This window comes from Streptomyces sp. NPDC091377 (assembly GCF_044757045.1).
Classification (GTDB): Bacteria; Actinomycetota; Actinomycetes; order Streptomycetales; family Streptomycetaceae; genus Streptomyces.
Genome location: NZ_JBIVUE010000016.1, coordinates 115,072 through 172,742 on the forward strand (window position 1 = coordinate 115,072; position 57,671 = coordinate 172,742).

Annotated in this window: 48 protein-coding genes (1 of these 48 running past the window's edge); 8 read left to right on the top strand and 40 right to left on the bottom strand. The window is 71.3% G+C overall.

The window, feature by feature from the left end; genetic code table 11:
• The 6 genes from carB to pyrR all read right to left on the bottom strand — a co-directional run.
• On the bottom strand, positions 1-2,070 hold the 5' portion of the coding sequence (gene carB, locus ACIQNG_RS29395) for a carbamoyl-phosphate synthase large subunit (protein ID WP_401489210.1). Its footprint begins 1,275 nt before the window's first position; the window shows 2,070 of its 3,345 coding nt (coding positions 1-2,070); the start codon lies at positions 2,068-2,070; its stop codon lies beyond the left edge, outside the window.
• On the bottom strand, positions 2,063-3,220 hold the full coding sequence (carA, locus tag ACIQNG_RS29400) for a glutamine-hydrolyzing carbamoyl-phosphate synthase small subunit (RefSeq protein WP_401439758.1): 1,158 nt from the start codon (positions 3,218-3,220) through the stop codon (positions 2,063-2,065). Before carA ends, carB begins: the two co-directional genes overlap by 8 nt.
• Positions 3,217-3,798: a hypothetical protein gene (locus ACIQNG_RS29405; protein WP_401439760.1), complete on the bottom strand. Its 582-nt coding sequence runs from the start codon at positions 3,796-3,798 to the stop codon at positions 3,217-3,219. The genes carA and ACIQNG_RS29405 overlap by 4 nt, the downstream gene beginning before the upstream one ends.
• Entirely contained in the window at positions 3,795-5,081 is a 1,287-nt protein-coding gene (locus ACIQNG_RS29410; protein ID WP_401439761.1) for a dihydroorotase, read from the bottom strand. Before ACIQNG_RS29410 ends, ACIQNG_RS29405 begins: the two co-directional genes overlap by 4 nt.
• A 5-nt stretch (positions 5,082-5,086) precedes the next feature.
• Complete coding sequence (locus tag ACIQNG_RS29415; protein WP_401489213.1) at positions 5,087-6,124, bottom strand: aspartate carbamoyltransferase catalytic subunit; 1,038 nt, start codon at positions 6,122-6,124, stop codon at positions 5,087-5,089.
• Between the two features lie 119 nt (positions 6,125-6,243).
• Entirely contained in the window at positions 6,244-6,828 is a 585-nt protein-coding gene (gene pyrR / locus ACIQNG_RS29420; RefSeq protein ID WP_401489217.1) for a bifunctional pyr operon transcriptional regulator/uracil phosphoribosyltransferase PyrR, read from the bottom strand.
• Between the two features lie 299 nt (positions 6,829-7,127).
• Between pyrR and bldD the strand changes: the two genes are divergently transcribed.
• A complete protein-coding gene (gene bldD / locus ACIQNG_RS29425; RefSeq protein ID WP_355733130.1) occupies positions 7,128-7,631 on the top strand; it encodes a transcriptional regulator BldD in 504 nt (167 codons plus the stop codon).
• A gap of 742 nt (positions 7,632-8,373) precedes the next feature.
• Here the strand turns inward: bldD and nusB are convergent.
• From nusB to ACIQNG_RS29485, 12 genes are all read right to left on the bottom strand, one after another.
• A complete protein-coding gene (nusB, locus tag ACIQNG_RS29430) occupies positions 8,374-8,805 on the bottom strand; it encodes a transcription antitermination factor NusB (protein WP_401429427.1) in 432 nt (143 codons plus the stop codon).
• Between the two features lie 2 nt (positions 8,806-8,807).
• The gene (gene efp / locus ACIQNG_RS29435; protein WP_401429425.1) at positions 8,808-9,374 is read right to left on the bottom strand and encodes an elongation factor P; all 567 of its coding nucleotides are present in this window, start codon (positions 9,372-9,374) and stop codon (positions 8,808-8,810) included.
• A 48-nt stretch (positions 9,375-9,422) separates the two neighbouring features.
• Positions 9,423-10,529: an aminopeptidase P family protein gene (locus ACIQNG_RS29440; protein WP_401489221.1), complete on the bottom strand. Its 1,107-nt coding sequence runs from the start codon at positions 10,527-10,529 to the stop codon at positions 9,423-9,425.
• Between the two features lie 925 nt (positions 10,530-11,454).
• Positions 11,455-12,564 carry an AAA family ATPase gene (locus ACIQNG_RS29445; protein ID WP_401489223.1) on the bottom strand — a complete coding sequence of 370 codons (1,110 nt, stop codon included), beginning with the start codon at positions 12,562-12,564 and terminating at the stop codon, positions 11,455-11,457.
• Positions 12,565-12,783: 219 nt separating this feature from the next.
• Positions 12,784-14,427 (bottom strand): 3-dehydroquinate synthase, encoded by a 1,644-nt coding sequence (gene aroB / locus ACIQNG_RS29450; protein WP_401489225.1) that lies wholly within the window; start codon positions 14,425-14,427, stop codon positions 12,784-12,786.
• Complete coding sequence (aroC, locus tag ACIQNG_RS29455) at positions 14,424-15,608, bottom strand: chorismate synthase (RefSeq protein ID WP_401429413.1); 1,185 nt, start codon at positions 15,606-15,608, stop codon at positions 14,424-14,426. The genes aroB and aroC overlap by 4 nt, the downstream gene beginning before the upstream one ends.
• Positions 15,609-15,920: 312 nt before the next feature.
• Positions 15,921-16,748, bottom strand: a complete 828-nt coding sequence (locus ACIQNG_RS29460) for a shikimate dehydrogenase (protein WP_401429410.1) — start codon at positions 16,746-16,748, stop codon at positions 15,921-15,923.
• Positions 16,748-18,481: an endolytic transglycosylase MltG gene (gene mltG, locus ACIQNG_RS29465; protein WP_401489227.1), complete on the bottom strand. Its 1,734-nt coding sequence runs from the start codon at positions 18,479-18,481 to the stop codon at positions 16,748-16,750. The genes ACIQNG_RS29460 and mltG overlap by 1 nt, the downstream gene beginning before the upstream one ends.
• Before the next feature lie 121 nt (positions 18,482-18,602).
• On the bottom strand, positions 18,603-19,067 hold the full coding sequence (gene ruvX / locus ACIQNG_RS29470) for a Holliday junction resolvase RuvX (RefSeq protein WP_401429405.1): 465 nt from the start codon (positions 19,065-19,067) through the stop codon (positions 18,603-18,605).
• Positions 19,067-21,739, bottom strand: a complete 2,673-nt coding sequence (alaS, locus tag ACIQNG_RS29475; protein WP_401429403.1) for an alanine--tRNA ligase — start codon at positions 21,737-21,739, stop codon at positions 19,067-19,069. The genes ruvX and alaS overlap by 1 nt, the downstream gene beginning before the upstream one ends.
• Entirely contained in the window at positions 21,739-22,146 is a 408-nt protein-coding gene (locus ACIQNG_RS29480; protein WP_401489230.1) for a hypothetical protein, read from the bottom strand. Before ACIQNG_RS29480 ends, alaS begins: the two co-directional genes overlap by 1 nt.
• Before the next feature lie 9 nt (positions 22,147-22,155).
• On the bottom strand, positions 22,156-22,611 hold the full coding sequence (locus ACIQNG_RS29485) for a DUF948 domain-containing protein (protein WP_401489232.1): 456 nt from the start codon (positions 22,609-22,611) through the stop codon (positions 22,156-22,158).
• Between the two features lie 169 nt (positions 22,612-22,780).
• On the opposite strand from ACIQNG_RS29485, the gene ACIQNG_RS29490 reads away from it, so the two are divergent.
• A complete protein-coding gene (locus ACIQNG_RS29490) occupies positions 22,781-24,982 on the top strand; it encodes an ATP-binding protein (RefSeq protein WP_401489234.1) in 2,202 nt (733 codons plus the stop codon).
• A gap of 25 nt (positions 24,983-25,007) precedes the next feature.
• Here ACIQNG_RS29490 and rpsD read toward each other — a convergent pair whose 3' ends face one another.
• The 5 genes from rpsD to ACIQNG_RS29515 form a co-directional block, all read right to left on the bottom strand.
• Positions 25,008-25,622: a 30S ribosomal protein S4 gene (rpsD, locus tag ACIQNG_RS29495; protein ID WP_384597319.1), complete on the bottom strand. Its 615-nt coding sequence runs from the start codon at positions 25,620-25,622 to the stop codon at positions 25,008-25,010.
• A 347-nt stretch (positions 25,623-25,969) separates the two neighbouring features.
• Complete coding sequence (locus tag ACIQNG_RS29500; protein WP_401429394.1) at positions 25,970-27,325, bottom strand: replication-associated recombination protein A; 1,356 nt, start codon at positions 27,323-27,325, stop codon at positions 25,970-25,972.
• 71 nt (positions 27,326-27,396) lie between these two features.
• Positions 27,397-28,062 carry a vitamin K epoxide reductase family protein gene (locus ACIQNG_RS29505; RefSeq protein WP_401489236.1) on the bottom strand — a complete coding sequence of 222 codons (666 nt, stop codon included), beginning with the start codon at positions 28,060-28,062 and terminating at the stop codon, positions 27,397-27,399.
• Between the two features lie 276 nt (positions 28,063-28,338).
• On the bottom strand, positions 28,339-29,601 hold the full coding sequence (hisS, locus tag ACIQNG_RS29510) for a histidine--tRNA ligase (protein WP_401489238.1): 1,263 nt from the start codon (positions 29,599-29,601) through the stop codon (positions 28,339-28,341).
• A gap of 13 nt (positions 29,602-29,614) precedes the next feature.
• A complete protein-coding gene (locus ACIQNG_RS29515) occupies positions 29,615-30,322 on the bottom strand; it encodes an MBL fold metallo-hydrolase (protein ID WP_401429386.1) in 708 nt (235 codons plus the stop codon).
• 202 nt (positions 30,323-30,524) lie between these two features.
• Between ACIQNG_RS29515 and ACIQNG_RS29520 the strand changes: the two genes are divergently transcribed.
• Positions 30,525-31,364 carry a peptidylprolyl isomerase gene (locus tag ACIQNG_RS29520; RefSeq protein WP_401429384.1) on the top strand — a complete coding sequence of 280 codons (840 nt, stop codon included), beginning with the start codon at positions 30,525-30,527 and terminating at the stop codon, positions 31,362-31,364.
• Between the two features lie 141 nt (positions 31,365-31,505).
• Positions 31,506-32,735 (top strand): DUF349 domain-containing protein, encoded by a 1,230-nt coding sequence (locus ACIQNG_RS29525; RefSeq protein ID WP_401489240.1) that lies wholly within the window; start codon positions 31,506-31,508, stop codon positions 32,733-32,735.
• Between the two features lie 124 nt (positions 32,736-32,859).
• On the opposite strand, the gene ACIQNG_RS29530 is transcribed toward ACIQNG_RS29525, so the two are convergent.
• The 15 genes from ACIQNG_RS29530 to pgsA form a co-directional block, all read right to left on the bottom strand.
• Positions 32,860-35,436, bottom strand: a complete 2,577-nt coding sequence (locus tag ACIQNG_RS29530) for a RelA/SpoT family protein (protein ID WP_401429380.1) — start codon at positions 35,434-35,436, stop codon at positions 32,860-32,862.
• A 230-nt stretch (positions 35,437-35,666) separates the two neighbouring features.
• The gene (locus ACIQNG_RS29535; protein ID WP_401429378.1) at positions 35,667-36,206 is read right to left on the bottom strand and encodes an adenine phosphoribosyltransferase; all 540 of its coding nucleotides are present in this window, start codon (positions 36,204-36,206) and stop codon (positions 35,667-35,669) included.
• Entirely contained in the window at positions 36,203-37,318 is a 1,116-nt protein-coding gene (gene secF, locus ACIQNG_RS29540) for a protein translocase subunit SecF (RefSeq protein WP_401489243.1), read from the bottom strand. The genes ACIQNG_RS29535 and secF overlap by 4 nt, the downstream gene beginning before the upstream one ends.
• A gap of 1 nt (position 37,319) precedes the next feature.
• Positions 37,320-39,101 carry a protein translocase subunit SecD gene (gene secD, locus ACIQNG_RS29545; RefSeq protein WP_401489245.1) on the bottom strand — a complete coding sequence of 594 codons (1,782 nt, stop codon included), beginning with the start codon at positions 39,099-39,101 and terminating at the stop codon, positions 37,320-37,322.
• A 132-nt stretch (positions 39,102-39,233) separates the two neighbouring features.
• The gene (gene yajC / locus ACIQNG_RS29550) at positions 39,234-39,752 is read right to left on the bottom strand and encodes a preprotein translocase subunit YajC (RefSeq protein ID WP_401489247.1); all 519 of its coding nucleotides are present in this window, start codon (positions 39,750-39,752) and stop codon (positions 39,234-39,236) included.
• A gap of 167 nt (positions 39,753-39,919) precedes the next feature.
• Positions 39,920-40,990 (bottom strand): Holliday junction branch migration DNA helicase RuvB, encoded by a 1,071-nt coding sequence (ruvB, locus tag ACIQNG_RS29555; RefSeq protein ID WP_401429369.1) that lies wholly within the window; start codon positions 40,988-40,990, stop codon positions 39,920-39,922.
• A 266-nt stretch (positions 40,991-41,256) separates the two neighbouring features.
• Complete coding sequence (gene ruvA, locus ACIQNG_RS29560; RefSeq protein ID WP_401429367.1) at positions 41,257-41,862, bottom strand: Holliday junction branch migration protein RuvA; 606 nt, start codon at positions 41,860-41,862, stop codon at positions 41,257-41,259.
• Positions 41,859-42,527 (bottom strand): crossover junction endodeoxyribonuclease RuvC, encoded by a 669-nt coding sequence (gene ruvC / locus ACIQNG_RS29565; RefSeq protein ID WP_401489249.1) that lies wholly within the window; start codon positions 42,525-42,527, stop codon positions 41,859-41,861. The genes ruvA and ruvC overlap by 4 nt, the downstream gene beginning before the upstream one ends.
• 164 nt (positions 42,528-42,691) lie before the next feature.
• Positions 42,692-43,444 (bottom strand): YebC/PmpR family DNA-binding transcriptional regulator, encoded by a 753-nt coding sequence (locus ACIQNG_RS29570; RefSeq protein WP_401429363.1) that lies wholly within the window; start codon positions 43,442-43,444, stop codon positions 42,692-42,694.
• Between the two features lie 48 nt (positions 43,445-43,492).
• Positions 43,493-44,098: a pyridoxal 5'-phosphate synthase glutaminase subunit PdxT gene (gene pdxT / locus ACIQNG_RS29575; RefSeq protein ID WP_401429361.1), complete on the bottom strand. Its 606-nt coding sequence runs from the start codon at positions 44,096-44,098 to the stop codon at positions 43,493-43,495.
• Between the two features lie 6 nt (positions 44,099-44,104).
• Positions 44,105-45,019 carry a pyridoxal 5'-phosphate synthase lyase subunit PdxS gene (gene pdxS, locus ACIQNG_RS29580; protein WP_401429359.1) on the bottom strand — a complete coding sequence of 305 codons (915 nt, stop codon included), beginning with the start codon at positions 45,017-45,019 and terminating at the stop codon, positions 44,105-44,107.
• A gap of 196 nt (positions 45,020-45,215) precedes the next feature.
• A complete protein-coding gene (locus ACIQNG_RS29585; RefSeq protein WP_401429357.1) occupies positions 45,216-45,758 on the bottom strand; it encodes a hypothetical protein in 543 nt (180 codons plus the stop codon).
• Between the two features lie 121 nt (positions 45,759-45,879).
• Positions 45,880-47,070, bottom strand: a complete 1,191-nt coding sequence (locus ACIQNG_RS29590; protein ID WP_401489252.1) for a glycosyltransferase family 4 protein — start codon at positions 47,068-47,070, stop codon at positions 45,880-45,882.
• Positions 47,067-47,984 carry a phosphatidylinositol mannoside acyltransferase gene (locus ACIQNG_RS29595; RefSeq protein WP_401489254.1) on the bottom strand — a complete coding sequence of 306 codons (918 nt, stop codon included), beginning with the start codon at positions 47,982-47,984 and terminating at the stop codon, positions 47,067-47,069. Before ACIQNG_RS29595 ends, ACIQNG_RS29590 begins: the two co-directional genes overlap by 4 nt.
• Complete coding sequence (pgsA, locus tag ACIQNG_RS29600; RefSeq protein ID WP_401489299.1) at positions 47,981-48,781, bottom strand: phosphatidylinositol phosphate synthase; 801 nt, start codon at positions 48,779-48,781, stop codon at positions 47,981-47,983. Before pgsA ends, ACIQNG_RS29595 begins: the two co-directional genes overlap by 4 nt.
• 225 nt (positions 48,782-49,006) lie before the next feature.
• On the opposite strand from pgsA, the gene ACIQNG_RS29605 reads away from it, so the two are divergent.
• Both ACIQNG_RS29605 and ACIQNG_RS29610 read left to right on the top strand, forming a co-directional pair.
• Complete coding sequence (locus tag ACIQNG_RS29605) at positions 49,007-51,202, top strand: elongation factor G-like protein EF-G2 (protein ID WP_401489256.1); 2,196 nt, start codon at positions 49,007-49,009, stop codon at positions 51,200-51,202.
• A 220-nt stretch (positions 51,203-51,422) separates the two neighbouring features.
• Positions 51,423-53,084, top strand: coding sequence for a hypothetical protein (locus tag ACIQNG_RS29610; protein WP_401429348.1), 1,662 nt, complete (start codon positions 51,423-51,425; stop codon positions 53,082-53,084).
• 179 nt (positions 53,085-53,263) lie between these two features.
• Here ACIQNG_RS29610 and ACIQNG_RS29615 read toward each other — a convergent pair whose 3' ends face one another.
• Positions 53,264-53,824, bottom strand: a complete 561-nt coding sequence (locus ACIQNG_RS29615; protein ID WP_401429346.1) for an HIT family protein — start codon at positions 53,822-53,824, stop codon at positions 53,264-53,266.
• Between the two features lie 67 nt (positions 53,825-53,891).
• Here ACIQNG_RS29615 and ACIQNG_RS29620 point away from each other — a divergent pair, with 67 nt between their 5' ends.
• On the top strand, positions 53,892-54,548 hold the full coding sequence (locus ACIQNG_RS29620; RefSeq protein ID WP_401429344.1) for a potassium channel family protein: 657 nt from the start codon (positions 53,892-53,894) through the stop codon (positions 54,546-54,548).
• 30 nt (positions 54,549-54,578) lie between these two features.
• Here ACIQNG_RS29620 and thrS read toward each other — a convergent pair whose 3' ends face one another.
• Positions 54,579-56,555: a threonine--tRNA ligase gene (gene thrS, locus ACIQNG_RS29625; RefSeq protein ID WP_401429342.1), complete on the bottom strand. Its 1,977-nt coding sequence runs from the start codon at positions 56,553-56,555 to the stop codon at positions 54,579-54,581.
• A gap of 353 nt (positions 56,556-56,908) precedes the next feature.
• Between thrS and ACIQNG_RS29630 the strand changes: the two genes are divergently transcribed.
• The gene (locus ACIQNG_RS29630) at positions 56,909-57,634 is read left to right on the top strand and encodes a 3'-5' exonuclease (RefSeq protein ID WP_401429339.1); all 726 of its coding nucleotides are present in this window, start codon (positions 56,909-56,911) and stop codon (positions 57,632-57,634) included.
• Positions 57,635-57,671: the final 37 nt, after the last annotated feature.

Sequence of the window (57,671 nt, forward strand, 5' to 3'; positions counted from 1 at the left end):
GCGGTCCTCGGCGGCGTGGATGGCCTCCGGGGAGGTGCCGACGATCGGTACGCCGTTGTCCTTGAGTGCCTGGGACAGGCCGAGCGGGGTCTGGCCGCCGAGCTGGACGATCACACCGGCGACCGGTCCGGCCTGCTGCTCGGCGTGGACGATCTCCAGGACGTCCTCCAGGGTGAGCGGCTCGAAGTAGAGCCGGTCGGAGGTGTCGTAGTCGGTGGAGACGGTCTCGGGGTTGCAGTTGACCATCACGGTCTCGTACCCGGCGTCGCTGAGCGCGAAGGAGGCGTGGACGCAGGAGTAGTCGAACTCGATGCCCTGGCCGATGCGGTTCGGGCCGGAGCCGAGGATGATCACGGCGGGCTTCTCGCGGGGCGCGACCTCGCTCTCCTCGTCGTAGGAGGAGTAGAAGTACGGGGTCTTCGCGGCGAACTCGGCGGCGCAGGTGTCGACGGTCTTGTAGACGGGGCGGATGCCGAGGGCGTGGCGGACCTCGCGGACGACGTCCTCGCGCAGCCCGCGGATCTCGCCGATCTGGTGGTCGGAGAAGCCGTGCCGCTTGGCCTCGGCGAGCAGGTCGGGGGTCAGCTCGGGCGCGGCGGCGAGTTCGTCCGCGATCTCCTTGATCAGGAAGAGCTGGTCGACGAACCAGGGGTCGATCTTCGTCGCCTCGAAGACCTCCTCCTGGGTGGCGCCCGCGCGGATGGCCTGCATGACGGTGTTGATCCGGCCGTCGGTGGGGCGTACGGCCTCGGCCAGCAGCGCGTCCTTGTCCGCGGAGGCACCGGGGGCGCCGGGAGTACCGGAGGTGCCGGGGGTGCCGACGAAGGTGAACTGGCTGCCCTTCTTCTCCAGCGAGCGCAGTGCCTTCTGGAACGCCTCGGTGAAGTTGCGGCCGATGGCCATGGCCTCGCCGACCGACTTCATGGTGGTGGTGAGGGAGGAGTCGGCGGAGGGGAACTTCTCGAAGGCGAAGCGGGGCGCCTTGACGACGACGTAGTCCAGGGTCGGCTCGAAGGACGCCGGGGTCTCCTGGGTGATGTCGTTGGGGATCTCGTCCAGGGTGTAGCCGACGGCGAGCTTGGCGGCGATCTTGGCGATGGGGAAGCCGGTCGCCTTGGAGGCGAGCGCCGAGGACCGGGAGACCCGGGGGTTCATCTCGATGACGATGACCCGGCCGTCCTCGGGGTCCACCGCGAACTGGATGTTGCAGCCGCCGGTGTCCACGCCGACCTCGCGGATCACGGCGATGCCGATGTCCCGCAGGGTCTGGTACTCGCGGTCGGTGAGGGTCATCGCGGGGGCGACGGTGATGGAGTCGCCGGTGTGGACGCCCATCGGGTCGAAGTTCTCGATGGAGCAGACGACTACGACGTTGTCGTGCTTGTCGCGCATCAGCTCCAGCTCGTACTCCTTCCAGCCGAGGATGGACTCCTCCAGGAGCACCTCGGTGGTCGGGGAGAGGGTGAGGCCCTGCCCGGCGATCCGGCGCAGTTCCTCCTCGTCGTGGGCGAAGCCGGAGCCGGCGCCGCCCATGGTGAAGGAGGGGCGGACCACGACGGGGTAGCCGCCGAGCTGCTCGACTCCGCCGAGGACGTCGTCCATGGAGTGGCAGATCACCGAGCGGGCGGACTCGCCGTGACCGATCTTGGCCTTGACCGCCTCCACGACCAGCTTGAACTGGTCGCGGTCCTCGCCCTTGTGGATCGCCTCGACGTTGGCGCCGATCAGCTCGACGCCGTACTTGGCGAGCACCCCGTTCTCGTGCAGCGAGATGGCGGTGTTGAGGGCGGTCTGGCCGCCGAGGGTGGGCAGCAGGGCGTCGGGGCGCTCCTTGGCGATGATCTTCTCGACGAACTCGGGGGTGATCGGCTCGACGTAGGTGGCGTCGGCGATCTCCGGGTCCGTCATGATCGTCGCGGGGTTGGAGTTGACGAGGACGACCCGCAGGCCCTCCGCCTTCAGCACCCGGCACGCCTGGGTGCCGGAGTAGTCGAACTCGGCTGCCTGGCCGATGACGATCGGGCCGGAGCCGATGACCAGGACGGACTGGATATCGGTGCGCTTAGGCACGCTGGCCCTCCATCAGGGATGTGAAGCGGTCGAACAGGTAGGCGGCGTCGTGCGGGCCGGCCGCCGCCTCGGGGTGGTACTGGACGCTGAACGCCGGGCGGTCCAGGAGCCGCAGTCCCTCCACCACGTTGTCGTTGAGGCAGACGTGGGAGACCTCGGCGCGGCCGTAGGGGGTGTCGGAGACCCGGTCGAGCGGGGCGTCGACGGCGAATCCGTGGTTGTGCGCGGTGACCTCGACCTTTCCGGTCGTACGGTCCTGCACGGGCTGGTTGATCCCGCGGTGGCCGTACTTCAGCTTGTAGGTGCCGAAGCCGAGGGCGCGGCCGAGGATCTGGTTGCCGAAGCAGATGCCGAACAGCGGGGTACCGCGCTCCAGCACCGCCCGCATCACGGAGACGGGGTGGTCGGCGGTGGCGGGGTCGCCGGGGCCGTTGGAGAAGAAGACCCCGTCGGGGGCGACGGCGTAGACGTCCTCGACGGTGGCCGTGGCGGGCAGGACGTGCACCTCTATGCCACGCTCGGCCATCCGGTGCGGGGTCATGCCCTTGATGCCGAGGTCCACGGCGGCGACCGTGAACCGCTTCTCGCCGATCGCGGGGACGACGTACGCCTGCTCGGTGGCGACCTCGGCGGAGAGGTCGGCGCCCTTCATCTCGGGGGCCTGGCGGACCTCGGCGAGCATGGTGCCCGCGTCGGGCAGCGCGTTGCCGGAGAAGATCCCGACGCGCATGGCGCCGCGCTCGCGCAGATGGCGGGTGAGGGCGCGGGTGTCGACGCCGGAGATGCCCACGACGCCCTGGCCGGCCAGTTCCTCGTCCAGCGAGCGGCGGGAGCGCCAGTTGGAGGGGACGCGCGCGGGGTCGCGGACGACGTATCCGGAGACCCAGATCCGCCGTGACTCGGCGTCCTCGTCGTTGACGCCGGTGTTGCCGATGTGCGGGGCGGTCATGACGACGACCTGGCGGTGGTACGACGGGTCGGTGAGGGTCTCCTGGTAGCCGGTCATGCCGGTGGAGAAGACGGCCTCGCCGAAGGTCACCCCCACGGCCCCGTAGGCACGGCCGCGGAAGATCCGGCCGTCCTCCAGGACGAGTACGGCGGGAGCCACCGGGTGCCGGTTCGAGGCCGCTCCCTGGTCGGAGGTTGTCATCGTGCGCCTTCCGTCTTCTTGATCATGTCGTTCAGGGCGTCGACCCACGCCGTGTGCTCGGCCGCCCGGTCGGAGCGGAACCCCGAGTCGATCAGCCGGTCGCCGTGCTGCCAGGTGACGATCAGCAGCCCGCCCTCGGTGAGCACCTTGCCCGCGATGCCCTTGTCCAGCCGGGCCTCGCGCAGCCGGTCCACCGGGACGAAGAAGTCGTTCGCGCCGGGGCGTACGACGTCCAGTCCGGCGTCGGTGAGGGTCAGCTCGGCGCGGCTGCGGGAGCCGAGGCCGTGGGCGACGATGCGGTCGAGCCAGTGGCCGGCCGTGGTGGAGCCGTGGTACCGGCCGCTCAGGGTCAGTCTCGTGGCGCCCGGGGAGTCCGGCGCGGTGGGCAGCTCGGGGAGGTCGCCCTGGAGGGTGCCGCGCCACTTCCAGCCCTCGCGCATCAGCCAGTAGACGAGGGCGACGAACAGGGCGAGGCCCACGACCCAGCCGATCCGGGCGGCCCAGTCGGTCACTTCGGCCGACTTCTGGTCGGCGGCCAGCGCGGGCAGGTCGGTGGTCAGGATGTTGAGAGGTGTCACGTGAGCTTCCCGTCGACGAGCGTCGCCTTGCCCCGCAGCCAGGTGTGGGTGACCCGGCCCGGCAGCTCACGACCCAGGTACGGGGTGTTGCGGCTGCGCGAGGCGAAGGCCGCGGGGTCCACCTGGCCACGGTATGCGGTGTCCACGAGCGTCAGGTTGGCGGGCTCACCCACCGAGACGGGGCGGCCCTGGCCCTCGGCCCGTCCGATCCGGGCCGGCGCGAACGACATCCGCTCGGCGACCCCGGCCCAGGTCAGCAGCCCGGTGTCCACCATGGTCTGCTGGACCACCGACAGCGCGGTCTCCAGACCGACCATACCCATGGCCGCCGCGGCCCACTCGCAGTCCTTGTCCTCGTGCGGGTGCGGGGCGTGGTCGGTGGCGACGATGTCGATGGTGCCGTCGGCGAGGGCCTCGCGCAGCGCGAGCACGTCCCGCTCGGTGCGCAGCGGCGGGTTGACCTTGTAGACCGGGTTGTACGACCGGACCAGCTCGTCGGTGAGGAGCAGGTGGTGCGGGGTGACCTCGGCGGTGACCCGGATGCCGCGGGACTTGGCCCAGCGGACGATCTCCACGGACCCGGCGGTGGAGAGGTGGCAGATGTGGACGCGGGAGCCGACATGCTCGGCGAGCAGGACATCCCGGGCGATGATCGATTCTTCGGCCACCGCGGGCCAGCCCCCGAGCCCCAGCTCGGCGGAGACGACGCCCTCGTTCATCTGGGCGCCCTCGGTCAGCCGGGGCTCCTGGGCGTGCTGGGCGACGACGCCGTCGAACGCCTTCACGTACTCCAGCGCGCGGCGCATCATCACGGCGTCGTCGACGCACTTGCCGTCGTCGGAGAAGACGGTGACGCCCGCCGCGGACTCGTGCATGGCGCCGAGTTCGGCGAGCTTCTTGCCCTCCAGGCCGACGGTGACGGCGCCGATCGGCTGGACGTCGCAGTAGCCGTGCTCGCGGCCCAGCCGGTAGACCTGCTCGACCACACCGGCGGTGTCGGCGACCGGGAAGGTGTTGGCCATGGCGAAGACGGTGGTGTAGCCGCCGGAGGCCGCCGCGCGGGTGCCGGTCAGCACGGTCTCGGAGTCCTCGCGGCCGGGCTCGCGCAGATGGGTGTGGAGATCGACCAGGCCGGGCAGCAGCACCCGGCCGGCGGCCTCCACGATCTCGGCGCCCTCGGCCGTGAGGCCCTGGCCGACGGCGGCGATCTCGGCGCCGTCGATCAGCACGTCCTGCGGCTCGCCGCCGAGCACCTGCGCGCCACGGATCAGGATCTTGCTCATGTGTCTTACTTCTCCTCGATGGCGGGGGCGGGGGCGGGGGCGGTGGCCGGGGCGGACGGGGTGGCGGTCCCGGGGGCGGTGCGGGCCGGGGTGACGGCGGGCTCGTTGCCGCCGAGCAGCAGGTAAAGGACGGCCATCCGGATGGAGACCCCGTTGGTGACCTGCTCGATCACAGTGCAGCGCGGGGAGTCGGCGACCTCGGCGGTGATCTCCATGCCGCGGACCATGGGGCCGGGGTGCATCACGATGGCGTGCTCGGGCATCCGGGCCATGCGGTCGCCGTCGAGGCCGTAGCGGCGGGAGTACTCGCGCTCGGTGGGGAAGAAGGCGGCGTTCATCCGCTCGCGCTGGACGCGGAGCATCATCACCGCGTCGGTCTTGGGGAGTGTGGCGTCGAGGTCGTAGCTGATCTCGCAGGGCCAGGTGCCGACGCCGACCGGGACCAGGGTGGGCGGGGCGACCAGGGTGACCTCGGCGCCGAGGGTGTGCAGCAGATCGACGTTGGAGCGGGCGACCCGGCTGTGCAGCACGTCACCGACGATCGTGATGTGCTTCCCGCTCAGGTCCTGGCCGAGCCCGGCGTCCCGGCCCACCAGCCGGCGGCGCATGGTGAAGGCGTCGAGCAGGGCCTGGGTGGGGTGCTGGTGGGTGCCGTCCCCGGCGTTGATGACGGCCGCGTCGATCCATCCCGAGGTGGCGAGCCGGTACGGGGCCCCCGACGCGCCGTGCCGGATGACGACGGCGTCGACGCCCATCGCCTCCAGGGTCTGGGCGGTGTCCTTGAGGGACTCGCCCTTGGAGACGCTGGAGCCCTTGGCGGAGAAATTGATGACATCAGCGGACAGCCGCTTCTCGGCGGCCTCGAAGGAGATCCGGGTCCGGGTGGAGTCCTCGAAGAAGAGATTGACGACGGTGCGACCGCGCAGGGTCGGCAGCTTCTTGATCGGCCGGTCCGCGACCCGGGCCATCTCCTCGGCGGTGTCGAGGATCAGCACGGCGTCGTCGCGGGTGAGGTCGGCGGCCGAGATGAGATGGGGCTGCATCTTCCAAGCTCCGTAAGACAGTTCGGTATCAGGAGAATTCGGGCAGGGCGGGCCGGGCTGCGGCGACGCCGGGCACAGCGGGGCCGGGCCGTACGAGCGGGTCGTACGCCGTCGGTTCGCTAGCGCCGCTCGCCCGCGGGGGCCTGCTTGACACCGAGCAGCACGGTGTCGCGACCGTCCTCCTCGGCGAGCTGGACCTTGACCGTCTCCCGCAGCGACGTCGGGAGGTTCTTGCCGACGTAGTCGGCGCGGATGGGGAGTTCGCGGTGGCCGCGGTCGACCAGGACGGCGAGTTGCACCGCGCGCGGGCGCCCGATGTCGTTCAGGGCGTCGAGGGCGGCGCGGATGGTGCGGCCGGAGAAGAGCACGTCGTCCACGAGGACGACGAGCCTGCCGTCGAGTCCGTCACCGGGGATCTCGGTGCGGGCGAGCGCCCTCGGCGGGTGCAGCCGCAGGTCGTCGCGGTACATGGTGATGTCCAGCGAGCCGCAGGGGACGGTGCGCTCGGTGATCTCTTCCAGTTTGACGGCGAGCCGGCGGGCGAGATGGACGCCGCGGGTCGGGATGCCGAGGAGCACCACGTCGTCGGCCCCCTTGGCGCGCTCGACGATCTCGTGGGCGATACGGGTCAGAACCCGTGCGATGTCGGGGCCCTCCAGAACGGGCCGCGCATCGGAGGTCTGGCTGTCCTGCTGCTTGTCCATACGAAACGGACCTCCTTCTCCGCCTCACGGGACGGACCTTAAAGGACGTCGGAATGTGCGCCGTCCACGCTATCAGGCCGCCCGGCGGCTCCGACGACACCCTGGGCGTGCTCCGGATCACTCCCGCGAACGACCTCGTGTCACCCGCTTGGCGCAACCCGGCGGCACTACCACGGAAGCGTCGGTGCGGACCATTCGGCTTGACGGAGCAGAGTAACGCTGCGTAACCTCACAGTGAGTTACCAGCCGCGCGGCCCGGCACCCGAGCCGACCGCGTAGACACAGTGCCGGGGAGCTATATGTCCAGCGAATACGCCAAACAGCTCGGGGCCAAGCTCCGGGCCATCCGCACCCAGCAGGGCCTTTCCCTCCACGGTGTCGAGGAGAAGTCCCAGGGCCGCTGGAAGGCCGTGGTGGTCGGGTCGTACGAGCGCGGTGACCGCGCCGTGACCGTGCAGCGCCTCGCCGAGCTGGCGGACTTCTACGGAGTGCCGGTGCAGGAACTGCTGCCGGGCACCACGCCGGGCGGCGCCGCCGAGCCCCCGCCCAAGCTGGTCCTGGACCTGGAGCGGCTCGCCACGGTCCCGGCCGAGAAGGCGGGCCCCCTCCAGCGGTACGCCGCCACGATCCAGTCCCAGCGCGGCGACTACAACGGCAAGGTCCTCTCGATCCGCCAGGACGACCTGCGCACCCTCGCCGTGATCTACGACCAGTCCCCCTCGGTCCTCACCGAGCAGCTGATCAGCTGGGGCGTCCTGGACGCGGACGCGCGCCGCGCGGTCTCCCACGTCGAGGAGAGCTGAGCGAGTCTCACCAGACCCAGCAGAAACGTACCGCCTCGGGTTTTTCCGGGCGTGCGGGGCGTTTCTGGCCCCTTCCGGGCATAAAAGGGCCCCCAGCCGGAGCTGGGGGCCCTTTGCGATGCCCGGGGCGCTGGGCGCCCTCTGGTGCGGTGTTGTGGCGCCGGTGGTGGCTGGTGATGCCGCTGCCGGTGCTTGCTGGGGCCGGTGGCTGGTGGGGCCGGTGGCTGTGGTGCTGCCGGCGCCTGCTTTGTGCCGGGGCGGGGGGGGCGGGGGTCGGCGCTTTCCGGGTGCCGGTCCCGGTCGGGTGGCGGTCCCTGCCGGGTGCCGGTCCCTGGTGGGTGGCGGTCCCGGTCGGGAGTGCGGGTCCCTGCTGAGGGGTGATGCCGGTGGCGGTGCCGGTCGCCGGCGGGTGCCGGGTTCCGGTGCCTTCCGGGGTGCAGGTCCCTGCCGGTCCTGATGCCTTCCGGTCCTGGTGTGCTGTGCGGTCCTGGTGTGCTTTCCGGAGGCCGAAGGTGGGCCGAGGGTCGGCCCGCCCGTGCCCGGTTCCGGTGGCTTCCGGGGCCGGGGTGGGCCGGTGCCCGGGTCGGTCCCCGGTGCCTGTCCGGGACGGGACGTCGGGGTCGATGCTCGGACCGGACGGGGCGGGTGGTGCGGGGTGCGTGCGGGGAACCGCGCGAACGATCACACCCACGCGCGGTGGCTCACCCACCCCGTCCCGGACGGCGCCCCGGGCCCGGAGCACCTACACTTCGCGTCGCAGTGAGGGCTTCAGTTCCTTGAAACGGCCCAGCAGCCCGTTCACGAAGGCGGGCGACTCGTCCGTCGAGAACTCCTTGGCCAGCTGCACCATCTCGTCCAGCACCACCGCGTCCGGCGTACCGTCCACCCAGATCAGCTCGTACGCGCCAAGGCGCAGGATGTTGCGGTCCACGACCGGCATCCGGTCCAGCGTCCAGCCGACGGCGTACTGAGCGATCAGCTCGTCGATCCGGCGCGCGTGCTCCGCGTACCCCTCGACCAGCTCCATCGTGTACTCGCTCACCGGCGGCTGCCGCGTGTCGGACCGGGAGTGCCGGATCCAGTCCGCGAGCACCGTCAGGACATCGGCGCCGCGCTGATCACCTTCGAAGAGGATCTGGAAGGCGCGCTTGCGGGCCGTGTTGCGGGCAGCCACGGTTAGCTGTTCACCCGGCCGAGGTAGTCGCCGGAGCGGGTGTCGACCTTGATCTTCTCACCGGTGGTGATGAAGAGCGGGACCTGGATCTCGTAACCGGTCTCCAGCTTGGCGGGCTTGGTGCCACCGGTGGAGCGGTCGCCCTGGATGCCGGGCTCGGTCTCGGCGATGTTCAGCTCGACGGCGGTCGGCAGCTCCACGAAGAGCACGCTGCCGTCGTGCTGCGCGACGGTGGCCTCGAAGCCCTCGATCAGGAAGTTCGCGGCGTCACCGACGGTCTTCCGGTCGATGTGCAGCTGGTCGTAGGTCTCCATGTCCATGAAGACGAAGTACTCGCCGTCCATGTAGGAGAACTGCATGTCGCGCTTGTCGACGGTGGCCGTCTCGACCTTGACGCCGGCGTTGAAGGTCTTGTCGACCACCTTGCCGGACAGCACGTTCTTGAGCTTGGTGCGCACGAATGCCGGGCCCTTGCCGGGCTTGACGTGCTGGAACTCTACGACGGACCAGAGCTGGCCGCCGTCGAGCTTGAGCACCATGCCGTTCTTGAGGTCGTTCGTGGAAGCCACGGTTGCTTCAATCTCCTGGACTGACGTGGACGACCCCGGGGCACGCGCCTACAACGCGAGCAGCTCCTTGGTCGTGATGGTAAGTAGCTCGGGACCGCCGTCCGCCTCGGGGCGGACGACGAGCGTGTCATCGATCCGGACACCGCCCCGGCCCGGGAGGTGGACCCCCGGTTCGACGGTGACCGGCACGCAGGCATCCAGTTTACCCATGGCCGCGGGGGCGATCTGCGGGTCCTCATGGATTTCGAGCCCGACACCGTGTCCGGTGAGCGCGGCGAGGCCCGAGCCGTACCCGGCCGAGTCCAGCACCTGGCGGGCCGCCCGGTCCACGTCCCGGTAGGCCGCGCCGGGCGCGAGCGACTCCCGACCGGCCCGCTGCGCCGCGAAGACCAGGTCGTACAGCTCGATCTGCCACTCCGCGGGCGAGGTGCCGATGACGAAGGTGCGGCCGATCTCGCAGCGGTAGCCGCGGTAGGTCGCGCCCAGACAGACGGAGAGGAAGTCGCCCTCCTCCACCCGGCGGTCGGTGGGCCGGTGGCAGCGGCGGCCGGCGTTGGGGCCGGTGGCGACGGAGGTGGCGAAGGCGGGGCCGTCGGCGCCGTGGTCCACCAGCCGGCGCTCCAGCTCCAGGGCCAGATGGCGTTCGGTGCGGCCGACCAGGATGGACTCCAGCAGCTCGCCGAGGGCCTGGTCGGCGATCTCGGCGCCGATGCGCAGGGCGGAGATCTCCTCCTCGTCCTTGACGATCCGCAGTTGCTCCACGGCGCCACCGACGTCGCCCAGCCGCAGCCGTGGGGCGACCGAGCCGATGGCGCGGTGCCGGGCGACGGTGAGGTGGTGCTCCTCCACGGCGAGGGAGTCGGCGCCCTGGGCCTCGGCGAGCCCGGCCGCCGCGACCGCCGGGTCACCGCCGGGGCCGGTCAGGGTATGCAGTGTCAGCGCCTCGTCGGGGCGGCCGTCACCGGCCCGCTCGTCCGGTGGCCCCGCGCAGACCAGCACGTCCTCGTGCTTGCCGAGCAGCAGCACAGCGCCCTGCGGGGCGGCGCCGGCGAGGTAGCGCACATTGGCGGGGCGGGAGACCAGGGCGGTCGCGCTGCCGCTGGCGTTGCTGCGTTCCCTCAGGCGGGTTCGGCGGGTGGCGTACACCTCTGACATGTGTCGAGCGTAGGAGGATTGCCGGTTTTATGCCGGTTGGGGTGCGCCGATGGGGGCCGCGGGAGGCCACGGGGCGGGGGGGGCGTCGGGGTATGTGGGTGGTGGTGGGGTGCGGGGGGCACGGGCGTGGGGTGCGGGGCGGGGTGCGTGGGGGTGCGGGGGTCACGGCCGTGAGGCTGAGTGGTCGTGGTCGCGGGGCTGCGGGGTCATAGCCCGTGCGCTGCGGGATCACTGCGCGGGAGTGCGGGTGTTACGGCTGGGGCCGGCCAGCGGGATCACGGCCGCGGGGCAGCGCGGTCGTGGGCGCGGGACCGGTGGGGTCATAGCCGTGGGCTGCCGAGATCGCGGCCACAGGGCTACGGATGCACCGGCACGGGGCTTCGTGGTCGTAGGCCCCGGGACTGCGCAGTCGTGGGCGCCAGGGCTGCGTGACCCAGCCATGCGACTGCGGCGCCAGCGTCACGAGCCTGCGGTGTCACTGCCCTGCTGCCGCGGAGCCGTGGTGACAGTGCTGCCGCGCCCCGGTCGCCTGGGCTGCCGGATCTCTGCGCGGACTGCGGGTATTACGGCCCCGTGGCAGCGCGGGTCGTGGGCGTCGGGGCCAGGTCATAGCCATGGGTTGGCCGGAATCACGGCCACACGGTGCTGCGGATGTCGCGGCGCGGGACCGCGCGGTCGTGGGTGCCAAGGCTGCGTGACACGCCCTGCGGCTGCTGCGTCGACGGCGCGGGGCTGCGGTCTCACAGCCGTGCGGCTGCGGTGACGTGGTGACGGCGCTGCTGTGCACCCGCCGTCGTCGACCCCAATGGCACGTGCCGTGGGCGCCTGCGTGGTTCTCGTACGCGGTCCTGCATTCCGTTCGCCTTGGCAGACCGCCCGCGTAGCCCTCCCGTGCCCCCGAAGGCCGGCGTCCGACAGGACGGCCCTACCAGTTCGGGGGGCTCGCTATTGATCGGGCGAGGACTTCGTTGAGGACCCGGGCCGTGCCGGGGACGTCCAACTGGGAGTTGTCGATGATCGGGAGGCCCGAGCCGTACCAGCCGGCCATCCGGCCATGGATGCGGGCCACCTCCTCGTCCCCGAGGCGGCGATTCCCGGAGCGTTCGGCATTGCGCTCCAGGACGATCTCCAGGCCGGGAAGGAGGACGACGGGCAGCAGCCCGGGTCCCACATGGCGCTTCCAGCCGCCGAGGCCGACCACCGGACGGTCGGGGAAGACGGCGTCGTCGAGGATGCAGGAGATCCCGTTGGCCAGGAAGTTGCGCGCGGCGAAGCCGCAGGTGCGGCGGGCCAGGCGGTACTGGGCCTCGGAGTGGTCGTTCCATCCGGACTGCGGGTCGGCGAATCCGGAGCGGACCCATTCGCGGACGTCGTCCAGGCTGATGTGCGCGGTCGGGACCCGGCGGTGGTCGGCCCAGTACTTGGCGACGCTGGTCTTCCCGGCTCCGGCGGGGCCGATGAGGAGCACGGCGAGCGTGGTCGCCGTCGGATCCGGCACGGCGGCGGCCGGAGGCGCGCTGGGCATGCCGACGGGGCCGCCGGGCGGCAGCGTCACATGGCCGGTGGTCTCGGGGACCGGCGGACCGGGGGGATGCGGCGGGGGCGGCACCCGGCCGGGGACAGGTGCGGTGAAGCCGGGTGCGGGCGGGGGCGGCGGCACCGGGGCGGAGCCGTGCGGTACCGGGCCGGACCCGGGCCGTGCGGGGCCGGACCCTTGCGGCGCGGGGCCGGACCCTTGCGGAACACGCCCAGAACCCTGCGGAACAGGTCCGGACCCCTGCGGGAGATGCCCAGAACCCGGCGAAACAGGTCCGGGCCCCTGCGGTACATGCCCAGAACCCGGCGGAACACGCCCGGAACCCGGCGGAACAGGCCGAGACCCTTGCGGAACGGGGCCAAGGCCCTGCGGTGTCCGGCCGGGCGGCTGTCGTAGGCCCTCGGGGGGCTGTGGGTGGTGCCCGGTGGGGGACCAGTCGGCGGCCGGTCCCTGCCCCGGCCGGCGGGGCGGCAGCGGAGACCCCACTGCGTGCTGCATCCGGTGCCACTCCGTCTCGTCGTTCTCGGCGCGTGCGCCCCGGGCGGACTGCGTCACCCTGCGGCCCCCGCGCGACAGGGGATGGGTTGCGGCGGCAGGGCACGGGACCCCACCGCTACCGAACGGTACCGTCCCCGGACACCCTTTGGTGAACGCCCGGGAACGGCCCCGTGTGCCCGTCGCCACTCGGCTGGACGGACGGATGGAACAGTCGGGTACTTACTCCCCCACCTCGCCGTACGCGGCGAGGAGCACGGCCGGATCGGGGCCTTCGAGCACGGTCGGCTTGGCCAGCCCGTCCAGCACGATGAAGCGGAGCAGGTCACCGCGGGACTTCTTGTCGACCTTCATCGTCTCCAGCAGCCGGGGCCACTGGTCGTAGCGGTAGTGCAGGGGCAGCCCGACCGACTCCAGGATCGTGCGGTGCCGGTCGGCCGTGGCGTCGTCCAGCCGGCCCGCGACCCGGCCGAGTTCGGCGGCGAAGTGCATGCCGACGGCGACCGCGGCGCCGTGCCGCCACTGGTAGCGCTCGTTCTTCTCGATGGCGTGGGCGAGGGTGTGGCCATAGTTCAGGATCTCCCGCAGGCCGGACTCCTTCAGATCCGAGGAGACCACCTCCGCCTTGACCTTGATGGACCGTTCGATCAGCTCGGCGGTGTGCGGACCCGACGGGCTGCGCGCGCCCTCCGGGTCGGACTCGATCAACTCCAGGATCGCCGGGTCGGCGATGAAGCCGGCCTTGATGATCTCGGCGAGCCCGGACACGTAGTCGTTGACCGGCAGCGAGTCCAGGGCGGCGAGGTCGCACAGCACACCCACGGGCGGGTGGAAGGAGCCCACCAGGTTCTTGCCCTCGGCCGTGTTGATGCCGGTCTTGCCGCCGATCGCGGCGTCCACCATGCCGAGCACGGTGGTCGGGATCGCGATCCAGCGCACCCCGCGCAGCCAGGTCGCGGCCACGAACCCGGCGAGGTCGGTGGTGGCGCCGCCGCCGACGCCCACGATCACGTCCGAGCGGGTGAAGCCGGACTGTCCGAGCGCCTTCCAGCAGTAGGCGGCGACCTCGGCGGTCTTGGCCTCCTCCGCGTTGGGCACCTGGACGGCGATCGCCTCGAAGCCCTGCCCGGCCAGGTCGGCGCGGAGCGCGTCCCCGGTCTCGGCGAGCGCCTCGGGGTGCAGTACGGCGACCCGCTTGGTCCGCTCACCGATCAGCCCGGCGAGTTCACCGAGGAGCTGACGGCCCACCAGGACCTCGTACGGCTCGCTGCCCGCGCTGCCGCCGACCTGGATCCGGGTCACCGACGCTGTCACCGCTTCCTCCTGCCGCTGCGCCGGGGCGTTCCCGGCCTGCGCGTTCGTCAGGCCCAGGGCGTCCTGCACGTCCTGGGTGACCTCTTCGGGCGTCCGCCCGTCCGTGGCCACCACCTGTGCGGCCACCCCTTCGTACAGATGGCGCCGGGCCTCCATGAGTTCCCGCCACTGCTTGCGCGGATTGATCGCGAGCAGCGGGCGGGCGGCGTTGAGCCCGGTGCGCCGGACCGCTTCCTCCACGTCCATCGACAGATACACGACCGGCCGGCCCGAGAGGTTCGCCCGGGTGTCGGGGTCGAGGACCGCGCCGCCGCCGAGCGCGAGCACTCCGGTGTGCTCGGCGAGGGCCCGCCGGACGGACTCCTTCTCGATCGCGCGGAAGGCGGCCTCGCCGTCCTCCACGAAAATGTCCGCGATCGGGCGGCCCTGGGTGGCCACGATGTCGGCGTCCGTGTCCCGGAACGCCACCCCGAGCCGCTCGGCGAGCAGTTCGCCCACGGTGGACTTGCCGACCCCCATCGGGCCGACCAGCACCACCGAGGGGCCGGTCATCGGATCGCCAGATGGTCGAGGTACGAGGTCACGTTGCGGCGGGTCTCGGTCACGCTGTCGCCGCCGAACTTCTCGGCCACCGCGTCGGCGAGGACCAGCGCGGTCATCGCCTCGGCGACGATCCCGGCCGCGGGCACGGCGGAGACGTCGGAGCGCTGGTGGTGGGCCTGGGTGGCCTCGCCCGTGGTCACATCGACGGTGCGCAGGGCGTGCGGCACGGTCGCGATCGGCTTCATCGCCGCCCGCACCCGCAGCAGCTCACCGGTGGAGAGTCCGCCCTCGGTGCCGCCGGAGCGGCCGGAGACCCGCCGGATGCCCTCCGGAGTGCCCACGATCTCGTCGTGCGCCTTCGAACCCGGCACCCGCGCCAGGTCGAAGCCGTCGCCGACCTCGACGCCCTTGATCGCCTGGATGCCCATCAGCGCCGCGGCCAGCCGGGCGTCCAGGCGCCGGTCCCAGTGCACGTGCGAGCCGAGTCCGACGGGGACGCCGTACGCCAGCACCTCGACCACACCGCCGAGGGTGTCGCCGTCCTTGTGGGCCTGGTCGATCTCCGCGACCATCGCCTTGGACGCGTCGGCGTCCAGGCAGCGCACCGGGTCCTCGTCCAGTCGCGCCACGTCGTCGGGCGTCGGGTAGATCCCCTTCGGGGCCTTGGCGCCCGCCAGCTCCACCACATGGCTGACGATCTCGATCCCGGCCGTCTCCTTGAGGTACGACCGCGCCACCGCGCCCAGCGCGACCCGCGCCGCCGTCTCGCGGGCGCTCGCGCGCTCCAGGATCGGCCGGGCCTCGTCGAAGCCGTACTTCTGCATCCCGGCGAGGTCGGCGTGGCCGGGCCGCGGCCGGGTCAGCGGGGCGTTGCGGGCCAGGCCGGCCAGCACCTCCGGGTCGACCGGGTCGGCGGCCATCACCTGCTCCCACTTGGGCCACTCGGTGTTGCCGACCATGACGGCGACCGGCGAGCCCAGGGTCAGCCCGTGCCGGACTCCGCCGAGGAAGGTGACCTCGTCCCGCTCGAACTTCATCCGCGCACCGCGTCCATAGCCGAGCCGCCGCCGCGCCAGGTGGTCCGCCACCATGTCCGTGGTGATCGGCACTCCGGCGGGAAGTCCCTCCAGCGTCGCCACGAGTGCGGGACCGTGGGACTCCCCCGCGGTCAGCCAGCGCAACCTGCTCAACGGTGCTCCTCAGTGTTCGCGCCTTGCACTGCCCCGCGTACGCGTCTCCTCGCGTACCGCGACGGCGACCGGGTGCGCGGCCCGGACCCGCCACCCCGATCCTCCCACGCCCCCACCCCGAACCGACCGCCGGTCCATCAGGCGGACGCCCGCGAACCGGTTCCGTGGCGCGGACACGACCTGGGGCCTGTCGTTCGCTTCCGTGGCGCGGACACGACCTGGGGCCTGTCGTTCGGATCATCCCGGCGGCGCGGGATCCGCCCAGCCGAGCAGCACCGTTTGCCACAGCCAGGCTGACCCACACGACAGTCCCTAGCGCTCGGCCAGTGCCCTCTCCCCCGCGGTCCGCATCGCGGCCAGGGGGGCCGGGGTGCGGCCCGTCATCCGCTCCACCTGGAGTACGGCCTGGTGGACCAGCAGGTCGAGGCCGCTGACGACGGCGCCGCCGTACGCCGACCAGCGGGCGGCGAGGGTGGTGGGCCAGGGGTCGTAGAGGACGTCGAAGAGGGCGGCGGGGCGTTCGGGGACGGCCGCGGCGAGGGCGTCGGTCGCGCCCGCCGGGGTGGTGGCCACGACCAGGGGCGCGTGCAGCGCGCGCTCGGCCCGTGCCCAGTCCTCGACCCGTACCTCCATCCCCAGCCGCTCGGCCCACTCCCGCATCTCGGCGGCGCGGGACGTGCTGCGGACGTAGGCCGTGACCTCCCCGGAGCAGATCCGGGAGAGCGCGGCGAGCGCCGAGGAGGCGGTGGCGCCGGCCCCGAGGATCGCGGCGGAGTCGACCTTGTCGATACCGTGCTCCCTGAGCGCGGCGATCATGCCGGGGATGTCGGTGTTGTCGCCGCTCCGGCGGCCGTCCTCGGTGAGGACGACGGTGTTCACCGCGTCGACCGAGGCCGCCGTCGGGCTGATCTCGTCCAGCAGCGGTATCACCGCCCGCTTCAGCGGCATGGTCAGCGACAGCCCCGCCCACTCGGGGCCGAGCGTCCCGAGGAACTCGGGCAGCGCCACCTCGTCCACCTCGAAGCGGTCGTACGTCCACCCCTCCAGGCCCAGCGCGGTGTACGCGGCGCGGTGCAGCACCGGGGAGAGGGAGTGGGCGATCGGCGAGCCGAGCACGGCGGCCCTGTGCGCCCCGGACATCAGTCGCGCCTCGACGCGTTGAACTTCTCGACCAGCCGCTCGTGCTCCTCGATGGTCGTGGCGAACTCCGTCTTGTCCATGCCGTCGGTGGCGACGAAGTACATCCAGCCGTCCTCCGTCGGGTTCATCGCGGCCTTGAGGGCCTCGTCGCCCGGGTTGCCGATCGGGCCGGGCGGCAGCCCCTCGTTGGTGTACGTGTTGTACGGGTCCGGGTTGCTGTTGATCTCCGACGAGGAGATGTCGATCTTGCTCTGGCCCTTGAGGTAGTTGAAGGACGAGTCGAACTGAAGTTCGCGATTCGTCTCGGTGTTGTCCTCTTTGAGGCGGTTGTAGACGACCTCGGCCATCTTGCGGAAGTCGTCGTGCGTCTTGCCCTCGGCCTGGACCAGGCTGGCGACGGTGACCAGTTCCCAGGGGTTCTCCAGCCCGAGGCTCTCGGCGCGTTTGGTGACGCCCAGCTCCTCGTACCGGTTGTTGGCCCGCTCGACCATCTGCTTGAGCACGTCCACGGGCTTCTGCCCCTTGGCGACGGCGTAGCTGGACGGGTAGAGGAAGCCTTCGAGCGGGTCCTTGACCTTCTTGTGGCCGACGGCCCAGTCGGGCAGCCCGAGGTCCTTCCACTGCTTCTTGGCGACCTCGGCCGTGGTGCCGTCCTCGACCTCCAGCCGCTTGTCGATCAGCTCGTAGATCTCGATGTTGCGCTTGCCCTCGGCGATGATCAGGTTGCTGCGGCTCGCCGGGGTGAGCATCATCTTGACGGCGCTGTCCGCGGACATCTCTCTCTCCAGGGTGTACACACCGTCCTGGATGGTCTTGCCCTCGGGGTTGCTCTCCTGCGCCGCCACGAACGCGTCGACGCTCTTGACGACCCCCGCCTTCTTCAGCTCCTGCCCAATGATGTAACCGCCGGCGCCATTGGGGATCGTGACCGTGACCTGCTCACCGTTGCCCGACCCCGCGAAGTCCGGAGCCTCGCCGAAGCGGTCCTGGTAGAACTGGAGGCCGAAGTAGCCGACGCCCGCGGCGCCGCCGCCGAGGACCAGCGCGACCACCAGGCACGCGCAGCCGTTGCGGCTCTTCTTGGGCTTGGCGCCCCGGCCGCGCCGCTCGCCGCGACCGCCCCGGTCGGCGCGTCTGCCGCCGTCCCGGGAGTCGCCCTCGTCCGCGTCGTCCTGCGCGAAGAAGGCGTTGTCGTCCTGCTCCGGCTCGGGGTCCCAGTCGGTGCGCGGCTCGGGTTCGGCGCGGCGCCGGGCGGGGGGCTCGGGCGGCGGGTAGGCGTCCGGGGTGTTGTAGAAGTCGGGCTGGTCACCGCCGTACGCGGCGCCCTGCTGAGCGTAGGGGTCGGTCGGGTCACCGGTGTAGGGCAGCTGCTGGTGGTTGCCGGTGCCCCAGCCGTCGTCGTACTGCTGGCCCTGCTGTCCTTGCTGGCCCTGCTGGCCCTGTGGGACCTGCTGGGCCTGCTGTCCTTGCTGGGTGCCCTGATCGCCGTAGTACTGCTGGTCGTAGGAGGGCGGGTACGGCTGCTGCTGGTCGTAGCCCGGCTGGCCGTAGCCCTGCTGGCCACCGGCCCAGTCGTCGTACTGCTGCGGCTGCTGCGGGTAGTGCTGCTGGCCGCCGTAGGCAGGCTGCTGAGCCACAGGGGCCTGCTGCTGCCCTTCCCATCCGCCGTCCCCGTACAACGGGTCCTCCGGATGCCACGGTTCGGAGCCTGGGCCCCGGCCATATTCAGTCATCGATCCCCTAGAGCCGCGAGGCGGTGGGGCGCGGTGCCCGAAGGCCCGGTTCCCGTTCCGCCTCTCCTGTGCGGAGGCTGTTCGAATGCCGCCGCCCGCGCGGAACGTTACCGTATCGCGATCAGATGACCACTTCGACGCCCTCGCCGGGGGGTTTACCTGACACCCGTTCGGATTCCAGTGCCTGCTGAAGGATGATCACAGCGGCGGCCTGGTCGATGATCGAACGGCCCTTCCTGGCCTTCACGCCCGAGGCGCGCAGCCCCTGCCCGGCCGTGACCGTGGTCATCCGCTCGTCCACCAGCCGGACCGGCACCGGTGCGATGCCCCGGGCCAGCTCCTGGGCGAAGCCGCGGACCTTGGCCGCCGCCGGGCCCTCGCCCCCCTTGAGGGAGCGAGGGAGGCCGACGACCACCTCGATCGGCTCGTACTCCTCGATGAGCTGCCGCAGCCGGCGGTGGGCCGCCGGGACGTCCCGGCCGGGCACCGTCTCGACCGGTGTGGCGAGGATCCCGCCGGGGTCGCAGGAGGCGACCCCGATCCGGGCGTCCCCGACGTCGATCGCGAGGCGGCGTCCGGTGCGCATTATTTGGCAGACTCCGCGACCAGGCGCTCCACGGCGGCGACGGCGTCACCGACGGCGGCCGGGTTCTGGCCGCCGCCCTGGGCGACGTCGGGCTTGCCGCCACCGCCGCCACCGAGGGTCTTGGCGGCGGTGCGGACCAGGTCACCGGCCTTGAGTCCGCGCTCACGGGCGGCCTCGTTGGTGGCGATGACCGTGAGGGGCTTGCCGCCCACGGTGCTGAACAGGGCGACGACGACAGCCCGGCCGCCCTGGATCCGGCCCCGTACGTCGAGGACGAGCTTGCGCAGGTCGTCGGCGGTGGTGCCGTCGGGGACCCGGCCGGTGACAACGGCGACGCCGTTGACGTCCTTGGCGGACTCGGCGAGCCCCGCGGCGGCCTGGAGCACCTTCTCGGCGCGGAACTTCTCGATCTCCTTCTCGGCGTCCTTCAGCCGGCCGAGCATGCCGGAGACCTTCTCGGGCAGATCCTCCGGCCGGCCCTTGAGCAGTTCGGTCAGCTGGTTGACGACCGTGTGCTCACGGGCGAGGAAGTGGTAGGCGTCCACCCCGACGAGGGCCTCGATCCGGCGCACGCCCGAGCCGATGGACGACTCGCCGAGCAGCTTGACCAGACCGAGCTGGGCGGTGTTGTGCACATGGGTGCCGCCGCACAGCTCCTTGGAGAAGTCGCCGATGGTGACCACCCGCACCCGGTCGCCGTACTTCTCGCCGAACTCGGCGATGGCGCCCTGCTTCTTGGCCTCCTCGATGCCCATGACCTCGGCGCTGACGTCGAGGTCGCGGGCGAGCACCTCGTTGATCTTCTGCTCGACGTCGGTCATCACGGCCGTCGGCACGGCGGACGGGGAGCCGAAGTCGAAGCGGAAGCGGCCGGGCTGGTTCTCGGAACCGGCCTGGGCGGCCGTCGGGCCGAGGGCGTCGCGCAGGGCCTGGTGGGTGAGGTGGGTGGCGGAGTGGGCGCGGGCGATGGAGTGCCGGCGCCGGGCGTCGATGGTGGCCTGGGCCTTGGCGCCGACGGTGACCTCGCCGACCTGCACGACGCCCTTGTGGACGTAGACCCCCGGTACCGGCTTCTGGCAGTCGCGGATCTCGATGACGGCTCCGGAGTCGGCCCTGATCCGGCCGGTGTCGCCGATCTGGCCGCCGCCCTCGGCGTAGAACGGGGTGCGGTCGAGCACGATCTCGACCTCGTCGCCCTCGGTGGCGGCGGGCGAGGAGAGCCCGTCCACGAGGATGCCGACGATGGTGGACTCGCCCTCGGTGGAGGTGTATCCGATGAACTCGGTCTCGCCGGCCGTGTCGGCGATCTCCCGGTAGGCGCCCATGTCGGCGTGGCCGGTCTTCTTGGCCCTGGCGTCGGCCTTGGCGCGCTCCCGCTGCTCCTTCATCAGGCGGCGGAAGCCGTCCTCGTCCACGGACAGGCCCTGTTCGGCGGCCATCTCCAGGGTGAGGTCGATCGGGAAGCCCCAGGTGTCGTGGAGCAGGAACGCCTTGTCGCCGGCGAGGACGGTGCCGCCGGCGGCCTTGGTCTCGGTGACGGCGGTGTCCAGGATGTTGGTGCCGGACTTCAGCGTCTTGAGGAAGGCGTTCTCCTCGGCGACGGCGACCTTCTCGATCCGCTCGCGGTCGGTGACCAGCTCCGGGTACTGACGGCCCATCATCTCGATGACGGTGTCGACCAGTTCCTTCACGACCGGGCCGGTGGCGCCGAGCAGCCGCATGTTGCGGATGGCGCGGCGCATGATGCGGCGCAGCACATAGCCGCGGCCCTCGTTGCCGGGGGTGACGCCGTCGCCGATGAGCATGACCGAGGTCCGCATGTGGTCGGTGACCACGCGCAGGGAGACGTCCGAGTCATGGGCGTCGCCGTAGGCCACGCCGGTCAGTCCGGTGGCCTGGTCGATGACGGCCATCGAGGTGTCGATCTCGTACATGTTCTGCACGCCCTGCAGAATCATGGCGAGGCGTTCCAGGCCGAGGCCGGTGTCGATGTTCTTGCTGGGCAGGTCGCCGAGGATCTCGAAGTCCTCCTTGGAGGTGCCCTCGCCGCGCTCGTACTGCATGAAGACCAGGTTCCAGATCTCCACGTAGCGCTCGTCGTTGACGGCGGGGCCGCCCTCCTCGCCGAACTCCGGTCCCCGGTCGTAGTTGATCTCGGAGCAGGGGCCGCAGGGGCCGGGGACGCCCATGGACCAGTAGTTGTCCTTCTTGCCGAGGCGCTGGATGCGCTCGGCGGGGACGCCCACGACGTCGCGCCAGATACGCTCGGCCTCGTCGTCCTCCAGGTAGACGGTGATCCACAGGCGCTCCGGGTCGAGCCCGTAACCGCCCTTGTCCTGGGGCGAGGTGAGCAGCTCCCAGGCCAGGGTGATGGCGCCTTCCTTGAAGTAGTCGCCGAAGGAGAAGTTGCCGCACATCTGGAAGAAGGTGCCGTGCCGGGTGGTCCTGCCGACCTCTTCGATGTCCGGGGTGCGCACGCACTTCTGGACGCTGGTGGCGCGGGTGTAGGGCGGCTTGACCTCGCCCAGGAAGTAGGGCTTGAAGGGGACCATGCCGGCCGGGACGAGGAGCAGAGTCGGGTCGTCCGCGATGAGCGACGCCGAAGGGACGACGGTGTGCCCGCGCTCCTCGAAGAAGCTCAGCCAGCGGCGGCGGATCTCAGCCGACTCCATCAGTGGTCCTCATTCCGGTTGTGCGAATCCCCCGGGTGCGGGTCCGTGGGGTTCGTCTGGTTCGTTTCGTTCGGGGGGAGCGGGGGCGTCGCACTGTCGATGACGTACGTCTTGGTCCCGTTGTGGTTCTCGATGGCGGTGTACCGCCGGGGCGCGGGGAGCCGGGGTTCCTCACGGATGCCGAGCGCGTCCTCCAGTTCGGCCTCCCGCCGGGCCATGCCGTCGCGGACGTCGAGCGCGAAGCCCACTGCCCGGTCGCGCAGTTGGCGGCCGGTGTCGACCGCCTTGTTGGCCGCGGTCGCTGCGAGGCTCTCCGGAGTGAGCTGCTTCAGCTTGCGATTGACCTTGGTGGTGGCCCACACGCCGGCGGCGACGCCGCTGGTGAACCAGAAGGTACGACGGAACATCGCTGGCTCTCAGTCCCTCTTTCCGCGGCCGGCCCGCCTCGCCCGGCGCGCGGCCGGGACGGTGCGGCCCACGATCACATGGCCCTGGTCCCTGTCGGACGCGCCGGACGCGTCGTCCCCTTTGCGTCCGCCGAGCGCGCGGCGCACCCCGTAGCCGAACGCGGCCACCTTGACGAGGGGGCCGCCGAAGGTGGAGGCGACGGTCGTGGAGAGCGCGGAGGCGTTCGACGTGACCTCCTGGACGTCGGTGGCGATCGCGTCGACCCGGTCGATCTGGGTCTGTGCGGAGCGCACCGCCGAGGAGGCGTCCGCGAGGAGCGGTACCGCCTGGTCGGTCACGTCCGCCACGAGCTTGGTGGTCGCCTTGAGCGTCTGGGCCAGCCTCGCCAGTGCCACCGCGAGGAAGGAGACCAGGATCGCCCAGAAGACGGCCACCAGGATCCCGGCCACCTCTCCACCGGACACTGCGCACCCGCTCCCTGAACCGTGCTGAACATCGAAAAAGTCGTGCACCGAGCCTATCGCGCCGGGAATGCGGCTCCGTACCGGATTACTGTCCGGCGCGCAGCGGAACGCGCGAGATCGGAGGAAGCGATTGTACGCAGTGATTACGCTTCAGTACGCTCCGTGTCTTATGCGATCAGATCAGCCCGCCGGTGACCGAGTGGTCGGTGCGCCCGGCAATCTCCCTCTGGAACTCGACGCGTTCGTGGGGCGCTCGGCCGAACTGGCCGGGCTGGCGCGGGCGCTGCGGGACGGCCGGCTGGTGACCGTGACGGGGGCGGGCGGGGTCGGGAAGTCCCGGCTCGCGGCGCGGGCGGCGGCCGGGGCGGCGCCGCGTGACGGGGTGTGGCGGGTGGAGCTGGCCGCGGTGCGCGATCCGGAGTTCGTCCCGTACGCGCTGGTGGAGGCGCTGGCGCTGACGGACCACACCACCCGTCCGCCGCGCGAGACGTTGCTGGGGCGGCTCGACGGTCGTCGGGTCCTGCTGGTGCTGGACGGTTTTGAACATCTGGTGGAGGTATGCGCGCCGCTGGTGACCGAGCTGTTGCGGCGGCTGCCGGGGCTGCGGGTGCTCGCCGTGGGGCGCAGGCCGCTGGGGGTGGCGGGTGAGCGGCTGTTCCCGCTGGCGCCGCTGGCCGAGGACGAGGCGGTGGCGCTGCTGCGGGACCGGGCCGCACAGTTGGGCGTGCCGCTGGACGGGGGCGGGGACCTGGTGGCGGCCGGGGAGGTGTGCCGTCGTCTTGAGGGGATCCCGCTGGCGATCGAGCTGGCGGCGGGCAGGCTGGGCGCGCTGTCGCCCGCCCGGTTGCTGGAGCGGCTGGACGACCGGTTCCGGCTGCTGACTGGGGGCGGGCGGGACGCGCTGCCCCGGCATCAGACGCTGCGGACGGCGATCGGCTGGAGCCATGAGCTGTGCGCGCCGCGGGAGCGGCTGCTGTGGTCCCGGCTGTCGGTGTTCGCGGGCTCCTTCGATCTGGAGGCCGTGGAGTATGTGTGCGGCGGTGACGGGCTGGTCGCGGACGACGTCCTGGACGTACTGACCCGGCTGCTCGCCCAGTCCGTGGTGGTGCGGGAGGAGACCGCGGCCGGGACGCGCTACCGGATGCTGGACACGCTGCGGGCCTACGGGGCGGGCTGGCTGGAGGCGGCGGGCGACGCGACCCGGCTGCGGCGGCGTCATCGCGACTGGTACGTGGGGCTGGCGACCTGGTGCGAGCTGGAGTGGTTCTCGCCGCGGCAGGGCGAGGTGGCCGCGCGGGTGGACGCGGAGCTGCCGAATCTGCGCTGGGCGCTGGAGTACTGCCTGACCGAGCCGGACGACAGCCAGCTCGCGCTGTATCTGGCCGGGTCGCTGTGGTTCTGCTGGGTGGGCTGCGGGCGGCTGTCGGAGGGGCGGCGCTGGCTGGAGCGGAGTGTGGAGCTTGCGTCGCAGGAGCCGGGGCACGAGCAGTCGCGGCTCAAGGCGCTGTGGGTGCTGGGCTATGTGGCGGTCCTCCAGGGCGACCGGGTGCCGGCGTTGGGCGTGCTCCAGGAGTGCCGGGAGGAGGCGGAGCGGCTGGCGAACCCGACGGCGGTGGCGTACGCGGAGCACCGGACGGGCTGTCTGGCGCTGGTCAGCGATGACCTTCCGCGTGCAGAAACGCTGCTGCGCTCGGCGCTGGAGCGTTATCAGGAGATCGGCGAGCTGAACAGCAATGTGCTGATGGGCCAGGTCGAGCTGGCGATGGCCCGTGCCTTCCAGGGCGATCTGGCGGAGGCGGTGCGGCTGTGCGAGGAGGTCCGCCGGGTCTGCGAGGACCACGGGGAGCGCTGGTCGCGGGCGTACGCGCTGTTCGTCCTCGGCTACGCGGCCTGGAGCGAGGGTGACACGGCCGGGGCGCGGGCCCTGCTCGGGGAGTGTCTGCGCACCGCGCACGCCTTCCACGATCTGCTGGGTTCGGTGCTGGCCTTCGAGCTGCTCGCCCTGGTGACGGCGACGGAGGGCGACCCGGCGGAGGCGGCGGTGCTCCAGGGCGCGGCGGCGGGGCTGTGGCCGTCGGTGGGGCTGCCGCTGTTCGGCTCGGCCCACTACAACCGGCCGCACGAGTGCTGTGCGGAGCTGGCCCGGCAGCGGCTGGGCGACGCGCGCTACGAGGAGTGCGTGCGGATCGGGGAGCGGCTGGAGCGGGAGACGGCCGTGGCCCGTGCGCTGGAGCGGTGTCCGGTGCGCTCGCCGGAGCTGCCGGGGGCGGCGCGCGGGAGCGTACGGCATGCGCGGGGCGGTGATCCGGCGTCGGCCACGCATCAGCCCGCCGCCTCGCCCACCCGGAAGGGCGGGGAGACGGCGGGCTGATGATGCGGGCGGTGCTACGTCCGGGTCAGCGGGCGTAGTACTCGACGACGAGCTGCTCGTCGCAGATCACCGGGATCTCCTTGCGGTTCGGCTCGCGGTCCAGGCGGAACGCCAGGGCCTTGAGGTTCACCTGGAGGTAACGCGGGGTCTCGCCGTCGGGGGCGAAGCCGCCCTCGCGGGAGATCTGGAACAGCGTCTTGTCCTTGCTGCGGTCGCGGACCTGCACCACGTCGTCCGGGCGCACGACGAAGGACGGCTTGTCGACCTTCTTGCCGTTGACCTGGATGTGGCCGTGGACGACCATCTGGCGGGCCTGGTAGATGGTGCGGGCGATGCCCGAACGCAGGACCAGGGCGTCGAGACGCTTCTCCAGCTCGATGATCAGGGCCTCACCGGTCTTGCCCTGGACCTTGGAGGCGCGGTCGTAGGCGCGCACGAGCTGGCGCTCGGACACGTCGTACTGCGCGCGCAGACGCTGCTTCTCCAGCAGACGGACCTTGTAGTCCGAGTTCTGCTTGCGACCGCGGCCGTGCTCACCCGGGGGGTAGGGACGGGCCTCGAAGTACTTGACGGCCTTGGGGGTCAGCGCGATGCCGAGGGCACGCGACTTCTTGACCTTGGGGCGGGACTGGTTCGCCATGAACCAAACACCTCGTGTTCTGTGTGCGAATACGGCTTCACCAGGGTTAGGGGAGGTCGCATCCGCAGCCGGGGAAACCCCGCGGGTCCGTGCGCGAACACGGTCCTGCCGGGCAGCCGCTCCCTGGTCTGGGCACATACGTGCAGCACGCGAGTGGCCCACCGGCCGGTCCCGGGATCCCGGGGGGTGGTGGGCTGCCCGCGACACCGTTCGACGGTGCGCGACGCTCCTGGAATCCTGTGCCTCGCGGCGACGGGGTTCCGGCTGGATGTCCCGTTCTGGTGGCGCCGGCTGCCCTTTCGGGTGCCGGACACGGGACGCAGCGCTCAGGGGATTCTACAGGGCGCTCAGGACCGCTTGCGACCGAGGTGCTTCCTGGTCCATTCCACGGCGTCCGCGTATCTCGCCTCCGCGCCGTGCCGGGTCGGGGTGTAGTACCTGCGGTCCTTCAGGGCGTCCGGGGCGTACTGCTGCTCGGCGATGCCTTCGGGCAGGTCGTGCGGGTAGACGTACCCCTGGGCGTGGCCCAGCTTGGCCGCTCCCTTGTAGTGCCCGTCCCGCAGATGCGCCGGGACGGACCCGGCCAGTCCCTTGCGTACGTCCTCCAGGGCGGCGCCGATCGCGGTGGTCGCGGCGTTGGACTTGGGGGCCAGGGCGAGGGCGATGGTGGTGTGGCTGAGGGTGAGGGCGGCCTCGGGGAAGCCGATCATGGCGACGGCCTGGGCGGCGGCGACCGCGAGGGGCAGGGCGCCCGGGTCGGCCAGGCCGATGTCCTCGCTGGCGGAGATCATCAGCCGGCGGGCGATGAAGCGGGGGTCCTCGCCGGCCTCGATCATGCGGGCCAGATAGTGCAGGGCGGCGTCGACGTCGGAGCCGCGGATGGACTTGATGAGGGCGCTGGCCACGTCGTAGTGCTGGTCGCCGTCGCGGTCGTACGTCACGGCCGCCCGGTCGACCGTCTCCTCCAGGGTGCCCAGGGTGATCTCGGGCTCGCCCTTGTCGAGGGCGGCGCCGGCCGCGGCCTCCAGGGCGGTCAGCGCGCGGCGGGCGTCACCGCCGGCGATCCGCAGCAGATGGGCCTCGGTGTCCTCGGGGAGGGTGAGCGCGCTCCCCAGGCCGCGCTCGTCGGTGAGGGCGCGGCGCAGCAGTCCGCTGATGTCGTCGTCGGTGAGGGGTTCGAGAGTGAGCAGCAGGGAGCGGGACAGGAGCGGGGAGATCACCGAGAAGTAGGGGTTCTCGGTGGTCGCGGCGATCAGGGTCACCCAGCGGTTCTCGACCGCGGGCAGCAGGGAGTCCTGCTGGGCCTTGCTGAAGCGGTGGATCTCGTCCAGGAAGAGGACGGTCTCCTTGCCGTAGCCGCCGGTGGCGCGGCGGGCGCCGTCGATGACCGCGCGGACCTCCTTGACCCCGGCGGTGATCGCGGACAGCTCCACGAACCGCTTGTTGGTGGCCTTGGAGACGACGTACGCGAGGGTCGTCTTGCCGGTGCCGGGCGGCCCCCAGAGGATCACCGAGGACGGGCCGGCCGGGCCTCCGGCCCCCTCCCCCACCAGCCGCCGCAAGGGCGACCCGGGCTTGAGCAGATGCCGCTGCCCCACGACCTCGTCGAGATCGCGCGGGCGCATCCGCACCGCCAGCGGGCTGGCGGCGGGGTCTTTCTCCTGCCGTTCTTCGGCAGCGGCGGTGAACAGGTCGGGCTCCACCCTGAAACCCTAAATCACGGCACTGACAACGCCCGGTCCGCGGTCCGGGAACGCCCCGGGGAGGGCCGGGGTCAGGCCCAGAGGTCGGCTCCCCAGCGGGTGAGGATCAGCATGACGATGATGCCGGTGTGGGTGGCCGGCAGGACCCAGGTGAACTCGGCGAGGAAGCGCTTGACCGGGGCGGGCGCCGGGAGGAAGCCGTTGCGGATGTTGCAGGAGGTGACGTACCAGAACATGACGATCGTCGCGAACCAGGCCAGGGAGCACCACAGGCACAGGGCGTTGATCCGGTACAGGGACTGGAACTGGAGCCAGGTGCAGAAGGCGACACCGAAGAGCGTCCCGGCGTTGAAGGTCAGCCAGTACCAGCGCGGGAAGGTGGCGCGGGCCAGCAGGCTCATGCCGACGCAGATCACGATGCCGTAGGCCACCAGGCCCAGCATCGGGTTGGGGAAGCCGAAGACGGTCGCCTGGTCGCTCTCCATGATGCTGCCGCACGACACCACGGGGTTGACGCTGCACCCGGGGACATAGGTCTCCCCGGCCACCTTGGCCTCAAGGATCTTGAACTTGTCGAGCGTGATGACCCAGGCGGCCAGCACTCCGGCGGCGCCCGTGATCACCAGCAGCAGCGCGAGGGCCCTGCTGCCGCCCACCGTGCGCGGCGCGGGCGGGGTGGCGCCCAGCGGCCCCGGCTCGGTGGAGACGTCCTCGTCCTTGACTGTCGTCTTGCTCATCACGCCGATTCCGTCACTGGAGAGTCGGACCATCTTCGGGCAGGGCCATTGTGCCGCACCCCCGGGCGTCGGTGCTGCTCAGTCGGGGCAAGGAGGGCCGATGGTCCCTCGTCAGCGGTCGGATCAGGACAGGTTTTCGAGTGCTGGTCGCACCGGTGGCCCCTGGACCCCGCCCCGCCTCCCCTTCATCCCCGTCACCCCCGTCACCCATGACGAAGGGCGCCCGATGCCCGCCGCACGGCAGGCACCGGGCGCCCTTCGCCCGGACCGGACGCCTCAGCCGAGGCGCGACTCCAGCTCCGCCACGATCTCGCCCACGCCGATCGCCGTCTGCTCGCCGGACTCCATGTCCTTGAGCTGGACGACGCCCTCGGCGAGGTCGCGCTCACCGGCCACGACCGTGTACCGGGCGCCGCTGCGGTTGGCGTTCTTCATCGCGCCCTTGAGTCCCTTGTGGCCGTACGAGAAGTCCGCGGCGACCCCGGCCCTGCGCAGTTCGGTGACCTTCGCGAACAGCAGCCGGCGGGCCTCCTCGCCCAGCGGTACGGCGAACACGCTGGTGGGGGCGGGGAGCTTCAGCTCGATGCCCTCCGCCTCCAGGGCCAGTACGGTCCGGTCGACGCCGAGCGCCCAGCCGACGGAGGGCAGGGCGGGGCCGCCGATCATCTCCGACAGCCCGTCGTAGCGTCCGCCGCCGCCGACCGCCGACTGCGAGCCGAGGCCGTCGTGGACGAACTCGAAGGTCGTACGGGTGTAGTAGTCCAGGCCGCGGACCAGCTTCGGGTCGTCCTCGAAGGCGACGCCCGCCGCGCCGATCAGCTCACGGACCTCCTCGTGGTACGCCTTGCAGGCGTCGCAGAGGTAGTCCCGCAGCAGCGGGGCGCCGGTGAGCTGCTTCTGGATGTCCTCGCGCTTGTCGTCGAGGACCCGCAGCGGGTTGATCTCCGCGCGGCGCAGCGTCTCCTCGTCCAGGTCCAGGCCGCGCAGGAAGTCCTGGAGCGCGGCCCGGTACACCGGTCGGCACTCCTGGTCGCCCAGGCTGTTGAGCAGGATCCGGAAGCCGCGCAGGCCGAGCGAGCGGTACGCCTGGTCGGCCAGGATGATCAGCTCGGCGTCGAGCGCGGGGTCCTCGGCTCCGATCGCCTCCGCGCCGACCTGCGAGAAGTGGCGGTAGCGGCCCTTCTGCGGGCGCTCGTAGCGGTAGTAGGAGCCGGAGTACCAGAGCTTGACCGGGAGGTTGCCCGCCTTGTGCAGGTTGGCCTCCAGGGCGGCGCGCAGTACGGAGGCGGTGCCTTCGGGGCGCAGGGCGAGCCGGTCGCCGCCCTTGGTCTCGAAGGCGTACATCTCCTTGGTGACGATGTCGGTGGACTCGCCGACCCCGCGCGCGAACAGCTCGACGTTCTCGAAGCCGGGTGTCTCGATGTAGCCGTAGCCGGAGGTGCGCAGCGGGGCCGCGATCGCCTCCCGGACGGCGAGGAACCTGGCGCTGTCCGGCGGGATCAGGTCGTAGGTGCCCTTGGGGGCCTTGAAGGTGCTCACGGAAGGTCTCTCGTCACATTCCTCGTCGGGGAGCGTCGGCGCTCCCGGGGCCGGCGGCCACCTGGTGCAGATACGGGTTGGTGGCGCGCTCGCGGCCGATGGTGGTCTGGGGGCCGTGGCCGGACAGGACCACGGTCGAGTCGTCGAGCGGCAGGCACACGCGAGCCAGCGAGTCGAGCATCTCGGCCATGTCACCGCCGGGCAGGTCGGTGCGTCCGATGGAGCCGGCGAAGAGCAGATCCCCGGCGAAGAACACCGACGGGACGTCGGAGGTCTCGGGCATCCGGAAGGTCACCGACCCCTTGGTATGGCCGGGCGCGTGGGCGACGGACCATTCCAGTCCGGCCAGCTCCAGGGTGCTGCCGTCGGTCAGTTCCCGCAGGTCGTCGGGTTCGCCCACGGTCAGTTCGCCCATGAGCGGCATCCCGATGCTGCGGCCGAGCGCCGTCTCCGGGTCGCTCATCATGTAGCGGTCCGCGGGGTGGATCCAGGCGGGCACGTCGTGCGCGCCGCACACCGGGACCACCGAGGCCACGTGGTCGATGTGGCCGTGGGTGAGGACGACGGCGACGGGCTTGAGCCGATGCTTGCCGATCGCTTCCTCGACCCCGGGGGCGGCCTGGTGGCCCGGATCGATGATCACGCACTCCTCACCGGCGGCGGGGGCGACGAGATAACAGTTCGTCCCCCAGGCCCCGGCGGGGAACCCGGCAATGAGCACGATCGTCCTTCGTTTGTGGCGGTTCGGGCGGTGCTTTCACGCCGCTCGGGAGGCTCGCGGACGGCTGCGCCCGCCGTCAGAGCCTACCGGCGCTGCCGGATCCCCAGGTAACCCATATACGGTACGGGCACACGCAGGCGGTCGGCTCAACGAAAGCACCTGCACCGCGGCCGACGTTCGAGACGCATGAGGAGTAAACCCGGTGGTCAGCCAGGAGCAGCGGCGGCGTCAGCTCGCCCGGGAGAAGTTCTTGCGGCAGCAGCAGCGGCGTACCGACGCCCGGCGCAAGGCACGTACACGCAACGCGGCGATCGCGTCGGCGATCGCGGTGGTTCTGATCGGCGGCCTCGCGCTGTACACGACGGACGCCTTCAAGGGGGACGACGACAAGTCGAACGCGAACGCCGAGTCGACGCCGAGCGCGCCGCCCACGAGCGGCGCTCCGGACCCGTGCGAGAAGCCGGCGGCCGGCAAGGCCAAGACGGAGACGTGGGAGAAGGAGCCGGCGATGTCCATCGACGAGTCGGCCGACTACACGATGACGCTCGGGACGACGTGCGGTGACATAGACATCGCCCTGAAGGCGTCGGCGGCTCCGCGCACGGTGAACTCGTTCGAGTTCCTCACGGGCAAGGGCTACCTCGACCACACCAAGTGCCACCGGCTGACCACGAACGGCATCTACGTGCTGCAGTGCGGCGACCCGATGGGCGACGGCACGGGCGGTCCGGGCTACACGATCCCGGACGAGAACCTCAAGGACGACAGCCTCAAGGGCAAGTCCTACCCGGCCGGCACGGTCGCCATGGCCAACCAGTACAACGCCCAGACGAAGGAGGGCCGCGACAGCGGCGGCAGCCAGTTCTTCCTCGTCTACCAGGACAGTCCTCTGCCTCCGGACTACACGCCCTTCGGTACGGTTTCCGCGTCGGGCATGAAGGTGCTGAAGAAAATCGCCGGCGCGGGGGAGAACACCGGCGCCGGTGACGGGGCGCCCAACGCGACGGTCGTGATCGACAAGGCGACGGTCACGAAATCCTGATGACCAGGGCGGCCATCTGCGAAATTTCGGTCGTGCTGGATGCGGACAGGCCACCCGCCGTTCGCCTATGTTGGCCGTGACGAAACTGTGGACGATGTCCGGGGCGCTGAGAGCCCCGGGACATCATGTGGAGGAGGCGCTGTGAGCAGCGACCCGTGGGGCCGCGTCGACGAGACGGGGACCGTGTACGTGCGTACGGCCGACGGCGAGCAGGTCGTCGGTTCCTGGCAGGCCGGCTCCCCCGAGGAGGCGCTGGCCTACTTCGAGCGCAAGTACGAGGGGCTGGTGGTCGAGATCGGCCTCCTCGAAAAGCGGGTGAAGACCACCGACCTGTCCGCGAAGGACGCCCAGACCGCCATCGAGCATCTGCGCGAGCAGGTGGACGCGCACCACGCGGTGGGCGATCTGGCCGCGCTGCGGGTCCGCCTGGACCAGCTCGTCGGGGTGGTCGACGCCCGCCGCGAGGAGCGCAAGGCGCAGCGGGCCCGGCAGACGGACGAGGCCAGGCAGTCCAAGGAGGCGCTGGTCGTCGAGGCCGAGCAGCTCGCGCAGTCCGACCAGTGGCGGGCCGCCGGTGAGCGGCTGCGGGCGCTGGTGGACACCTGGAAGGGGCTGCCCCGGCTCGACCGCAAGTCGGACGACGAGCTGTGGCACCGCTTCTCGCACGCCCGCTCGGCCTTCTCCAAGCGGCGCAAGGCGCACTTCGCACAGCTCGACGCCCAGCGCGAGGAGGCCCGTAAGACCAAGGAGCGGCTGGTCGGCGAGGCCGAGGCGCTCTCCGGGTCCACCGACTGGGGTCCCACGGCGGCGCGGTACCGCGAGCTGATGGCCGAGTGGAAGGCGGCGGGCCGCGCGCAGCGCGAGCACGAGGACGATCTGTGGAACCGCTTCCGCGGTGCCCAGGACATCTTCTTCGCCGCCCGCAGCTCGGTCTTCGCCGAGCGGGACGCGGAGCAGACGGAGAACCTCAAGCTCAAGGAGGAGCTGGCCGAAGAGGCGGAGAAGATCCTCCCGGTCGGCGATCTCAAGGCCGCGCGGGCCGCGTTCCGCTCGGTCAACGAGCGCTGGGAGGCCATCGGCCATGTGCCGCGGGACGCCCGGCCGAAGGTCGAGGGCCGGATGCACGCGGTCGAGCGGGCCATCCAGGAGGCCGAGGAGACCGAGTGGCGCCGGACCAACCCGGAGGCGCGTGCGCGGGCCGCCGGGCTGACGGGTCAGCTCCAGGCCGCGGTCGACAAGCTCACGCAGCAGATCGAGCAGGCGCGCGCCCAGGGCAACACCGCCAAGGCCGACAAGCTGGAGAAGGAGCTGGCCGGTCGGCGGGCGCTGCTGGACCAGGCGCTGAAGGGGCTCCAGGAGTTCGGCGGATAGGTCACGGCGCTGTGCCCTGAATTCCGGAGGGGGCCTCGCGGACGGCTACGGCCGTGGCGCGAGGCCCCCTTCGCGATTCCGGAGGCCCGCCCCTACGCGAGGCCAGGGGCCGGTGGGCAGGTGGTCAGCCCCGGTTGCGGGCGGACGTCACCCGGTACACGTCGTACACGCCCTCCACGCCCCTGACGGCCTTCAGGACGTGGCCCAGGTGCTTGGGGTCGCCCATCTCGAAGGTGAAGCGGGAGGTGGCGACGCGGTCGCGGGAGGTCTGGACGGCCGCCGAGAGGATGTTGACGTGCTGGTCGGACAGGACCCGGGTGACATCCGAGAGGAGCCGGGAGCGGTCGAGGGCCTCGACCTGGATGGCGACCAGGAAGACCGAGGACTGGGTGGGCGCCCACTCGACCTCCAGGATCCGCTCGGGCTCCCGGGACAGTGACTCCACGTTGACGCAGTCGCTGCGGTGCACCGACACCCCGCTGCCGCGGGTGACGAAGCCGATGATCGGGTCGCCGGGCACGGGCGTGCAGCAGCGGGCCAGTTTGACCCAGACGTCCTCGACGCCCTTGACGACCACGCCGGGGTCGGCGCTGGAGCGGCGCTTGCGGCTGCGGCCCCGGGCCGGCGGTACGGACTCGTCGATCTCCTCGGTGGCCGCCTCCTCGCCGCCGAACGCCTGTACGAGCTTCTGTACGACGTTCTGCGCGGAGACATGGCCCTCGCCGATCGCCGCGTAGAGCGCGGAGATGTCCGGGTAGCGCATCTCGTGCGCCAGGGTGACCAGGGAGTCGCCGGTGAGGATGCGCTGGATCGGCAGGTTCTGCTTGCGCATCGCGCGGACGATGGCGTCCTTGCCCTGCTCGATGGCCTCGTCCCGGCGCTCCTTGGAGAACCAGGCGCGGATCTTGTTGCGGGCGCGCGGTGACTTGACGAACCCGAGCCAGTCCCGGGAGGGTCCGGCGCCGGCCGCCTTGGAGGTGAAGACCTCCACCAGATCGCCGTTGTCGAGGGTGGACTCCAGGGGTACGAGCCTGCCGTTGACCCGGGCTCCTATGGTGCGGTGGCCGACCTCGGTGTGGACCGCGTACGCGAAGTCCACCGGGGTGGCGCCCGCGGGCAGCGCTATGACGTCGCCCTTGGGCGTGAAGACGAAGACCTCGTTGCGGGACAGGTCGAAGCGCAGGGACTCCAGGAACTCGCCCGGGTCCTCGGTCTCCTTCTGCCAGTCGAGGAGTTGGCGCAGCCACGCCATGTCGTTGAGGTGGTCGTCCTTGCCCTTGCCGGTCTTGGGGACGTCCGTGCGCACCTTGGAGGCACCGGCGACGGCCTCCTGCTTGTACTTCCAGTGCGCGGCGATGCCGTACTCGGCGCGGCGGTGCATGTCGAAGGTGCGGATCTGCAGTTCGACGGGCTTGCCGTTGGGGCCGATGACCGTGGTGTGCAGCGACTGGTACATGTTGAACTTCGGCATCGCGATGTAGTCCTTGAACCGGCCGGGGACCGGGTTCCAGCGCGCGTGCACGGTGCCGAGGGCGGCGTAGCAGTCACGGACCGTGTCGACCAGGACACGGATGCCGACCAGGTCGTAGATCTCCGCGAAGTCACGGCCGCGGACGATCATCTTCTGGTAGACGCTGTAGTAGTGCTTGGGCCGGCCGGTGACGGTCGCCTTGATGCGGGCGGCCCTCAGGTCCTGCTGGACCTCGTCGGTCACTATGGCCAGGTACTCGTCCCGCTTGGGGGCGCGCTCGGCCACCAGCCGGACGATCTCGTCGTACATCTTGGGGTAGAGGATCGCGAAGGCGAGGTCCTCCAGCTCCCATTTGATGGTGTTCATGCCCAGGCGGTGGGCGAGCGGCGCGTAGATCTCCAGGGTCTCGCGCGCCTTCTTCTCCTGCTTCTCGCGCTTGAGGTAGCGCATGGTGCGCATGTTGTGCAGCCGGTCGGCGAGCTTGATGACCAGGACCCGGGGGTCCTTGGCCATGGCGACGACCATCTTGCGCACGGTCTCGGCCTGCGCGGCCTCCCCGAACTTGACCTTGTCCAGTTTGGTGACGCCGTCGACCAGCAGGGCGACCTGGTCGCCGAAGTCACGGCGGAGCTGGTCGAGGCCGTACTCGGTGTCCTCGACGGTGTCGTGCAGCAGCCCGGCCATCAGGGTGGCCGGGTCCATGCCCAGCTCGGCCAGGATGGTGGTGACGGCGAGCGGGTGGGTGATGTAAGGGTCGCCGCTCTTGCGCTTCTGTCCGCGGTGCCAGCGCTCAGCGACCTGGTACGCCTGTTCGATCTGGCGGAGCGTGGCCGTCTCGATCTTCGGGTCGTTGCTGCGCACTATCCGCAGCAGGGGCTCCAGGACCGGGTTGTACGGGTTGGAGCGCTGGACGCCGAGCCGGGCGAGCCGGGCGCGGACGCGGTTGGAGGAGCCGGAGCGGGCGGGCTGCTGGGCCGCGGGGGCGGGGCGGATCGCGGGGGTGGCCGGGGTGGCGGGGGTCACCGGGGGGACGGGGGCGGCCGGGCGTTCGGGCGCGGCGGGCTTGGGGCGCGCTGCCTCACCGGGCCGGTCCGCGGCGGCGGACTGGGCGTGCTCGACCGTCCCACGCGGGTCCTGCTTCGCGTTCTTCGCGGTCGGCGCGGGCCGGTCCGCCGGCTCCGAGGCTCGCTCGGGCTTGGCGGCGGTCAGGTGCTGGGCCTCGTCTGGCAAGAGGGCTCCTCGTGCGCGATCCGGTTCCCCCGGTCAGGCTCCGGAGACCCCATGGTAGCGATCCTGGGCTTCGGCATCGCCTTCAGGACGGTCCTCGGGCCTCTGGCCGGAAAACACCGGTGGGGGTCCGCTGATTCCCCGATCATGGATTCCTGGTCGGTCGGGGCCGCCGTGAACGGGACGGGCGCCCCGGGCCGAAGCCCGGGGCGCCCGTCCGTGAGACCTCTCGGTCAGATCGTGAGCAGCGATTCCAGCGGGGCGCCTGCCAGCGCGGGCTCCAGCCGCTGCCGGCCGTTCAGGAACGACAGCTCCATGAGGATCGCCACCCCCGCGACCTCCGCTCCGGCGCGGCGGATCAGCTGGACGGACGCCTCGGCGGTGCCTCCGGTGGCAAGGACGTCGTCCACGACCAGGACCCGGTCATCGGCGCTGAGGTCCTCGGCGTGCAGTTCGATCTCCGCCGAGCCGTACTCCAGGTCGTAGGACTGGCTGAGGGTGGCTCCGGGGAGCTTGCCCGCCTTGCGGACCGGGATGAAGCCGACGCCCGCCCGGACGGCGACGGGGGCGCCGAGGATGAATCCGCGGGCCTCCAGACCGACCACCTTGGTGGCGCCCCGCCGTACGACGATCTCGGCGAGGGTGTCGGTGAGCGCGCCGAACGCGGCCGGGTCGGCCAGGAGCGGGGTGATGTCCTTGAACACCACTCCCGGCTCCGGATAGTCGGCCACGTCGCGGATACGGCTGAGCAGCAGCTCCTTGATGTCCGTCATCGGCGCTTCCCCGACGGACGACCCCGGCCCCGGCCCCGGGAGACGGGCTGGGCGCGCGGGCCGACCACGGCGGGGGCCGCGTCCTCGGGGAGGTCGTCGTACGTCTCCTGCGGGCCCGGAGCCGCGGGTGCCTCGCCCTGCTCGGCGGTCTGCGCGCGCTTGGCGAGCACCCGCTTGCGCAGGGACTTCATCTGCGGCTCCAGCTCCTTGAGGTCCGCCACGAGCGGCGTGGCGATGAAGATCGAGGAGTACGCGCCGGCCGCGAGGCCGACGAACAGCGACAGCGAGATGTCGTTCAGCGTGCCGGCGCTGAGGACACCGCCACCGATGAACAGCAGGCCCGCCACCGGCAGCAGCGCGACCACCGTGGTGTTGATCGAGCGGACCAGGGTGCTGTTGATCGAGAAGTTGGCGATGTCGCTGTAGGTGAAGCGCGTCTGTTTGGTGATGTCCTTCGTCTGTTCCTTGAGGGAGTCGAAGACCACCACCGTGTCGTACAGCGAGTAACCCAGGATGGTGAGCAGACCGATCACGGTGCCCGGGGTGACCTCGAAGCCCACCAGGGCGTAGATACCGACCGTGATGGTGATGTCGTGGATGAGCGCGATGAACGCCGCGATCGCCATGCGCCATTCGAAGGCGATCGCCAGATAGATCACGACGAGGACCAGGAAGATCCCGAGGCCCTGCCATGCCTTGTTGGCGATCTGTTCGCCCCAGCTGGGACCGACCAGGTCGGCGTTGATGGCCTCCTCGTCGACCTTCAGGTTCTGGGCGAGTTCCTGCTTGACCTGGTCGGACTTGGCGGTGTCCACACCGGAGATCTGGATGCGCATACCGCCCGAGCCGAGTTCCTGCACGACGGCCTGGTGACCGGCCGCCTCCTCGGCGTACGCCTCGGCCTGGGCGACCGAGACGGTGGTCTTCGGGGTGGTGAAGACGGCGCCGCCCTGGAACTCGATGCCCATGTTCAGACCGCGCACCGCCAGGCCGACGATGGCCGTGATGGTGATCAGGATGGAGACGCTGTACCAGAGCTTGCGGTTCTTGACGAAGTCGTATCCGACCTCACCGCGGTGGAGCCGGGCGCCGAGGTTGCCGAGCTTCGACATCTCACGCCTCCTTCGGGTCGACAGGGGCGACGGGGGCGACAGGGCGACGGGTACGGCGCAGCGGAGGCTTGGCGCCGAGCCTCTTCGGGTCGAGGCCCGACCACTTGTGGCCGTTCGCGAAGAACTTCTTGCGGGCGAGCAGCGTCAGCAGCGGCTTGGTGAAGAGGAAGACCACGACGACATCGAGCAGGGTGGTCAGGCCCAGCGTGAACGCGAAGCCCTGGACCTTGCCGACGGTGACGACGAAGAGCACGGCGGCGGCGAGGAACGACACGAAGTCGGAGACCAGGATGGTGCGCCGGGCGCGCGGCCAGGCCCGCTCCACCGCGGGGCGCAGGGAGCGGCCCTCGCGGATCTCGTCTCTGACCCGTTCGAAGTACACGATGAACGAGTCCGCTGTGATGCCGATGGCGACGATGGCGCCGCAGACGGCGGGCAGGTTCAGCGCGAAGCCGATGGCCGGGCCGAGCAGCGACATGATCACGTAGGTGAGGGCCGCGGAGATCAGCAGCGAGGCGATCGCGATGAGCGACAGACCGCGGTAGTAGGCCACCAGGTAGATCACGACGAGGGCGAGGCCGATGGCGCCGGCGATCAGACCGGCCTCCAGCTGCTCGGTGCCCAGCGCGGCGGTCACGGTGGTGACGCTGGACTCCTTGAAGGTGAGCGGGAGCGCACCGTAGGAGAGCATGTTGGACAGGCTCTCCGCGTCGGTCTGGTTGAAGTTTCCGGAGATCTCGGCGTTGCCGCCGGTGATCGCCGTGCTCACGTACGGGTGGGAGACGACCTCGTCGTCCAGGACGATCGCGAACTCGTTCTGCGGCGACGTCTGGGTGGCGAGCTTGCCGGTGATGTCGGCGAACTTGCCGGCTCCCTTGGAGCTGAAGTCCATCACCACCTTCCAGCCGGCCGCGCTCTGGGTGTCGAAGATCGCCTCGGCCTTGTCGATCTCGGTGCCGTCGACACCGACCGGGCCGAGCAGGAACTTGCTCCACACGCCCTGGTCCTGGCCGCAGGCGACGGTGGAGTCGCCGGGCTTGGCGTTCTGGCCGGCCTCGTTGCGCTGCTTCTCGTCGGCGCAGTTCAGGGCGGTGTACGCGGCCTGGAGCTTGCTGTCCGGCGTCGCTGCCTGGTCGCCGCTCGCGGAGGGCGAGGGGCTGGTGGTGCCGCTGGCGGAGGGGGACGGCGTCTCGTCGGCCTTGAGGGCGTCGGTGACGGCGCGGCCCTGGGTGGTGGCCGAGGAGGACGGGGTGGTGTCGGCCGAGGGGTCGGTGGCCTTCTCGTCGTTGCCGGAGGCGCTCGGCGAGGTGGAGGGGCTCGGCGAGGACGAGGGGCTGCCGCTGGCGGAGGGGCTGGGCTTCTCACCCTCGGGGACCGCCGCCTCGCGCTGGAGCACGGGGCGGAAGAAGAGCTTGGCCGTGGTGCCGACCTGCTCGCGCGCCTGCTCGGAGTTGGTGCCCTTGGGGATGTTGACGATGATGTTGCGATCGCCCTGGGTCTGGACCTCGGCCTCGGAGACACCGAGGCCGTTGACACGGCGCTCCATGATGTCGACCGCGGTGTCCATGTTGGTCTTGTTGATCGCGTTGGGCTGGCCGGGTTCGTTGACCGCCGTGAGCGTGATGCTGGTGCCGCCGGCGAGGTCGATGCCGAGACGCGGAGTGGTGTGTCCGGAGGCGAACATGCCTCCTGTGAGCGCCACGATGGCGATCAGGATCAGGACCAGCGAGCGCCCCGGCTTGCTCTGGGCGCTCGCGTTCCGGCCCTTTTTAGGTGCTGCCACCTTCTCGTACTCCCTCTCGGGCCGCCGCGCTCCGGGTCGGCGGGCGGACGGCCATGACATGGTGTCGGGGTCCCCTGCGAGCTGGGCGCGCTCCGGGGCGGGGCGTGCGGGCCCGCACGCCCCGGGGCACGACTACTTCGCGTCGGACTCGCCGTCGGTCTTCTTCGGCTCTTCGTCCGCCTTGGCCCCGGCGGGGGTGGAGGGCGCTTCGTCCTTGGCTCCGGCGGGGGTGGAAGGCTTGTCGTCGGCGTCCTTCTTGCCGAGGTCGACCGGCTTGTCGTCGGAGGCGGCAGCGTCGTCGGCGGGCTCGTCGGTCTTGGTGAGCGAGGACGCGTCGTCCGGGACGAGGTCGGACTTCAGGTCGTGCTCGATGCCGTGGACGATGCGGTTGTACTCGTCGTCCGAGAGGACCGCGCCGATCGAGTTCTTGGCGAAGAGCAGGTCGACGCCCGGCCCGGCGTCGAGGAGCACCGTGTCCTCATTGACTTCCTTGACCGTCGCGTACATGCCCCCGATGGTGCGGACGCCGGAACCGGGCTGCATCTGGTTCCGCATGTCGACGGCCTGCTGCTGCTTCTTCTTCGCCGACCGGGTCATCAGGAACATGGCCCCGATGAGCACGATGAACGGGAGGAGGGTCACGAGACTCACGGGCGGGTACTTCCTTCACAACGACCGCGATGGGGAGCGGCCTGATCGTCGGGGGATTTTGTTTGCTGCCGACAAGGGCGGCATCGGCGGAGTCTAAGCGAGTCCGCGCGCATGGAACAACGCTCAGCATGGCACCGGGGTTCCTGCGTGGGCCAGTGCGCTCGCCGTCACGTCCCGAACAGGTCCTGTTGTCCGTTTCCCGAGATGCCCGAGCCCGGCGGGGTGAGGCCGAGATGCGCCCATGCCGCGGGCGTGGCGACGCGACCACGGGGCGTACGCGCGAGCAGGCCCTCGCGGACCAGGAAGGGCTCGGCGACCTCCTCGACCGTCTCGCGCTCCTCGCCCACGGCCACGGCGAGTGTCGACAGTCCGACCGGTCCGCCGGCGAACAGTTTGAGCAGGGCCTCCAGGACGGCCCGGTCCAGCCGGTCGAGGCCGCGGGCGTCCACCTCGTACACCTTGAGGGCGGCTCCGGCGATCTCGCGGGTGATGTGCCCGTCCGCCTTGACCTGGGCGTAGTCGCGGACGCGGCGCAGCAGGCGGTTGGCGATACGGGGTGTGCCGCGGGAGCGGCCGGCGATCTCGGCGGCGCCCTCGGCGTCGATCTCCACGTCCAGGAGATGGGCCGAACGGTGGATGACCCGCTCCAGCTCGGTGGGCTCGTAGAACTCCATGTGCGCGGTGAAGCCGAAGCGGTCGCGCAGCGGGGGCGGCAGGAGTCCGGCCCGGGTGGTGGCGCCGACCAGGGTGAAGGGCGGCAGTTCGAGGGGGATGGCGGTGGCGCCGGGGCCCTTGCCGACGATCACGTCGACGCGGAAGTCCTCCATCGCCATGTACAGCATCTCCTCGGCGGGGCGGGACATGCGGTGGATCTCGTCCAGGAAGAGCACCTCGCCCTCCTGGAGGGAGGAGAGGATCGCGGCGAGGTCGCCCGCGTGCTGGATGGCGGGGCCGGAGGTGATTCGGATGGGGGCGCCCATCTCGGCCGCGATGATCATCGACAGGGTGGTCTTGCCGAGGCCCGGGGCGCCGGAGAGCAGCACGTGGTCGGCGGTGGCGCCGCGGGCGCGGGCGGCGCGCAGCACGAGGTCGAGCTGCTCGCGCACCTTCTCCTGCCCGATGAACTCGTCCAGGTCCTTGGGGCGCAGCGCGGCCTCGACGGCCTGGTCCTCACGATCGGCTGACGCCCCGACGAGCCGCTCACCGTCGGGGGTGTCGGTCGTGTCGTCCCAGTTCACTGCGGTTCTCCTTGGGTGGCGGCCGGGTGGTTGCGGGGGTGGGCCGGGCGGTCTGGGGGCGGCGGTGGTCTCTCCGACGGTAGGGCCTGGCGTGTCCCGGAGGGGGGTGCGGGTGGCCGCCGCGGCTCTACGACGGTTCGACCGCGGGGGGGGGCTCGGTCCGCCAGGGTCGGCGGCGTGGGGGGGGCCGGTGGGCCTGCCCTCACCGTCGGTGCCGTCGGTCGGTCAGGTCCAGCGGGCCCCGCTGACGCCCGGACGGGGTGGACTCAGCGCGCTCTGTTCAGGGTCTGCAGGGCTGCCTTCAGGAGCTGGCCGACCTGCGGGGTGCCCGCGCCGGCCTCGGCCTGGGGGGTGACCGCGGTGACCGCCTCGTCGGCCTCGCGGCTGGCGTAGCCGAGGCCGATCAGGGCGGCGTGGAGCTGGTCGCGCCAGCCGGAGGTGACCGGGGCGCCGACCGCGGGGGCGCCGAGCGGTTCGCCGAGCCGGTCCTTCAGCTCCAGCAGCAGTTTCTGCGCCCCCTTCTTGCCGATGCCCGGTACGGCGGTCAGGGCCCGCTCGTCCCCCGTGGCCACGGCCCGGCGCAGGGCGTCGGGGCTGTGCACGGCGAGCATCGCCTGGGCGAGGCGGGGGCCGACCCCGCTGGCGGTCTGGAGCAGCTCGAACACCTGGCGCTCGTCGTCGTCCGCGAAGCCGTACAGAGTCAGTGAGTCCTCGCGGACCACCAGGGACGTGTGCAGTTTGGCCGGGCGGCCGAGGCGGAGCGTGGACAGGGTGTTCGGCGTGCACTGGACGGCCATGCCGACCCCGCCGACCTCGACCACGGCGGAGTCCGGGGCGAGCGCGGCGACCGCGCCGCTGACGAAGGCGATCATGCCGTACGGCCTTTCGATGGGGAGGGGCTCGGGGAGCGTCTCTTGGATGGCGACGAGGGTGCGGCGGGGGGCTCGGGCCGGGCGGTGCCGTCCGTGGGCGGTGTCGCCGCGGCGCGTGCGGGTGCCCGCACCGCGGCGCTCCCCCGCGTCCTGGTCGTCTGTCGGGCGACGGCCTGCTGGAGGCGGTTCTGTGCGGGGGCACGCCAGATGTGGCAGATGGCGAGGGCCAGGGCGTCGGCGGCGTCGGCCGGTCTGGGGGGCGCGGCGAGCCGGAGCAGGCGGGTGACCATGGCGCCGACCTGGGCCTTGTCGGCACGGCCCGAACCGGTGACGGCGGCCTTGACCTCGCTGGGCGTGTGCAGTGCGACGGGGATGCCCCGGCGGGCGGCGCACAGCATGGCGACGGCGCTGGCCTGGGCCGTGCCCATCACCGTACGGACGTTGTGCTGGCTGAAGACCCGCTCCACGGCGACGACCTCCGGCCGGTGGCGGTCCAGCCACTCCTCGATGCCCTGCTCGACGGCGACCAGGCGCTGGCCGAGGTCGGCGTCCGCCGGGGTGCGCACGACACCGACGCCGAGCATGGTCAACGGGCGTCCGGCGACCCCCTCGACCACGCCGACCCCGCATCGCGTCAGACCGGGGTCCACCCCGAGTACCCGCACCGGCCCCTCCCTCTCTCGCCTGTTTCCGCAGGCTATCGGGTGCCACTGACAACGCCCCGACAACGCCCCCGGAGCGGGCCCGGCAAAGCGACGGGCCGACGGGAAGCATCCCGTCGGCCCCTCAGGCAGGTGCGGCCGTCAAGCCGGTCGGCCCGTCGCGTGCGTCACGCGTCGACCTTCTCCATGATCTCGTCGCTGACGTCGAAGTTCGCGAAGACGTTCTGCACGTCGTCGCTGTCCTCCAGCGCGTCGATCAGCTTGAAGATCTTCTTGGCGCCGTCCTCGTCCAGCTCGATCTGCATGGTCGGGACGAAGTTGGCCTCGGCGGAGTCGTAGTCGATGCCGCTCTCCTGGAGCGCGGTGCGGACCGCGACCAGGTCGGTGGCCTCGCTGAGCACCTCGAAGGACTCACCGAGGTCGTTGACCTCCTCGGCCCCGGCGTCCAGGACGGCGGTGAGGACGTCGTCCTCGCTCAGCTCGCCCTTGGGGACGATGATCACGCCCTTGCGGTGGAACAGGTACGACACCGAGCCCGGGTCGGCCATGGAGCCGCCGTTGCGGGTCATCGCGACGCGCACCTCGGAGGCGGCGCGGTTGCGGTTGTCGGTGAGGCACTCGATGAGCACCGCGACACCGTTGGGGCCGTAGCCCTCGTACATGATCGTCTCGTACTCGGCGCCGCCGGCTTCGAGACCGGCGCCGCGCTTGACCGCGGAGTCGATGTTCTTGTTCGGGACCGACTGCTTCTTGGCCTTCTGCACGGCGTCGTACAGCGTCGGATTGCCGTCCAGGTCGGCGCCGCCCATCCGCGCCGCGACCTCGATGTTCTTGATCAGCTTCGCGAAGAGTTTGCCGCGCTTGGCATCGATCACGGCCTTCTTGTGCTTCGTCGTGGCCCATTTAGAGTGGCCGGACATCTGCCTGTCTCCTTCGCGTAACCAATCTCTGTAGGAACGCCAGAGATCCTACAAGGACTCGGCCGGCCGGCCTGCGCGCACCATGTCCACGAACAGCGCGTGCACCCGGTGGTCGCCGGTCAGCTCCGGGTGGAACGACGTGGCGAGCGCGTTGCCCTGGCGGATCGCGACGATGTGTCCCTCGTGCTCGGCGAGCACCTCGACGGCGGCGCCCGCGGACTCCACCCAGGGGGCGCGGATGAAGACGCCGTCCACCGGACCGCCCGCGACGCCCTTGACGTCGACCGCCGCCTCGAAGGACTCGTTCTGGCGGCCGAAGGCATTGCGGCGCACGATCATGTCGATGCCGCCGATGGTCTCCTGGCCCGAGCGCGGGTCGAGGATCTTGTCGGCCAGCATGATCAGGCCCGCGCAGCTGCCGTAGACGGGCATACCGTCCCGTACGCGCGCGCGGAGGGGTTCCATCAGGCCGAAGAGGACGGCCAGCTTGGAGATGGTGGTGGACTCGCCGCCGGGGACGACCAGACCGTCCACCTCGGCCAGTTCCTCGGGCCGCCGCACCGGCCTGGCCACGGCATCGGCCGCGGCCAGGGCCACCAGGTGCTCCCGTACATCGCCCTGAAGTGCCAGGACGCCTACGACAGGGCTGCTCATCGGTGCTTACCAGCCGCGGTTGGCGTAGCGCTCGGTCTCGGGGAGGGTGTCGCAGTTGATGCCGACCATGGCCTCGCCGAGGTCGCGGGACGCGTCCGCGATGATCTTGGGGTCGTCGTAGAAGGTGGTGGCCTTCACGATGGCGGCGGCGCGCTTGGCGGGGTCGCCGGACTTGAAGATGCCGGAGCCGACGAAGACGCCCTCGGCACCGAGCTGACGCATCAGCGCGGCGTCGGCCGGGGTGGCCACCCCGCCGGCGGAGAACAGCACGACCGGGAGCTTACCCAGCTCGGCGACCTCCTTGACCAGCTCGTAGGGGGCGCGCAGGTCCTTGGCGGCGGCGTACAGCTCGTTGTTGTCGTAGCCGCGCAGGCGGGCGATCTCGTTCTTGATCTGGCGCAGGTGGCGGACGGCCTCGACCACGTTGCCGGTGCCGGCCTCGCCCTTGGAGCGGATCATGGCGGCGCCCTCGGCGATCCGGCGCAGCGCCTCGCCGAGGTTGGTGGCGCCACAGACGAACGGCGTGGTGAAGGCCCACTTGTCGGAGTGGTTGACCTCGTCGGCCGGGGTGAGGACCTCGGACTCGTCGATGTAGTCGACGCCGAGGGACTGGAGCACCTGGGCCTCGACGAAGTGCCCGATACGGGACTTGGCCATCACGGGGATCGAGACGGCGCCGATGATGCCCTCGATCATGTCCGGGTCGGACATACGGGCCACCCCGCCGTCCTTGCGGATGTCGGCGGGGACGCGCTCCAGGGCCATGACGGCGACGGCGCCCGCGTCCTCGGCGATCTTCGCCTGCTCCGGCGTGACGACGTCCATGATCACGCCGCCCTTGAGCTGCTCGGCCATGCCGCGCTTCACGCGCGCGGTGCCGGTCTCGGGGGTCTGGGCGGAGTCGGGAAGCGTGGTGGACACGGGTGGACCTCACTCGGTGAAGAGGATGTGTTCTGCACCGAGGAAACGCCCGGGAACCAGGCCACAGCAAGGGCCAATAGGGAGTGGGTGGATCGTTTTCGCAGGCGGGAGGGGCGGAAGCGGCGGCGCGGGGCATCGGCGACCCCGGTCCACCGGGCTCCTGTCTCAGGCCGCCCGGTCCACCAGCGCTCCCGGCTCAGGCCGCCCGGTCCACCAGGGCCGCGGGGGGCTCGTCGTCCATCTCGAAGGCCAGGGGGAACGGGGCGTGGCCGGCCAGCCGGAACCAGCGGACCTTGCGGTGCTCCCGCAGTCGCCGGGCCGCGCCCACCGCGTCGTTGTGGAAGCGCCGGGCCATCGGCACCCGCCGTACCGCCTCGGTCAGTTCGTGGGCGGCGGCCTCTCCCCCGGGCACCTCGCGGACGCCCTCCACCTGGTGCGGGTCGGCGAAGACCGCCCGCAGGGCCTGGCTCAACTCGCTCTCCGCGACCTCCCGTTGCTCTTCCTCGGCCTGACGCGCCGCGTGCGCGGCCTCGTACAGCACGATCGACGCGGCCGGATCCAGCACCCCGGAGGTGGCGAGTTCCTGGGCCACCGAGGCGCGGCGGAGCAGTTGGGCGTCGAGCGCGGCGCGGGTGGCGTCGATCCGGGCGTGCAGCCGGTCCAGCCGACCGGCCGTCCAACTGAGGTAGAGGCCGATCGCCACGAGGACGACGAGAATCCAGATCAGGGTTGCGGTCACAGGCGGTTAGCCTAGGCGCAACCTACGGCGGCCCGGCTGCGGACGTCCCGCCGGCGGACGGGACCGACCCCGGACGGGACCGACCCCGGACGAAACCGGACCAGGACGGGACCGACCCCGGTCAGGACGTTGGTTCCCGGCCTCCGTCTCGTGCCAACCCCAGTCGGGCGCGTAGGCCGCCGCCCGCGGTTCGTTCGTCCGTCGCGACGGCTGCCGCGCCCGCGGTCACCGTCTCGTAGACGGAGAGGATGTCGGCGCCGACCGTCGACCAGTCGAAGCGGCGGACGTGGGCGCTGCCGCGCCGGCGCAGTTCCGCTCGGCGCTCCGGGTCGGCGAGCAGCCGTACCGCCGTCTTGGCCAGGGCGTCGGCGTCCTCGTTGGTGAAGAGTTCGCCCGCGGCGCCCTGGTCGAGGACCTGGGCGAAGGCGTCGAGGTCGGAGGCGAGGACGGGGGCGCCCGCCGACAGGGCCTCGACGAGGACGATGCCGAAGCTCTCGCCGCCGGTGTTGGGGGCGACGTAGAGGTCGACACTGCGCAGCAGGCGGGCCTTGTCCTCGTCGCTGATCATGCCGAGGAACTCCACCCGGGAGCGGAGTTCGGCCGGCAGGTCGGCCACCGCCTCCTCGGTGTCGCCGCGGCCCGCCACCAGGAGCCGGGTCCTGGGGCGCTCGGCGAGGATCTCGGGCAGGGCGCGCATCAGGACCGGCAGGCCCTTGCGGGGCTCGTCGATGCGGCCGATGAAGCCGATGGTGTCGCCCTGCCACTCGGGCCGGGGCTCGGCGCGGGCGAAGAAGCCGACGTCCACGCCGTTGGGGATGACCACGGCGTCGCCGCCGAGGTGTTCGACCAGCGTGCGGCGGGCGTACTCGCTGACCGCGATCCGGGCGCTGATCTTCTCCAGGGCCGCCTGGAGGATGGCGTACGCGGCGATCATCGCGCGTGAGCGCGGGTTGGAGGTGTGGAAGGTCGCCACGATCGGGCCCTGGGCGGCCCAGCAGGTGAGCAGGCCGAGGGAGGGCGTGCCCGGCTCGTGGATGTGGACGACGTCGAACCGGCCCTCGTGCAGCCAGCGCCGTACGCGCGCGGCGGACAGGAAGCCGAAGTTCAGCCGGGCCACCGAGCCGTTGTACGGCACCGGCACCGCGCGGCCCGCGGAGACGACGTACGGCGGCAGCGGGGTGTCGTCGTCGGCCGGGGCCAGGACGGACACCTCGTGGCCCTCGCGGACGAAGTACTCGGCCAGGTCCCTGACGTGGAACTGGACGCCGCCCGGCACGTCCCACGAGTACGGGCAGACGATGCCGATCCTCACGTGCGCTCCTCGTCCGCCGGACGGGGCTCCAGGTCCGCGACCCACAACCGCTGAAGCATGTGCCAGTCCTCCGGATGCTCGGCGATCCCCGAGGCGTAGGCGTTCGCCAGCGCCTGTGTCATCACAGACGTCTTCTCCTCGCGGGTACCTGAGCCGGGCACCTCGATCGGAGGGTGCACCTGTCCCCGCATGACCGGCGAGTCGTCGTACCAGAGGGTCACCGGCAGCAGCAGGGCGCCCGTCTGCTGGGCGAGCAGGGCGGGGCCCGCGGGCATCCGGGCCGTCTCGCCGAAGAAGTCCACCTCGACCCCGGACGCGGACAGGTCCCGGTCGGCGACCAGGCAGACCAGGCCGCCGTCGCGCAGCCGCCGGGCCAGGGTGCCGAAGGCGGTGCCGCCGCTGTGCGGGAGCACCTCCATGCCGAGGCCCTCGCGGTAGGCGACGAAGCGGTCGTAGAGCGTCTCGGGCTTGAGCCGTTCGGCGACCGTGGTGAACGGGGTCTTCAGCTCGGTCGTGACCCAGGCGCCCGCCAGGTCCCAGTTGGCCAGGTGCGGCAGGGCGAGGATGACGCCCCTGCCGGTGGCGAGGCCATCGGTGAGGTGGTGGATGTCCTTGGCCTCGAAGCCGTTCCTGACCCGGTCGGCGCTCCACGCGGGCAACCGGAAGGACTCCATCCAGTAGCGCAGGTAGGACCGCATGCCCGCGCGCGAGAGTTCCCTGAGCCGCTCAGGGCCCGCGTCCGGCACCACGCGCGCGTAGTTGCTCTCCAGCCGCAGCACGCCCTTGCCGCGCCGCTTCCAGGCGAGGTCCGCGATCGTCGTGCCGAGCCGGACCGCGGCGGGTTCGGGGAGCCTCTTCACGGTGCCCCAGCCCGCACCGTACAGCGCGTCGGTCCACCGCTCCCGTGCGCTCATTTCGCCGCCTCGCTCCCATGGGACGCGTCGGCCTGGGCCGCGCCGCCCCGGGGCCCATTGTCGCGCCCGCCGGAGCCCGCCGTCCCGGCCTCGGCCTCGGCATCCGCCTGCGCCTCCGCCTCGGCGGATTCCCGGCGTACGGTGACGACCCGCTGGATGAGGGTGACGAGACTGCCGACGGCGACGATCCACAGCGCGATGGGCAGCAGCCAGTGGATGCCCGGCACCCCGAAGGTGTCGAGGCCCGCGAGACCGGCCGCGACCAGCGAGATCACCAGCCGCTCGGCCCGCTCGACCAGACCGTTGACGGCGACGGGCAGCCCGATCGACTCGCCGCGCGCCTTGGTGTACGACACCACCTGGCCGCTGGTCAGGCAGAAGATGGACACCGCGCACAGGACGTTGTTGTCGCCCTGCCCCGCGTACCAGAGCGCGAAGCCGCCGAAGATCGCGCCGTCGGCGACCCGGTCGAGGGTGGAGTCGAGGAACGCCCCCCAGCGGCTGGTGCGGCCGAGCTGGCGGGCCATGTTGCCGTCGACCAGGTCGGAGAAGACGAAGAGCGTGATCACGACCGTGCCCCAGAAGAACTCGCCCCTGGGGTAGAAGACCAGCGCGCCCGCCATCACACCCGCGGTACCGATCAGCGTCACCGTGTCGGGGCTGACCCCTCGGCGGATCAGAAATGCGGCGAACGGTGTGAGGACACGCGTGAAGAATGCACGCGCGTACTTGTTCAGCATGGCCTTCCAAAGGGTCGCTGTCGCCGCGCGGCCCCTGCTGGCCACCGGCTGGCCCATGGTAGCCACGCGGGCGCTTGTACGACCGCCGGGCACCCACGGAGGGTGACGGTGCCCAGCCGCACCGGCGTCCCGGGGCGGGCGTCCGGTTCGCGTCGCCCGTATGGACGCACCGTGACGGGAGTGGGAATCTCGAAGGACCGCGGGCGTCACCGGAGCCGCCACCGCACGCGGCCCCTCTGCGTCCGCGCCCCGACGACCTCACCGTGCACGGGAGGCAAGGCCATGGGCGACAAGGCGAACGCACACCCCGGAGCCGCCGGCAGGGCTAGGGCGGCCGACCATCCCACGTCCGTACGGAATGTGGTGCTGGTCGGCCACTCCGGATCGGGCAAGACGACCTTGGTGGAGGCTCTCGCGCTGACCGCGGGGGCGGTGAACCGCGCGGGCCGCGTGGAGGACGGCGCGACCCTCTCCGACTTTGACGACATCGAGCACCGGCAGCAGCGGTCGGTACAGCTCTCCCTGGTGCCGGTCGAGTGGAACGGCATCAAGGTCAATCTGCTGGACACCCCCGGATACGCCGACTTCGTCGGGGAACTCAGGGCCGGTCTGCGGGCGGCGGACGCGGCCCTCTTCGTCGTCTCGGCGTCGGACGGCGTGGACGGCGCCACCCGCATGGTCTGGGACGAGTGCGCGGCCGTCCGCATGCCGCGCGCCATCGTGGTGACACATCTGGAGTCCGCGCGGGCGGACCTGGAGGAGATGACCCGGATCTGCGCGCAGGCGTTCGGCGGCGACGACCCGGACGCCGTGCTGCCGCTGTACCTGCCGCTGCGCGGCCCGGCCGGGCCCGACGGACACGCGCCGGTCACCGGGCTGATCGGGCTGCTGTCGCAGCAGCTCTTCGACTACTCGACCGGCGAGCGCGTCGAGTCCGACCCGGACGCGGACCGGCTCCCGCTCATCGCGGAGGCCCGCGATCGGCTGATCGAGGGAATCATCGCCGAGAGCGAGGACGAGTCCCTCATGGACCGCTACGTCGGCGGTGAGCCGATCGACCTCAAGACGCTGATCGACGATCTGGAGCGGGCCGTCGCGCGCGGCGTCTTCTTCCCGGTGCTGGCCGCCGCCCCCGCCCCGCAGGGCGCCCGGCAGGGCCTCGGCACGGTGGAACTCCTGGACCTGGTCACCGGCGGTTTCCCGACCCCGCTGGAGCGCGAGGCGCCCCGGGTCACCACGGTCGACGGCAGGCCGCGCGAGCTGAAGCCGTGCGATCCCGGGGGCCCGCTGGTCGCCGAGGTGGTGAAGACCTCCTCCGACCCGTACGTCGGCCGGGTCTCCCTGGTCCGGGTCTTCTCCGGCACCCTGCGTCCCGACGAGACGGTGCACGTCTCCGGGCACGGACTGACCGACCGCGGCCACGAGGACCACGACGTGGACGAACGCGTCGGCGCCCTGTCGGCGCCCTTCGGGAAACAGCAGCGCGCCGTCACGCACTGCATCGCGGGCGATCTGGCGAGCGTGTCGAAACTGAACCGCGCGGAGACCGGCGACACCCTCTCGGCCAAGGACGACCCGCTCCTCATGGAGCCCTGGGAGATGCCGGACCCGCTGCTCCCGCTGGCGATCCAGGCGCACAGCAAGCCCGACGAGGACAAGCTCTCGCAGGGCCTCGCCCGTCTCGTCGCCGAGGACCCCACCATGCGCCTGGAGCAGAACCAGAGCACCCACCAGGTGGTCCTGTGGTGCCTGGGCGAGGCCCACGCCGATGTGGCGCTGGAGCGGCTGCGCGCCCGCTACGGCGTCCAGGTCGACGTCGTGCCCCACCGGGTGTCGCTGCGGGAGACCTTCGCGGACCGCTCCGCCGGACGCGGCAGGCACGTCAAGCAGTCCGGCGGGCACGGCCAGTACGCCATCTGCGAGATCGAGGTCGAGCCGCTGCCGAACGGCTCCGGCATCGAGTTCGTGGACAAGGTCGTCGGCGGCGCGGTCCCCCGCCAGTTCATCCCGTCCGTCGAGAAGGGCGTACGCGCCCAGGCCGCCAAGGGCGTCGCCGCCGGGTACCCGCTGGTGGACGTGCGGGTGACGCTGCTGGACGGCAAGGCCCACTCGGTGGACTCCTCCGACGCCGCGTTCCAGACGGCGGGCGCGCTGGCCCTGCGCGAGGCCGCGGGCGACAGCCGGATCCATCTCCTGGAGCCGGTGGTCGAGGTGAGCGTCCTGGTCGGCGACGACTACGTGGGCGCGGTGATGAGCGATCTGTCCGGCCGCCGCGGCCGGGTGCTGGGCACCGAGCAGACGAGCGGAGCACGCACACTCGTACGGGCCGAGGTGCCCGAGATCGAGATCGGCCGCTACGCCGTGGACCTGCGCTCCCTGTCGCACGGCACCGCCCGCTTCCACCGGGCGTACGCCCGCCACGAGCCGATGCCCCCACAAGTCGCCGAACGCCTCCGGGAACACCTCCGCGCCAGCTAGCGAACCGCGCCCCACAGGGCACACATCCGGTACGGGCCCGGCGGACGGCGTTCTGCCGTCCGCCGACGGATGTCGGTGGCGGCGGCTACGCTGATCACGTGATCAGGCGGCAGGTCGTACCGGACAGATGTTCCGGACGTACGACCGGCCAACAGGTGTGCGGGGCAGGGAAGTCGGGAAGTGCGGCAGAAGCGACATCGGACGGCGATCGGGGGCGGGAATGACCGCTGACGGCGGGTACGCGGACTTCTTCGGGCCGCAAGTGCCGCGCATGGGCGACGGCGGCCAGGCGCCCACGTACGCCCTGGCGTCCATGGCCTACCGCGACAACCCGATGGGCGACATCAAGAACGCGGACAACGACTGGCACAAGTCGTCGGTGAACGAAGGCCGTAAATGGGCGGCCATCTTCCGGCCCAACCTCGGCGAGGCGTACTCACGCGCCATCGTCGACCGGATGCTCGGCAAGGGCCGCGGCGCGCTCATCCAGTCCTTCGGCACCGAGCCGCAGGTCGTGGTCGAGCACTGTCTCGCGGCCAACCGCATCCGCCGCGAACGGGACAACATGCTCTCCGCGATCATGGTGGTCTGCGGGCTGCTGTTCCTGCCCGGCCTGCTGCTGTGGCTGGCGGTCTTCTCGATCCGCGTGATGATCGACAAGCGGGACGACAAACGTGCCTCCGCGTTCGGCACCGCGCTGCTCCTCGGGGTGGGCGTGGTCGCCGTGGTCTTCCTCGTCCAGATGCCTTTCACGGGCTTCTGGGCCTGGTACGCGCGCGCGGCGGTGGTGCTGCCCGTCGTCGGCTGGTTCTGGGCCAAGCAGATCTGCGAGCGCACCTCGAAGGACCTGCGGGCGCGCTGGGACGGCCTGCTCTCCGGCAGCAGCGTCGGTGCCAAGGTGCCCGAGGCGGTCCCCAGCAACCCCGGTGAGACCGCCGCCGAAGAGCTGCGCCAGTCGCTGGCCCGGCTCGGCGCCGAGCAGCAGTCCAACTCCGTCTTCTACGCCGGCCCCAAGGGCATACTCGGGATGGGCACCCGCTGGGGTGCCTGGCAGCTCGCCGAGGACCTGGTGCCCGCCGACCCGGACCGCGAGATCCACCCCTTCCGCAGCTGGGACGTCATACGTTCCATCCACGACCAGCTCCGCATGCTGGAGCGCGGCCCGCTCAACACCGGCGGTTTCCCCACCCCCTCCATACGGCACTGGATCGTGACCCCGATCGGTGAGAACGCCGGCTCGGTCTCCCGCCCCGAGGGCACGGACGTCGAGGCGTTCCAGGTCAAGCCGCACGCCATACAGGAGATCTGCAACAAGCAGCAGTTCGGCGCGGGCGACCGCCACTACCTGGGCGTGCAGTGGACGCTGTGGGACGGTCAGCTGGTCATCACCATGATGATCACCGTGACCGTACTGCACGCGACCCTGCGCATCGAGGTCACCGGACACGCGCTGGGCCCGGTGAACTCCCTGTTCACCACCAAGTCCTCGGCCCCCACCAAGTCGGTCCAGAAGGCCCTCAAGCCCTGGGAGAACCGCACGGTGAAGCTGCCGCTGGTCAGCACCAACGAGGTGGTACGGCTCGCCGTGCGCGCCCCGCTGACCTGGTACCCGCCGCTGCTGAACTGGCTCGGCGGATCCGTGAGCCTGCCCGAGCCGTTCGGTCTGCGGCACGCCTGGGCGGACCAGCCCTGGCGGCATCGCTTCATGGCCGACGACGCGCTGCGCGCGGCCACCCCCGTGCTGCGGGTCGTCCACTCCGCCGCGATCAAGGTCCTGGAGGAGAACGGCGTCAACACGGAGAAGTTCGGCTCCCGCTCGTCGTCGCTGTCGACGGCGATCCAGGACGCGGCACCGAAGAAGGCGGACCTCTACGACGCGTGAGCCTCCGGCGCGCTCGGGGAGGCTCGTGAGAGTGCGGGTCGGTCCAGGCGCGGCAGCCCGCAGGCCGGTCCAGGCGCGGCAGCCCGCAGGCCGGTCAGGGGGCTGCCGCCCCCGGACCCCCGCTTCGGCCCTGGACGGGCCTCGTCCTCACCCGCCGGACGGGCTACCCGCCGGACCGGCTACCCACCGGGCCAGGCTTCCGCCAGCATCGTCCTGGTGTCCGCCAGCAGTTGCGGCAGCACCTTCGTATGGCCCACCACGGGCATGAAGTTCGTGTCGCCGCCCCATCGGGGCACGATGTGCTGGTGCAGATGGGCGGCGATACCGGCGCCCGCCATCACACCCTGGTTCATGCCGATATTGAACCCGTGCGCCCCGGACGCGGCGCGCAGGGCCGTCATCGCCTGCTTGGTCAGCTCGGCCAGCTCGGCGGTCTCCTCGACGGTCAGCTCGGTGTAGTCGGCGACGTGGCGGTACGGGACCGTCATCAGATGGCCGCCGTTGTACGGGTACAGATTCAGCACCGCGTACACCCGCTCGCCCCGCCTGACGATCAGCCCGTCCTCGTCGGACTTGGCCGGGATCGCGCAGAAGGGACAGCTGTCACCGGCCTCCGGACCGGTCGGCTTGTTCTCGCCCTGGATGTAGGCCATCCGGTGGGGCGTCCACAGACGCTGGAACGCGTCCTGCGTGCCCACTCCGATCTGCTGCTCCGGCTCACTCGTCATGCAGGGAAGCATATGGCTTCGCCCGTTCGCGGCGTGTCGCCGGGGAGCGCCACGGCGCCCTCCGGGTCAAGCTGGGCCGATGGACGACGTGACCCGCGTGGCCCGCTGGGAGGACCGCACCGAGATGCCGCTGTTCGGGGCATCGCTCGTCTATCTCGCGGCGTACGCCACCCGTATCCTCGCCCCCGGTCTGCCCGAGGGCTGGAGCGCTCTGTGCCTCGCCGTTCTGCTGGCGACCTGGGCCCTGTTCGCCGTCGACTACGGGGTCCGCTGGCGGCTCAGCGGCCGGGGGTGGAGCTTCGTACGCACCCACGGCCTGGACACCCTCGTCCTCCTGCTGCCGCTGCTGCGTCCCTTGCAGATCATCCGCTTCTACGACGCCGTCCAGCGCCGCCGCGGCAGGCCCCGCCTCCCGCTGTACAGCCGGGTGATGTTCTACGCGGGCGTGGCCACCGTGCTGGTCGGCTTCGCGGGCGCGCTGGCCGTCTACGCGCAGGAGCGGTACGCGCCCGGCGCCACGATGCTGACCTTCGGGGACGCGGTGTGGTGGGCGTGCTCCACCCTCGCCACGGTCGGCTACGGCGACATCGTGCCGATCACCCCGATGGGCCGGGTGATCGCGACCGGCATGATGGCGGGCGGGCTGGCGCTGCTGGGGGCGGTGACGGGGTCGTTCTCGTCGTGGCTGATCCACCGCTTCATGCGGCCGGACGAGGAGGAGCCCCCGGCGGTGTGACACCACCGGGGGCCCGCCGTCCCGGACGGGTCAGATCTGCTCCCGCTCCGCCACGACCTTCATGATCTTCTCGATGGCCGCCTCGACCGGGATCCCGTTCTCCTGGGACCCGTCCCGGTAGCGGAAGGACACCGCGCCGTTGGCCATGTCCTCGTCGCCCGCGATGACCATGAACGGCACCTTGGCCTTCTGGGCGTTGCGGATCTTCTTCTGCATCCGGTCGGAGGACGAGTCGACCTCGACCCGCAGCCCCTTCTTCCGCGCGGTGGCGGCGAACCGCTCCAGATACTCCACGTGCGCGTCCCCGATCGGGATGCCGATCGCCTGGACCGGCGCCAGCCAGGCCGGGAAGGCGCCCGCGTAGTGCTCCAGGAGCACCGCGAAGAACCGCTCGATGGAGCCGAACAGCGCGCGGTGGATCATCACCGGCCGCTGCTTGGAGCCGTCGGCCGCGGTGTACTCCAGGTCGAAGCGCTCCGGCAGGTTGAAGTCGAGCTGGATCGTCGACATCTGCCAGGTCCGGCCGATCGCGTCCTTCGCCTGGACGGAGATCTTCGGACCGTAGAAGGCGGCGCCGCCCGGGTCGGGGACCAGGGGGAGGCCCTGCTTCTCGGCGACCTCGCGCAGGGTGTCGGTCGCCTCCTCCCACGCCTCGTCGGAGCCGACGAACTTCTCCGGGTCCTTGGTGGACAGCTCCAGGTAGAAGTCGGTCAGACCGTAGTCCCGCAGCAGGCCGAGGACGAAGGTGAGGGTCCGGTCCAGCTCCGTCGACATCTGCTCGCGCGTGCAGTAGATGTGCGCGTCGTCCTGGGTGAAGCCCCGCGCGCGGGTCAGCCCGTGCACGACACCCGACTTCTCGTACCGGTACACCGTGCCGAACTCGAAGAGCCGCAGCGGCAGTTCACGGTAGGAACGGCCGCGCGCGTCGAAGATCAGGTTGTGCATCGGGCAGTTCATGGGCTTGAGGTAGTAGTCCACGCCGTCGTCGAGCTGCATGGGCGGGTACATGCCGTCGGCGTACCAGTCCAGGTGCCCCGACGTCTCGAAGAGCTTCCCCTTCGTGGCGTGCGGGGTGTAGACGAACTCGTAGCCCTCCTCCTCGTGGCGGCGGCGCGAGTAGTCCTCCATGACCCGGCGGATGATGCCGCCCTTGGGGTGGAAGACGGCGAGGCCGGAGCCGATCTGCTCCGGGATGGAGAACAGGTCCAGCTCGCTGCCCAGCCTGCGGTGGTCGCGCTTCTCGGCCTCGGCGAGGAACTCCAGGTGTGCCTTCAGCTCGTCCTTGGACGGCCAGGCGGTGCCGTAGATGCGCTGGAGCATGGGGTTCTTCTCGCTGCCGCGCCAGTAGGCGGCGGCGTTGCGCATCAGCTTGAACGCCGGGATCAGCCGGGTGGTGGGCAGGTGCGGGCCCCGGCAGAGGTCCTTCCAGCACAGCTCGCCGGTCTTGGCGTCCAGGTTGTCGTAGATCGTCAGCTCACCGGCGCCGACCTCGACGTCCGCGCCGTCGTCGCTGGAGGCGGTGCCCTTGAGGCCGATCAGCTCCAGCTTGTACGGCTCGCCGGCCAGCTCCTCGCGGGCGGCCTCGTCGGTGACGACCCGGCGGGAGAAGCGCTGACCCCGCTTCTGGATCTCCTGCATCTTCTTCTCGACGGCCTTGAGGTCCTCGGGCGTGAACGGCTTCTCCACGTCGAAGTCGTAGTAGAAGCCGTCCTTGACCGGGGGGCCGATGCCGAGCTTGGCCTCGGGGAACAGCTCCTGCACGGCCTGGGCCATGACGTGGGCGGTGGAGTGGCGCAGGATGTTCAGGCCGTCCTCGGAGGAGATCTCCACCGGCTCGACCGCGTCGCCCTCGGCCACCTCGTAGGCGAGGTCCTTCAGCTCGCCGGCCACCCGCGCGGCGATGATCGAGCGCTCACCGGCGAAGAGGTCGGCGGCCGTCGTGCCCGTCGTCACCGTGCGCTCTTCCCGCTCGGAATCGCGTTGGATGATCACACGGACGTCTGACACCGGTCTCTCCTGACTGAAGGGGTTCGCATCCATGCGCGGGGCATGGCATGGCAATGCCTAAGGATCCTACCGAGCCACCGGTCCCCACCGCGAAACGGTGACGCTCCGTCCCGCCCGCGTCACAGCGCCTCCCGGTACCGCGCCGGGCCGCCGCCCTGACCGGGGTGGCTCGCGGGCCGGGAGGGGGTGCCGGGGCGCGGCACGCAGGACGGGACCGGTGAACCGTCGCCGGACTGCGCGTTCCCGTACTCCCGTGGCCGCCTCACGGCGTAGTGCGCGAACGGCCCGGGTATCACCAGACCGGCGGAAGACGGTACGTCAACTGCCGTGGGTGAACGAGGGGTTGTGGTGCTATGGCGTACTGGTACGAGGGACCTCTGGCGGCATTCGACACGGAGACGACAGGTGTGGACGTCGAGAGCGACCGGATCGTGTCGGCCGCCCTGGTCGTCCAGGACGGACCGGGAGGACGGCCGCGGGTGAGCCGCTGGCTGGTCAATCCGGGGGTACCGGTGCCCGAGGCCGCGACGGCGGTGCACGGGCTGACGGAGGACCATCTGGCGCACCACGGCCGCTGGCCGGCGCCGGTGATGCAGGAGATAGCCACCACGCTGTCCGAACAGGCCGCCGCGGGGCGGCCGTTGGTGGTGATGAACGCCCCGTTCGATCTGACGCTGCTCGACCGTGAGCTGCGCCGCCACCGGGCCTCGTCGCTGGCCCGCTGGTTCGAGTCGGCCCCGCTGCTGGTGCTCGACCCGAGGGTGCTGGACAAACACCTGGACCGCTACCGCAAGGGCCTGCGCACCTTGACCGACCTGTGCGCGTACTACGACGTCCCGCTGGACGGCGCGCACGACGCGGCGGTGGACGCGCAGGCGTCACTGGATCTCGTCCGGGCGATCGGCAGACGGTTCGCGGCCCGGCTCGAACGGCTCTCCCCCGCCGAACTGCACACCCTCCAGGCGGTGTGGCACGCGGCGCAGGCGCGTGGCTTGCAGGCGTGGTTCGCGCGCACCGGCAGCGAGGAGCCGGTGGATCCGGCGTGGCCGCTGCGTCCGGACCTGCGGGCGGCGGCGTAGGACCCGGCCGGGGGGACGCGAAAGGCCGGTCCGCTGC

Excerpts from the sequence above, each read along its gene's own strand:
- carA (WP_401439758.1), bottom strand. The coding sequence starts at position 3,220 with ATGACAACCTCCGACCAGGGAGCGGCCTCGAACCGGCACCCGGTGGCT.
- ACIQNG_RS29410 (WP_401439761.1), bottom strand. The coding sequence starts at position 5,081 with ATGAGCAAGATCCTGATCCGTGGCGCGCAGGTGCTCGGCGGCGAGCCG.
- ACIQNG_RS29415 (WP_401489213.1), bottom strand. The coding sequence starts at position 6,124 with ATGCAGCCCCATCTCATCTCGGCCGCCGACCTCACCCGCGACGACGCC.
- pyrR (WP_401489217.1), bottom strand. The coding sequence starts at position 6,828 with ATGGACAAGCAGCAGGACAGCCAGACCTCCGATGCGCGGCCCGTTCTG.
- bldD (WP_355733130.1), top strand. The coding sequence starts at position 7,128 with ATGTCCAGCGAATACGCCAAACAGCTCGGGGCCAAGCTCCGGGCCATC.
- ACIQNG_RS29440 (WP_401489221.1), bottom strand. The coding sequence starts at position 10,529 with ATGTCAGAGGTGTACGCCACCCGCCGAACCCGCCTGAGGGAACGCAGC.
- ACIQNG_RS29445 (WP_401489223.1), bottom strand. The coding sequence starts at position 12,564 with ATGCAGCACGCAGTGGGGTCTCCGCTGCCGCCCCGCCGGCCGGGGCAG.
- aroB (WP_401489225.1), bottom strand. The coding sequence starts at position 14,427 with ATGACCGGCCCCTCGGTGGTGCTGGTCGGCCCGATGGGGGTCGGCAAG.
- ACIQNG_RS29460 (WP_401429410.1), bottom strand. The coding sequence starts at position 16,748 with ATGTCCGGGGCGCACAGGGCCGCCGTGCTCGGCTCGCCGATCGCCCAC.
- mltG (WP_401489227.1), bottom strand. The coding sequence starts at position 18,481 with ATGACTGAATATGGCCGGGGCCCAGGCTCCGAACCGTGGCATCCGGAG.
- ruvX (WP_401429405.1), bottom strand. The coding sequence starts at position 19,067 with ATGCGCACCGGACGCCGCCTCGCGATCGACGTCGGGGACGCCCGGATC.
- alaS (WP_401429403.1), bottom strand. The coding sequence starts at position 21,739 with ATGGAGTCGGCTGAGATCCGCCGCCGCTGGCTGAGCTTCTTCGAGGAG.
- ACIQNG_RS29480 (WP_401489230.1), bottom strand. The coding sequence starts at position 22,146 with ATGTTCCGTCGTACCTTCTGGTTCACCAGCGGCGTCGCCGCCGGCGTG.
- ACIQNG_RS29490 (WP_401489234.1), top strand. The coding sequence starts at position 22,781 with ATGCGATCAGATCAGCCCGCCGGTGACCGAGTGGTCGGTGCGCCCGGC.
- rpsD (WP_384597319.1), bottom strand. The coding sequence starts at position 25,622 with ATGGCGAACCAGTCCCGCCCCAAGGTCAAGAAGTCGCGTGCCCTCGGC.
- ACIQNG_RS29505 (WP_401489236.1), bottom strand. The coding sequence starts at position 28,062 with ATGAGCAAGACGACAGTCAAGGACGAGGACGTCTCCACCGAGCCGGGG.
- ACIQNG_RS29535 (WP_401429378.1), bottom strand. The coding sequence starts at position 36,206 with ATGACGGACATCAAGGAGCTGCTGCTCAGCCGTATCCGCGACGTGGCC.
- secF (WP_401489243.1), bottom strand. The coding sequence starts at position 37,318 with ATGTCGAAGCTCGGCAACCTCGGCGCCCGGCTCCACCGCGGTGAGGTC.
- ruvA (WP_401429367.1), bottom strand. The coding sequence starts at position 41,862 with ATGATCGCCTTCGTCAGCGGCGCGGTCGCCGCGCTCGCCCCGGACTCC.
- ACIQNG_RS29570 (WP_401429363.1), bottom strand. The coding sequence starts at position 43,444 with ATGTCCGGCCACTCTAAATGGGCCACGACGAAGCACAAGAAGGCCGTG.
- pdxT (WP_401429361.1), bottom strand. The coding sequence starts at position 44,098 with ATGAGCAGCCCTGTCGTAGGCGTCCTGGCACTTCAGGGCGATGTACGG.
- ACIQNG_RS29595 (WP_401489254.1), bottom strand. The coding sequence starts at position 47,984 with ATGAGCGCACGGGAGCGGTGGACCGACGCGCTGTACGGTGCGGGCTGG.
- pgsA (WP_401489299.1), bottom strand. The coding sequence starts at position 48,781 with ATGGGCCAGCCGGTGGCCAGCAGGGGCCGCGCGGCGACAGCGACCCTT.
- ACIQNG_RS29605 (WP_401489256.1), top strand. The coding sequence starts at position 49,007 with ATGGGCGACAAGGCGAACGCACACCCCGGAGCCGCCGGCAGGGCTAGG.
- ACIQNG_RS29610 (WP_401429348.1), top strand. The coding sequence starts at position 51,423 with ATGACCGCTGACGGCGGGTACGCGGACTTCTTCGGGCCGCAAGTGCCG.
- ACIQNG_RS29615 (WP_401429346.1), bottom strand. The coding sequence starts at position 53,824 with ATGCTTCCCTGCATGACGAGTGAGCCGGAGCAGCAGATCGGAGTGGGC.
- ACIQNG_RS29620 (WP_401429344.1), top strand. The coding sequence starts at position 53,892 with ATGGACGACGTGACCCGCGTGGCCCGCTGGGAGGACCGCACCGAGATG.
- ACIQNG_RS29630 (WP_401429339.1), top strand. The coding sequence starts at position 56,909 with ATGGCGTACTGGTACGAGGGACCTCTGGCGGCATTCGACACGGAGACG.